Here is a 46,681-nt window from a genome sequence, read left to right on the forward strand (position 1 = left end):
GCGCCGGTCGCGCCTCAGCGACCGAGCTGAGTCCTCCGGCGCCCGCCCCCCCCCCCGCCGGGCGCCCGCGCGGCGCGCGGGGGGGGGGGGGCGGCTGCGCTGGTGGGCGGGGTGGTGTGGTGGTCAGGTCAGTCGCGGGTCAGGGTGCGGGGGCGGATGTCGGGCCAGGTCTGCTCGATGTGGTCGAGGCAGGCCTGGCGTCGCGCTGCGCCGAACACCGTCTTCCAGCCCTCGGGCACGGTGGCGACGGCGGGCCACAGTGAGTGCTGGCCCTCTGCGTTGACCAGGACCAGGTAGTCGGCGTCGGGGTCGTCGAAGGGATTCGTCACCGCGTCGTCCTCTCGTGCTCGGTGAAAACCGGTGGGCTTGTCGGTGCGGTCAGTGGCCGCGCAGTTCCAGGGTGCAGCACTTGACGCTGCCGCCCGCCTTGAGGAGTTCGGTGAGGTCCACGCCGATCGGTTCGAAGCCGCGTCGGCGCAGTTCGCCGATCAGGTGGGTGGCCGATTCGGGGAGGAGGACGTGGCGGCCGTCGGAGAGCGCGTTGAGGCCGAAGACGGCGGCGTCCTCGGCGGTCGCCTGGATGGCGTCCGGGAACAGTTCGCGCAGTACCGCCCGGCTGCCGGGGGTGAAGGCCTCCGGGTAGTACATGATCTCGTCGTCGGAGAGGACGGCGAGCGCCGTGTCCAGGTGGTAGAACTCCGGGTCGACCAGGGTCAGGCTGGTCACCGGGACGCCGAAGAACTCCTGGGCCTCGGCGTGCGACCTCGGGTCGGTGCGGAAGCCCGTGCCGGCCAGCAGCCGGCGGCCGACCAGCAGGTAGTCGCCCTCGCCCTCGTTGATGTGCTCGGGCCACAGCAGTTCGGACCAGCCCCGCTCGCGGAACCAGGACAGGTAGGCCGGGCCCTCGGCGGTGCGCTCGGCGTGGCGGAAGCGCGCGCCCAGGACCTTCCCGTCGACCACGGTCGCGCCGTTGGCCGCGAAGACCATGTCGGGCAGTCCGGGCAGCGGGTCGATCTCCTCGACGGTGTGGCCGAGTTCGCGGTAGAGGTCGCGCAGCCTGGTCCACTGGGCGAGCGCGAGCGCGCCGTCGACCGGCTTCTCCGGGTGCATCCAGGGGTTGATGGAGTAGCTGACGCCGAAGTGGCTGGGCCGGCACATCAGGAAACGGCGCGGGCTCGCGGCGCGGGCTGTCATCGGGGTGGTTCTCCTTGGTCTGCGTGCTGCACGGTCTACGTGTTGCGGGTCTGCGGGTCTGCGTGTTGCTCCGGGAGGTCCGGGGCCGGTTCAGTCGATGAGTCGGCGGCGCATCCCGCGGACGGCCAGGAACCAGGCGAGGACGGCGAATGCGGCCAGGACGGCCCCGTGCAGGGCGTCGCCCGCCCCGAGCGTCCCGAAGGCGGCGTGACGCACCAGCTGCGTGCAGTGGAAGATCGGGTTGACGGCCGCCACTCCCTGGACCCAGTCGGGCAGCCCGTCCAGCGGGAAGAACACGCCCGCGGCCATCACCAGCGGTGTGAGCACGCCGGACACCACGAGCCGCAGCCAGTCGATCGCCGGCACCAGGCAGGACACCCACATGCCGAGCAGGGCGAAGGCGAAGCCGGAGACCAGCGCCACCAGCGGCACCAGCAGCAGCTCCGGCCCCGGCGGCAGGCCGATGGCGAGGCAGACCAGCAGCGGCGCGGTGCCGTAGACGGAGGACTTGACGGCGATCCAGGACGCCTCGGCGGTGACCAGTTCCCAGACGTCGACGGGCTGGCACAGCACGGCGTCGTAGATCTTCTGGTACTTGCGGCGGTTGAAGCTCTCGAACATCCCGGCGAAGGCCGAGGCGAAGAGCACCGAGGTGACCACCATGCCGACGCCGACGAACTGCGGGTACGGGTGTCCCTGGACCGAGTCGATCAGCCGGCTGAAGCCGATGCCGAACCCGGTCATGTAGACCAGCGGCTCGATCAGCGAGCCGAAGGTGATGGCGGGCCAGTAGCGGCGGAAGAGCAGCAGTTCGCGCAGCCACACCGCCCGCATGGTCGGCCACAGGGCGGGCGGGAGGCCTGGGGCGGGGCCGGTCTGGGCCTCGGTGCGGGGCATGGGCGTCGCCGTGGTCATCGGGTGTCCTCTCTGTGGGGGCGGGCAGGCGGGCGGTAGGCCAGGGAGCGAGGGGCGAGGGGCGAGAGAGCGGCCGGCCCGGGCTCAGCCGAACAGTTCTCCGGTCAGTGCGACGAACACGTCCTCCAGGGAGGTCGGGCGCAGCACGTCCGGCGGCCCGAGACGCTCGTGCAGCTGCGCGGAGATGGTCTCGGCGCGCAGGACGGAGACCGCCGGCCCGGTCCGCCGGCTGGGCAGTCCGGCCCGGGCGGCCTCGGCCTCGACGAGTTCGCGCCGGGCCGCGTCGCCCCGGTACTCGGCGGCCTGTGCGCCCGCGTGCGCGCGCAGCAGTTCGGCGGGGGTGCCCCGGGCGATCACCCGGCCGCCGGTCACCACGGCCACCTCGTCGGCGAGCCGTTCCGCCTCTTCGATGTAGTGGGTCGACATGACGACGGTGGTGCCGCTCTCGCGCATCCCGTCGATGACGTCCCACAGGTCCTGCCGGATCTGCGGGTCCAGGCCGACGGTGGGCTCGTCCATGAGCAGCAGCCGCGGGTTGTTGACGATGCCCCGGGCCAGCAGGACCCGTCGGCGCATGCCGCCGGAGAGCGCGTCGGCGCGGGTGTTCGCGCGGTCGGTCAGCCGGACGGCGGCCAGCGCCTGGTCGACCGCCTCACGGTAGCGCTCGCGCGGCAGGGCCGTGAACCGGACGAACACGTCGAGATTCTGGCGCACCGTCAGTTCGGGGTCGATGTTGTCGTGCTGCGGGACGACGCCGACCAGGGAGCGGGCGCGGCGGGAGTCCTCTGGCATCCGGTGCCCGAACACCTCCACGGTGCCCGCGTCCGCGCGGGTCTGCCCGGTGAGCATCCGCATGGTGGTGGACTTGCCCGCACCGTTGGGCCCGAGCAGGCCCAGGAACATGCCGGGCGGCACTTCCAGGTCCAGGCCGCCCACCGCGGTGGTGGCACCGAACGTCTTGACCGCGCCGCTGATTCGGACGGCAGGGGTGTCCACGCGGGCGCTCCTTTCGGGGAGTCGGGGAAGTGCAGGGGAAGTACTGGGGAAGCGCAGGGGAAGTACGGGGGAAGGCGGAGGAAGTCGGGCGAAGCCAGGGGAAGTTCGGCGTCGGGGAAGGTACAAGGGAAGTCGGGGAATGTCACCGCCCGGTGCGCCGAAATCCTCGCTCCCCGGGGGCCGGGCCCGCGCGATCATCTAACCGCAGAATCGACTTGTCAGGAACCTGCTTTCGGGGGTTCCCCTGTCCATGACCAGGTGTTAGGTTGCTCGAAGATCAATGCCGCCGGGACGCACTATGTCGGCCCATCCGGGGGGAAATTCGGCTCCATCGCCCATAGTTCGCGACCGTAGCGTCGGTGTGCGACGGGTGCCGATCACGTATTCCTCCTTCGGTCGTCACCCGCGGCACCACCGCCCCTTCACGCACCTGACCGAGGAGATGTGGATGCAGTCCGACGGACCGCTCACCGCGAACGTCCGCCTGCGGGCCGCGGTAGCCGAGGACGCCGGTGTCGTCACCGAGGTCTTCCTGGCCTCCCGCACCGCGACCATGCCGTACCTGCCCCGTCTGCACAGTGACGAGGCCACCCTGAGCTGGATCACCCACGTCGTGCTCCCGGACACCCGGGTGTGGCTGGCCGAGGACGCCGGGACCGGGGCCGTGCTGGGCTTCGCCTCGCTCGACGGCAGCCTGCTCGACCACCTCTACCTGCGCCCCGAGGCGCGCCGCCGCGGCATCGGGACGGTGCTGCTGGAGGCCGTCAGGTCGGCCAGCCCGCAGGAGCTCTCGCTGCACGTCTTCCAGAAGAACACCGAGGCGCGCGCCTTCTACGAGCGGCACGGCTTCGTCGTGGTGGACACCAACGACGGCAGCCGCAACGAGGAGAACGAGCCGGACATGACCTACCGCTGGACCGCGTGACTCCCGCCCGCACAGCGCGGTAGCCGGTAGTCCCCCCGCCGAGGGACGTCGGCGGGCCCCCCACGGCCCCGGAGCCCACAAGGACCCCCGGAGGCCACCACGGCCGGGGCCCGCGACGGCCCCGGGGCCCACGGCGGCCCGCGAATCACCACGGTCCGCGAATCACCGCAGCCTGCACATCACCACGGCCCGCTCATCACCACGGCGGGGCCCACCACGGCCTGAACTCACCACGGCCGCGGCCCCCGACGGCCTACGACGGCCCGTAACTCACCACGGCCGCGACTCACCACGGCCGGGGCCCACAACGGCCAAGAGCCACCGGAAACCACCGTCCGGCCCGCCCGACCCACCCGGCCGGCGGGGCGGTTCCACCTGGAGGGATGCCCCGTGCTGGGCGAACACAGCCTGCCCGCGGAGACACCGCTGTCGTACGCACAGTTGGCGCTCTGGTTCAACGACCGCCTCCAAGGCGGCGACGCCTCGTACAACGTCCCGGTGGCGCTGCGGCTGACCGGCCCGGTCGACCACGAGGCGCTGCGGTCCGCCCTGGCCGACGTGGTGGAGCGGCACGCGGCCCTGCGCACCGTCTTCCCCGAGCGCGACGGCGTGCCGCGCCAGCAGGTGCTGGCGATGGCCGAGCTGGCGCCGGTCCTCACCGTGGTGCCCGTCACCGAGGAGGAGCTGCCCGCCCTGATCGAGGCCGGGGCCGGGCACGTCTTCGACCTGGAGGCCGAGGCCCCGCTGCGGGTGCACCTGTTCGTGCTCGGCCCGCAGCAGCACGTGGTGCTGATGGTGCTGCACCACATCGCCGGCGACGGCTGGTCGCTGGCCCCGCTGGCCCGCGACCTGAGCACCGCCTACCTGGCCCGCAGCCAGGGCCGGGCGCCCGTCTGGTCCCCACTGCCCGGCACGTACGCCGAGTACGCCGTGCGCCAGCACGCGAACCTCGGCGACCTGGACGATCCGCAGGGCCAGGGCGGGCGCCAACTCGCCTACTGGCGCCAGGCGTTGGCGGGCCTGCCGGACTTCCTGGAGCTGCCCACCGACCACCCCCGGCCCGCCGTGATGTCGCACCGGGGCGAGTACTTCCCGTGGGACCTCCCGGCCGAGCTGCACCGCGAGCTGCTGGCGCTGTCCCGCTCCTGCCGGGTCAGCATGTTCATGGTGCTCCAGGCGGCGCTGGCGACGGTGCTGACCCGGTCGGGGGCCGGTACGGACATCCCGATCGCCAGCCCGATCGCGGGCCGCACCGACGAGCGCTACGACGACGTGGTCGGCTACTTCGTCAACCCGCTGGTCCTGCGCCTGGACACCTCCGGTGACCCGACCTTCCGCGAGCTGCTCAAGCGGGTGCGCCGCACCGACCTCCAGGGCTTCGCCCACCAGGAGTTCCCGTTCGAGCGGCTGATCACCGCGCTCAACCCGCACCGCTCGCTGGGCTGGCACCCGCTGTTCCAGGTGATGCTGGCCTTCCAGAACACCCCCGAGGCCTCCCTCGCGCTGCCCGGCATCGAGACCGAGATCGCCGAGGCGGGCCCGGGCGGTGCCAAGTTCGACCTGTCCTTCAACATGCGCGAGGTGCACGACGCCGACGGCGCCCCGGCCGGGCTCGGCTGCTTCGTCGAGTACAGCACCGACCTGTTCACCCGCGAGGGTGCCGAGGCCCTGACCGCCCGGCTCGGCCGGCTGCTCGCCGCGGCCGCGGCCGACCCGGACCAGCGGATCGGCGGGTACGACCTGATCGGCGCCGAGGAGCGGCTCGACCTGTTCGAGCGCGCCCACGGGCCCGCCCTGCCCGTCCTGCCGGCCCCCGCCGTGACGTACCACGGCGCCTTCGAGGAGCGCGCCGCTCTGGAGGGCGAGGTCACGGCCCTCGTCGCCGAGGACGGCAGGTTCACCTTCGCCGAGGTCAACGAGCGCGCCAACCGGCTCGCCCGGGAGCTCGTGCGGCGCGGGGCCGGCCCCGAGCGCTACGTCGTCCTGGCGCTGCCGCGCACCACCGACCTGCTGATCGCGCTGCTCGCCGTCCTCAAGTCGGGCGCCGCCTACATACCGGTCAGCCCCGCCATGCCGCGCGAGCGGCTGGCCGGCATCCTCGCCGACGCCGCCCCGGTCTGCGTGCTCGCCACGGCCGCCGACGCCGGCCGGCTGCCGGACGGCGCGCCCGTCCTGGTGCTGGACGAGCCCGGGGCGCGGGCCGCCGTCGCCGCCCACCCCGGCGGGAACCTGACGGACGCCGACCGCACCGGCCCCACCGGCCCGGACGACCCGGCCTACGTCATCCACACCTCCGGCTCGACCGGGGTGCCCAAGGGCGTGGTGATCCCGCACGGCGGCCTCAGCAGCCTGATGCACCACCACCGCACCCGCATGGTCCGCCCGTCCGGCGGCCCGCAGGGCCGGCGCCTCCAGCTGGGCCTGGTCGCCTCGATCACCTTCGACACCGCCTGGGAGCCGCTGTTCTGGCTGCTGGAGGGCCACCCGCTGCACCTGCTGAGCGACGAGGTCCGGCTCGACCCGCAGGCCCTGGTCGGCTACGTCCGCCGGGAGCGCCTCGACTTCCTGGACCTCACCCCGACGTACGTCCCGGCGCTCACCGCCGCCGGCCTCTTCGCCGAGGGCCACCACCGCCCGGCCGTGCTGATGCTGGGCGGCGAGGCCGTCGGGCCGGCGCTGTGGAGCGAACTCTCCGCCCTGCCGGACGTGGCGGTGTTCAACTACTACGGCCCGACCGAGTGCACCGTCGACGCGCTCGCCTGCTCCCTGGCGGACAGCCGCACCCCCGTCATCGGCCGCCCGCTCGACAACACCCGGGCGTACCTGCTGGACGACCTGCTGCGCCCCGTCCCGCTCGGCGTGCCCGGCGAGCTCTACCTGTCCGGGCCGCACCTGGCCCGCGGCTACCTGCGCCGCCCCGCCCTGACCGCCGAGCGCTTCACCGCCGACCCGTACGGCCCGCCCGGCGCCCGGATGTACCGCACCGGCGACCTCGCCCGGATGCGCCGCGACGGCCAGGTGGAGTACCTCGGCCGGGCCGACGGGCAGATCAAGATCCGCGGTTTCCGGATCGAGCCCGGCGAGATCGAGGCGGTGCTGCTGCGCCACCCCGCGATCGTGCAGGCCGCCGTCCTGGCCCGGGGCGCCGGCGCCGAGGAGCGCCACCTCGCCGCCTACCTGGTGACCGAGGACGGGAACGCCCCCGACCTCGCCGAGGTGCGCGAGCTGCTGGCCGGGCAGCTGCCCGACTACATGATCCCGGCCGCCTACGCCGTGCTGGCCCGGCTCCCGCTCAACTCCAGTGGGAAGCTGGACGGTTCCGCTCTGCCCGAGCCCGAGCTGCGGGCCGCCACCGGCCGCTCCCGGGCCCCCCGGGACGCCCGCGAGGCCGCGCTGTGCGCGCTGCTCGCCGAGGTCCTCGGCGTGGCCGAGGTCGGCCCCGACGACGACTTCTTCGCGCTCGGCGGCCACTCCCTGCTCGCCACCCGGCTGGTCAGCCGGGTGCGCACCGCCCTGGGAGCCGAACTGCCCATCCGGGCGGTCTTCGAGAGCCCGACGGCCGCCGGGCTCGCCCGCGCGGTGGACGCCGGGCGATGTCGCCCGGCGCTGGCCGCCGCCGCCCGCCCCGAGCGGATCCCGCTCTCGCACGCCCAGCGCCGGCTCTGGTTCCTCCAGCAGCTGGACCCGCACAGCGACGCGTACCACATCCCGCTGGCCCTGCGCCTGACCGGCGCCCTGGACCGGGACGCCCTCGCCGCCGCGCTGCACGACTGCGCCGCACGCCACGAGGCCCTGCGCACCGTCTTCCCGCTCTCCCGCGGCGAGGACGCGGCCCCCCGCCAGCGGATCCTCACCCCGGATCAACTCCCGCCGCTGCTGCGGCAGTCCGGCGCCGCCACGGTGACCGAGGAGGGCCTGACCGAGGCCCTGCGCACCGCCGCCGCCCAGCCCTTCGACCTCGCGTCGGAGCCGCCGCTGCGCGCCCACCTCTTCGCCCTCGCCCCCGAGCGGCACGTCCTGCTGCTGACGGTCCACCACATCGCCTGCGACGGCTGGTCGATGGGCCCGCTCGCCCGCGACCTGGGCGCCGCCTACCAGGCCCGCACGGCCGGCCGGGCCCCCGGGTGGAGCGCCCTGCCCGTCCAGTACGCCGACTACACCCAGTGGCAGCTCGCGCTGCTCGGGGACGACGAGGACCCGGGCAGCACCGCCGCCCGGCAGTGGCAGTACTGGAGCGGGGCGCTGGCCGGCCTGCCCGAGGAGATCGCGCTGCCGGTGGACCGGCGGCGCACCGCCGAGACCGGCCAGCAGGCCGGCCGGGTGCCGCTGCGGCTGAGCGGCGCGGACCACCGCGCCCTGGCGGAGCTCGCCCGGGCCGACGGCGCCAGCCTCTTCATGGCCGTCCAGGCCGGTCTGGCGGCGCTGCTCACCCGCCTCGGCGCCGGCACCGACCTGCCGATCGGCACCCCGATCGCCGGGCGCACCGACGAGGCCCTGGACGACCTGGTCGGCTTCTTCGTCAACACGCTGGTGCTGCGCACCGACACCGACGGGGACCCGGGCTTCCGGGAGCTGCTGCGCCGCGTCAAGGACGCCGACCTCGCCGCCTACGCCCACCAGGACCTGCCGTTCGAGCGGATCGTCGAGCTGGTCAACCCGGAGCGCTCCCCCGGCCGCCACCCGCTCTTCCAGGTCGCCCTGGTGATGGAGCAGGCGGGCGCCGCCGTGGAGATCCCCGGCCTCGACAGCGAGCTGCTCACCGCCGGCCCGGCGCCGGCCAAGTTCGACCTCACCGTCACCCTGGGCACGCCCGCCGGCCCGGACGACGAGCTGACCGGCGCCGTCGAGTACCGCGCCGACCTGTTCGACCGGGCCACGGTCGAGGCGATCGCCGGCTGCCTGACGCGGCTGCTCGGCGCGGCCGCGGCCGATCCCGAGCGGCCGATCTCCCGGCTCGAACTGTCCGCCGAGGGCGAGCGGCCGCGGCTGCTGGAGCGCTCCGCCGGCGAGCGGCGGGAGCTGGCGCCGACCACGCTGGCCGCCCTCGTGTCGGCAGGGCTCGCCGCGCCGTCCGACACCCCCGCCCTGGTGTTCGAGGGCCGGGCGCTCGGCCCGGCCGAGCTGGACCGCCGGATCGACGCGCTGGCCCGCCGGCTCGCCGCGGTCGGTGTCCGCCCGGGCAGCCGGGTCGCGGTGGCCGTGCCCCGCTCGGTGGAGCTCGTGGTGGCGCTGTGCGCCGTCCACCGCGCCGGCGGCGCCTACCTGCCGCTGGACCCGGACTACCCGGCCGACCGGCTCGCGTACATGCTGGCGGACGCCCGCCCGGCCGCGGTGATCGCCGCCCCGGAGCAGGCCGCCGCGCTGCGCCCCGCCGAGGGCGTGCCCTGCCTGTCGCCGGAGGACCTGCCAGCACCCGAGGGCGTCACGCCGACCGCCCCCGGCCCCGGGGACCCGGCCTACGTGATCTACACCTCGGGCTCGACCGGGCGGCCGAAGGGCGTGCTCGTCCCGCACCACGCCATCGCCAACCGGCTGCGCTGGGGCCAGGAGGAGTACCGGCTCGGCGCCCGGGACGGCGTGCTGCAGAAGACCTCGGCCAGCTTCGACATCTCGCTGTGGGAGTTCTTCTGGCCGCTGATCACCGGCGCCACCCTGGTGCTGGCGAAGCCCGACGGGCACCGCGACCCGGCCTACCTGGCGGAGCTGATCCAGCGCGAGGGCGTGAGCGTCGCCCAGTTCGTGCCGTCCATGCTGGACGTCTTCCTCCAGCACCCGCGGGCCGCCGAGTGCACCGGGCTGCGCCTGGTGGTGGCCAGCGGCGAGGCGCTGCCCGCGGCCACCGTGCGCCGGTTCCGGCAGGTGCTCCCGGGCGTCCGGCTGGACAACCTCTACGGGCCCACCGAGGCCGCCGTGGAGGTGACGGCCTGGAAGTGCGGCCCGGCGGACGAGCAGGCGCACCCGGTGCCGATCGGGCGGCCGATCTGGAACTCCGGCGGCTACGTGCTGGACACCGCCCTCAACCCCGTCCCGCCGGGCGTGCCGGGCGAGCTCTACCTGACCGGCGAGCAGCTCGCGTACGGCTACCTCGGCCGCTCGGCGCTCACCGCCGAACGCTTCGTCGCGGACCCGCACGGCGCGCCGGGCACCCGGATGTACCGCACGGGCGACCTGGCCCGCCACCGCCCCGACGGCGTGGTGGAGTACCTGGGCCGGGTGGACAGCCAGGTGAAGCTGCGCGGCCACCGCATCGAGCTCGGCGAGATCGAGACCCGACTCGGCGAGCACCCGGCGGTCACGGCCTGCGCCGTCACCGTGCGCGAGGACCGGACCGGCACCGCCCGGCTGGTCGCCTACGTGGTGCCGGACGGCGCCGCGCAGCCGCCCACGGCCGCCGCGCTGCGCGCCCACCTGCGCGGCCACCTGCCCGACCACATGGTGCCCACCGCCTACGTGCTGCTCGGCGCGCTCCCGGTGACGGCCAACGGCAAGCTGGACCGCCGGGCGCTGCCCGAGCCGCAGACCCACGTCGAGAGCCGGGCCCGGGAGCCGCGCACGCCGGCCGAACGCACGCTGGTCGCGGTCTTCGCCGAGCTGCTGGGCGTGCCCGCGGTCGGCCCGGAGGACGACTTCTTCCTGCTCGGCGGCCACTCGCTGCTGCTGATCCGGCTGGTCGAGCGCATCCACGCGGAGTTCGGCGTCGACCTGCCCGTGAAGGCGCTGTTCGAGGCCCCGACCCCGGCCGCGCTGGCGCAGCGGCTGACCGGGCGGCGGCCCGGGCGCGCCGACGCTCCCTTCGAACCGCTCCTGGCCCTGCGGGCCACGGGCGACCGGGCGCCGCTGTTCTGCGTCCACCCGGTGACGGGCGACGGCCTCGGCTTCATCGGCCTGCTGCGCGGGCTCGACCCGGACCAGCCGGTCTACGCCTTCCAGGGCATCGGCCCGGTCGGCGGCGGGGAGCGGCCGGCCGACGTGGACGGCCTGGCGCGGGAGTACCTGGCGCGGATGCGCGCCGTCCAGCCGCACGGCCCCTACCGGGTGCTCGGCTGGTCCTTCGGCGGGCTGGTCGCGCACCAGATCGGCGTGCTGCTGCGCGAGCAGGGCGAGCAGGTCGACCTGGTCGCGCTGCTGGACAGCCACCCGGCACCGCCGGACGCCGGGGAGGTCACCGACACCGCCGTGCTGGCCGAGCTGCTGACGGCGACGGGCGCGCCCGCCGCCGAGGTGGCGGCCGTCCTGGCGCAGCAGTGGCAGCCCAAGCCCTCGGAGCTGCTCGACCGGCTGGCCGTGGCGCTGCGCGAGGCCGCGCCGCGCGACGAGGACGAGCTGGCGGTGTTCCTCGACTCCTGCCGCTACCACGCCGCGCTGATAGCGGCGTGGACGCCGGGGGTGCTGGACGCGCCGCTGACCACCTTCACCGCGACCGGCGACCACCGGCCGCAGGACACGGTGGCCGTCTGGTCGGCCCACGCCACCGGGCCGGTGGCCAACCACCCGCTCGCCGCCCGGCACCTGGACCTCGCCGACGCCGGGCCGATCGACGAGATCGCCCGGGTCGTCGCCGCCGTCCTGCGACGGGCCGACGAGGGCCGGCGATGACGGTCCGTCCGGAGCGTTCCGGACGGACCGCCACCCGCCGCCCGGCCCCGTCGTACGGAACCGGGCGGCCGGGGTCAGGCGCCCGGCGCCCGGCCCTCCTGGGGGCCGTCCGCGGTGTCCAGGCACGCCCGGGCCTGCGCCGCGAGCTCCGCGAGCACCTCGGCCCGCTGCTGGTGCAGGAAGAAGTGGTCGCCCGGCAGGATGCGGTGGCGGAAGCCGGCCGCCGTGGTGGCCCGCCAGCCGGTGATCCACTCCGGTCCGGCCATCAGGTCGTCGGCGCCGCCGAGCGCCAGCACCGGGCAGGGCAGCACGGTCGGCCGGATCCGGTCGTTGTACTCGCCCAGCAGGGTGACGTCGGCCCGGAGCACCGGCAGGATCATCTGCATCAGGTCGGCGAACTCCAGCACCTCGGCCGGGGTCCCGCCGAGGCCGACGATGCGCTCCAGGAGCTCGTCGTCGGTGAGTCCGTGCAGCCGGGTGACGTCCGGGGTGCCGGGGGCCCGGCCGCCGGAGACCACGAGGGAGAGCGGCAGCGGCCGTGCCTCGGCGGCGAGCCGGCGGGTCGTCTCGTAGGCGATCCGGGCGCCCATGCTGTGGCCGAAGAGGATGAACGGTTCGTCCGCCGGGCGGCTCGCCAGCAGGGCGAGCAGGCCGTCGACCACCTCGTCCATGACGGCCGTCGGCGGCTCGGCGAGGCGGGTGCCCCGGCCCGCCAGTTCCACCGGAACGATCGTCAGGCCCGGCTGCTCGCCGGACCGGGCCCACGGCAGGTAGGCGCTCGCGGAGCCGCCGGCGTGCGGCAGGCAGTAGACGCGTACGGGCCCGGACCGCCCGTTCGGCGCGGCGTCCCGGTGCCACGGCGTCCATCGGGCCACCTCGTCGTGCTGTACGGCGGACGAACCGGTCATCGCTGCTCCTTTTTCTTTCCCAGTCAATTACGCGAAGCCTGAACAGGCCTCCCGCACGACTTTATGCGGTAATTCACGGGTTGGTCCAGCCCGTATTCCGGCATGCCCTGGGCAGATCCAACCAGGCGATGCCGCAGCTCAGTTGTGCCCTGAAATAGTCGGTTGGCGCATAAGGATCTTGAGTCTTTCCCGGAACACCGAGCTCTGTTACGGTGCTCTTCGTCCGGGTTTCTTTCGGATATTTCCAGAGTATTTCGATCGGCGAGTTCCGACGACAAGTTCCGACGACGAGTTCCGAACGCACGACGGGAGAGGGCGGACAGAATGTGCGGAATAACCGGCGTATTCGTCCTGGGCGGCGGTCGCCCGGCCGATGCCGCCGTGGTCCGGGAGATGACGGCGTGCCTGGTGCACCGCGGCCCCGACGACGACGGCCACTACGCCACGGACGGCCTGTGCCTGGGCTTTCGCCGGCTGGCCCTGAACGACCTCGCCGGCGGCAACCAGCCGCACCGCACCGAGGACGGCACCCTGGTCTCGGTCTGCAACGGCGAGATCTACAACCACCGCGAGCTGCGCACCGCGCTGAGCCGCCGCGGCCACCGGTTCCGCACCGAGAGCGACACCGAGGTGCTGGTCCACCTGTACCGCGAGTACGGCGAGGACCTGACGGCCCACCTGGACGGCCAGTTCGGCTTCGCGCTGCACGACGCCGCCGCGCAGCGGCTGCTGCTCGCCCGCGACCGGGCCGGCATCGTCCCGCTCTTCTACACCGTCGCCGACGGCCAGCTGATCTTCGCCTCCGAGATCAAGGCGATCCTGCGCCACCCCGCCGTCAGCGCCCGGGTCGACCTGCGCGGCCTCGACCAGGTGCTGACGCTGCCCGGACTGGTCAGCCCGCGCACCATGTTCGAGGGCATCAGCGCCCTGCGCCCCGGCGAGCGGCTGATCGCCGACCGCTCCGGCGTGCGCACCGAACGGTACTGGGACCTCGACTTCCCGCTCGCCGCCGACCTCGACCCGGTGGCCCCCGAGGCCCTGGACCGGGAGCTGGAGCGGTACGCCCACCGCACCGCCGACCTGCTCGACGAGGCCGTGCGCAGCCGGCTGCTCGCGGACGTGCCGATCGGCATGTACCTCAGCGGCGGCCTCGACTCCAGCCTGATCGGCGCCCTGATGGCCCGGGCCCGGCCCGGCCACGCCTGGCCCAGCTTCTCCGTCACCTTCCCCGGCCGCGACTTCGACGAGGGCCCGCACCAGCGGCTGGTCGCCGCCAAGCTGGGCACCGAGCACCACGAAGTCCCGGTCGGCGAGCACGAGGTGGCCGAGCGGATCACCGCGATGGTGCGCCACGCCGAGGCGCCCGTGCGCGAGTCGTACAACGTCTGCTCGCTGGCGCTGTCCGAGGCCGTCCGCGCCGCCGGGACGGTCGGCGCGCTCAGCGGCGAGGGCGCCGACGAGCTGTTCGGCGGCTACCCCGGCTACCGCTTCGACGCCACCGGGCTCGGCGGCAGCCGGCTCACCGGCCTGGACGCCCGGCTGGAACGCGAGATCCGCGAACGGATGTGGGGCGTCGACCTCGGCTACGAGCAGGACCAGCTGCCCGCCCAGGAGTTCCGCCGCGAGCTGTACGCCGAGGACCTGGCCTACGGGCTGGACGAGTTCTCCGTCACCAACCAGCGCCTCGTCGACCCCGAGCGGCTGGCCGGGCGCCACCCGCTGCACCAGCGCTCCTACCTCGACTACCACCTGCGGCTCGCCGACCACCTGCTCGGCGACCACGGCGACCGGATGGCCCTGGCCAACGGCGTCGAGCTGCGCTTCCCCTTCCTGGCGAACGCGGTGGTCGACCACGCCACCACGCTGCCACCGGAGTTGATGCTCGCCCACGGCCGGGAGAAGGCGGTGCTGCGCCGGGCGGCCGAGGGCCTGGTGCCCGGCGAGGTGCTCAGCCGGCAGAAGTACGGCTTCCGCGGCCAGACCAGCAGCCACCTGCTGAGCACCGGCGCCGACTGGTTCGAGGAGCTGGTCTCCCCCGCGACCGTCCGCCGCCAGGGCTACTTCAACCCGGACACCATCGCCGCCCTGACGCAGCGTCAGCGCGGTGACGGCCAGCAGGTGCACGCCCACCTGGACACCGACTACCTGATGCTCGTCGCGACCTTCGCCCTCTTCGTCGAGGAGTTCGATCTGCCGTGCCTGGGATGACCGCCACAGCCGCCGGGCCGATCGCCGGCCCCGGCACCCGCCCGCGCCACCCGCTGGTCGGGGTGGTCGGCGGCATGGGGCCGCTGGCCTCCGTCGAACTGCTGCGCACCGTTTACCGGGCCTGCCGGCTCCACCCCGAGCAGGACACCCCGCGGGTGCTGCTCTGGTCCGACCCGGCCGTGGTGGACCGCACCGAGGCCATCGGCAGCGGCGAACTCGACGAGCTGCGCCGCGCCGTGGAGTCCTCGCTGCGCGGCCTGCTGGCCGCCGGCGCGGAACGCGTGGTGGTCGCCTGCATCACCGCCCACCACGTGCTCGGCGCCCTGCCGGCCGACCTCACGGCGCGCTGCGTCTCACTGGTCGACGTGGTGCACGAGGAACTGGCCGCGGCCGGCGAACCGCACCTGCTGCTCTGCTCCTCCGGCACCGCCCGGGCCGGCATCCTCACCTCGGGCGCCGCCGGGGCCCGGGCCGCCCGGCAGCTGGTGGCCCTGCGCCCGCCGGACCAGGAGGCGCTGCACCGGGAGATCCACCGCCTCAAGCGCGGCGAGGACCCGGCCCGCACCATCGACTTCCTGCGCGAGACCCTGCCCCGCTACGGCGTGCGGTCCTTCGTCGCCGCCTGCACCGAGCTGCACCTGGTCACCAGGGCGATCGAGGACGCCGGTCTGAGCGAGGCCCTGCCCTCCCTCGACCCGCTGACGGTCGTGGCCCACCGGATCATGAACGGAGAGTTGTGAGCCACACGAGCATCCTCGACCGCTGGGCCGACCAGGTCGAGCGCCGAGCCGCCGCCCCCGCCCTCGCCACCGCCGAGCGGGTCTGGAGCCACCAGGAGCTGGCCAAGCTGGCCGCCGGCCTGCGCGACCGCCTCGCCACCGGCACCGGCCCGGTCCTGGTCGCCTGCGCGGACCCCGTCCCGGTGGTCGCGGCGATCCTCGCCTGCGCCGCCACCGGCCGCCCGTTCGCCCCGGTGGACACCCGCCAGCCCGCCGCCCGCTGGACGGCCCTGCTGGAGGACCTCCGGCCGGGCACCGTGCTCGCCGACGCCGCCGGCCGCTCCGCGCTGGCCGCCGCCGGACACGGCCCGACCACCGGCGGGCAGCACCTGGCCGTCGCCGGACAGGGCGACCTGCCGCTGCTCACCGCCGAGTCGATCACCCCGCTGCCCTGGGCGGCCGACGACTGGACCGGCATCAGCGGCCCCGACGCCGGCTACGTCTACTTCACCTCGGGCACCACCGGCCGCCCCAAGGGCATCCGGGGCAGCTTCGAGGCCGTCGCGCACTTCCTGGACTGGGAGATCGCCGAGTTCGGCATCGCCCCGGGCACCCGGATCTCCATGCTCACCTCCCCCGGCTTCGACGCCTTCCTGCGCGACGCCCTCGTCCCGCTGTGCGCCGGCGGCACCGCCGTGCTCCCGGCGCCCGGCGCCATCCCCGTCGGCGCGGCCCTGGCCCGCTGGCTGACCGAGCAGCAGGTCGACCTGCTGCACTGCGTGCCCACCGTGTTCCGCACCCTGCGCGCCGCCGGGCTGGCCGCCGACTCCCTGCCGCGGCTGCGCAGCGTGCTGATGGCCGGGGAGCCGGTCCGCCCCGCCGACATCGCCTGGTGGCGGGCCCTGTTCGGGGGCGACAAGGAGCTGGTCAACCTCTACGGGCCGTCCGAGACCACCATGACCAAGGTCTTCCGCCGGCTCACCGCCGAGGACGCCGAGGCCGAGACCGTCCCGGCCGGCCACCCGATGCCCGGCGTCGAGATCGGGGTGCTGTTCGGCGGGCGCCCGGTGGTGGACGCGATCGGCGAGATCGAGATCCGCACCCCGTTCCCGCTGCGCGGCTACCTGGGCGACGCGGCCGGCGGCTTCGTCGCACCGGACCGGTACCGCACCGGCGACCTCGGCCGCCTCGGCGCCGACGGCACCCTGGAGGTCCTGGGCCGCCGCGACCAGCAGGTCAAGGTGAACGGCGCCCGGGTCGAACTCGGCGAGATCGAGGACCTGCTGCGCCGCCACCCCGCGGTGGCGGACGTCTGCGCCGCCCTGGTCGAGGAGGCCGACGGCGAACCGGTGCTCTGCGCCTACCTGGTCGCCGACGGCGCCACCGACGAGGAGCTGCGCGCGCACGCCGCCGAGGGCCTGCCCGCCGCCGCCCGCCCCGCCCTGTACCTGCGGCTCGCCGCGATCCCGCGCACCCTCAGCGGCAAGGCCGACCGGCGGGCGCTGCCCAGCCCGGCCGCCGCCCTGGCCGGGCGCACCGGCGAACAGCCGCTGGACGGCCTGGAGGCCGGCATCGCCGAGCTGTGGCGCGAGCTGCTGCACGTGCCCGCCGTCGGCCGGCACGACGACTTCGCCCTGCTCGGCGGGGACTCACTGGGCATCGCCCGCCTGCTGGACGGGCTGCGCACCCGCTTCGGCGTCGAGGTGCCGCTGCGGGTGTACGTCGGCGACCCGACCGTCGCCGGGCTGGCCGCGGCCGTCGCCGCCGGCCGCGCGGACGCCTCGCCGGAGGGCGGCCGCCGATGAGCCGCGACACCTCCCTGCCGCTGCGCGGCGACCGCGCCCGCGCACCGCTGTCCTACGCCCAGCGCTCCATCTGGCGGGCCGAGCAGGTGCTGCCCGGCACCGCCCTGCACAACGAGAGCGCCGCCTTCCACGTCAGCGGCCCGCTGGACGTGGCCGCCCTGGAACGGGCGCTGGCCGCCGTCGCCCGGCGGCACGAGGTGGTGCGCTGCGCCGTCGCCGCCGACGGGGCGGGCGAGCCGTGGCAGCTGTTCGCCGACCTGGTCCGCCCGGCCGTCGAGACCGTCGACCTGACCGGCGTCCCCGAGGGCGAGCGCGCGGAGCGGCTCGCCGAACTCACCGCCCGCGCCGTGGCCGTGCCCTTCGACCTGGCCCGGCCCCCGCTGATGCGCACCCAGCTGTTCCTGCTGGGCGGGGGCCGCTCGCTGCTGCTGTTCACCGCCCACCACATCGTGGTCGACGCCTGGGGCTTCGGCGTCTTCCTGGAGTCGCTGGCCGCCGGCGACGCCGCCGAACTCGGCGGCGAGGCCCCGGCCCCCTTCCCCGCTGGCGGACCCGACTTCGGCGACTTCGCCGCCTGGCAGCGCGGCGACGACAGCGACACCAGCCACGCCGGCGGAATCGACCACTGGCAGACCCGGCTGGGCGGCGAACTGCCCACCGCCGACCTGCCGTCCGACGTCGGCCCCGGCGGCGACCCGGCGGCCGGCGCGCTGCACCACTTCACCGTCCCCGCCGAACTGGCCGCCCGGCTCAGCGCCTTCGGCCGGGGCGAACTGGCCAGCCTGTCCACCGTGCTGCTCACCGCCTTCTGCGCCACCGCCGCCCGCTGGACGGGCCAGGACGACCTGGTGGTCGGCATGCCGGTGGCGACCCGCGGCCGCACCGCCCTCGCCGGCGTCGTCGGACCGCTGCTCAACCTCGTCGCCCACCGCAGCGACCTCGGCGGCGAGCCGAGCTTCCGGCAGGCCCTGGCCCGCACCCGCCAGCACCTGAAGGCCGACCTGCGCCACCGCGACACCCCCTTCGACCTGGTCCTGGAGCGGCTCGGCCGCGCCGCGGGCGGGCGCACGCCGCTGTTCCAGCTGATGTACTCCTTCCACAGCGGCCCCACCACCACCCTGGAGCTGCCCGGCGTCACCACCGCCCCGGCGCCCTCGCACAGCGGCACGGCCAAGTACGACCTGACCTTCTTCCTGCGCCCGCGCCCCTCGGGCGCGCTGGACGCGACGCTGGAGTACCGCACGGCGCTGCTCGCCCCCGAGACGGCGGCCGACTTCGCGGACTCGCTGCTGTGCCTGCTGGAGGCCGCCGCGGCCGACCCGGACCGGCCGCTGGCCGAGCTTCCGGTGCTCTCCGAAGAGCGGCGCCGGCGCGTCCTGGTCGACTTCAACCGGGCGCCCGACGCCGAGCGCGCCTGGGCCACCGTGCCCGAGGCGCTGCGCGAACTCGCCCGGCAGGGCGGCGCCGCACCGGCCGTCGAGTCGCCCGGCCACGCCTTCAGCCGGGCCGCGGCCGACGCGGCCGCCGACCTGGTCGCCCGCCGGCTGGTGGCCCGGCACGGCGTGGCGCCCGGCGACCGGGTGGCCCTGCGCGTCGAGCGCGGCGCGCAGCTGGTGCCGCTGATCGTCGGCATCTGGCGGGCCGGGGCCGTGCTGGTCCCGCTGGACGAGGCCATGCCCGCCGCGCGGGCTGAGCACGTGCTCGCCGACAGCGGCGCCCGTCTGCTGATCGGCGGCCCCGCCGCGGGGCTGCCCGCCGCCGACCCGGCCGCGCTGCTCGACGAGGGCCTGGACGCCTCCGACTCCGGGGCGGGCGAGCCGCTGCCCGGCGCCGGGCCCGAGGACCTCGCGTACCTGATGTACACCTCGGGCTCCACCGGGCTGCCCAAGGGCGTGGCGGTGCCGCACGGCTGCGTCGCCAACCTGCTGCACAGCGTGGTCCGCGCCGAGCCGGGCCTGCGCGCCGACGACACCCTGCTCGCCGTCACCTCGATCACCTTCGACATCTCCGTCCTGGAGCTGTTCGCCCCGCTGCTGGCCGGCGGCCGGGTCGTGGTCGCCCCGCGCGAGAGCGTCCGCGACGCCGAGGCGCTGGGCGCGCTGCTGGAGCGCAGCGGCGCCACCGTCATGCAGGCCACCCCCTCGCTCTGGCGCGGGCTGCTGGACGGCGGCTGGGCGGGCCGGCCCGGGCTGCGGGCGCTGTGCGGCGGCGAGGCCCTGGACGCCGACCTCGCGGATCGGCTGCTGGCGCGCTGCGCCGGGCTGTGGAACCTGTACGGGCCGACCGAGACGACCATCTGGTCCACCGTCGGGCGGGTGCTGCCCGGCGAGGGCGTCACGGTGGGGCGCCCGGTGGCCGGCACCGTCTGCTACGTCCTGGACCGGCGGCTGCGGCCGGTGCCGCGCGGCGCCGTCGGCGAGCTGGTGATCGGCGGGGCCGGCGTGAGCGCCGGGTACCGCAACCGCCCGGAGCTGACCGCCGCCGCCTTCGTGGCCGACCCGGTCGACCCGGCCGGCGGCACCGTCTACCGCACCGGCGACCTGGCCCGCCACCTGCCGGACGGCCGGATCGTCGTGCTCGGCCGGGCCGACCAGCAGGTGAAGATCCTCGGCCACCGCATCGAGGTCGGCGAGGTGGAGTCCCTGCTCGCCGCCCACCCCGAGGTCCGCCAGGCGGCGGTGGTCGTGGACCGGGGGCAACCCGCCGGGCCCCGACTGGTCGCCTTCGTCACCGCCCGCACCGAGGACGACGGGCTGCCCGACCGCCTGCGCCGCCACCTGCGCGAGCGGCTGCCCGCCGCCGCCGTCCCCGGGGTGATCGCCCCGCTGCCTGCGCTGCCGCTCAACACCAGCGGCAAGGTGGACCGGCCGGCGCTGCTGCTGCGCGCCGGGGAGCTCACCGCCGCCGAGCGGACGGCACCGGTCACCGAGGCCGAGCAGGCCGCCGTCGCGCTCTGGGCGGAGGTCCTGGGCCTGCCGGCCGAGCGGGTCGGCACCACCGACGACTTCTTCGCCGCCGGGGGCAACTCCATCGCCGCGACCCGGCTGCTCGGCCGGGTCCGGGCCCGCTTCGGCGCCGCGCCCTCGCTCGCCGACTTCTACACCGACCCCACCCCCGCCGCCCTGGCGCGGGTGCGGCCCGCCGCCCCGGCGCCCGCCGTCCGGACAGCGGGGCCGGCCCCGGACGCCGTCCCGATGACCGACCAGCAGCGCCAGCTGTGGCTGCTGCACCGCCTGGCCCCCGACTCGCCCGCCTACCACCTGCCCGCCGCGCTCGACCTGACCGGCCCGGTGGACGAGGCGGCCCTGACCGGGGCGCTCGCCGACCTGACCGCCCGGCACCCGGTGCTCGCCGCCCGCTGCGAGCTGCGCGAGGACGGCCCGGTGCTGGTCCTCGCGCCGCCCGCCGTACCGGCCCTGGCCGTCCTGGACGCCGCGCCCGAGGAGGTGCCCGAGCTGGCCCGGGCGGAGGCCGTGCGCCCGTTCGACCTGGCCGGTGAGCCGCCGCTGCGGCTCACCCTGGTGCGCACCGGCCCCGAGCGCTCGGTGCTGCTGTGCACCGCGCACCACCTCGCGGTCGACGGCTGGTCGATCGGCGTGGCCGTGCGCGAGCTGGCCGCGCTGTACGCCGCCCGCCTCGGGCTGGCCGAGCCGCCGCCCGCGCTCGACCTGGACTTCGCCGGCTACGCGGCCGACTGCGCCGACGAGGCTGGCCTGACGCTGCGTCAGGAGCACCTGGAGTACTGGCTGAAGCGGCTCGACGGGCACCCCGGGGTGCTCGACCTGCCCGCCGACGCACCGACCCGGACCAGGCCTACGGGAGCCGGCGAGACCCTGCCGGTGGCGCTCGCCCCGGAGCTGACGGCCGCGCTGCGCGAGGGCGCCGCCCGGCTGCGCACCACGCCCTTCACCCTGCTGCTCGCCGTGTACGCGGCGCTGCTGGGCCGCTACGCGGGCAGCGACGACGTGCTGGTGGGCGTGCCGGTGGCCAACCGCGACCGGCCCGAACTGGAGTCGTTGGTCGGCTCGTTGGCCAACACCCTGCCGGTGCGCGTGGACCTGGCCGGGGCGCCGTCCTTCGCCGAACTCGCCGCCCGCACCGGGCGGGCGCTGGCGGGCGACCTCGGCCGTCCGCTGGTCGCCTTCGACCGGCTGGTGGCCGGCCTCGGCCTGCCCCGCGAGCCGGGCCGGCCGACCCTGGTCCAGGCCTCGCTGGTGTTCCAGGACGCGCCGCCGGCCGACGTCCGGCTGGGCGCGGCCGCCGGCGTGCTGCGCCAGGTCCCCACCGGGGCGGCCAAGTACGACCTGACCCTGGCCCTGGACGAGCGCGCCGACCGGATCGGCGGCGCCCTGGAGTACGCCACGGACCGCTTCGGCCCGCAGTTCGCGGACCGCTTCGCCCGGCACTTCCACGTCCTGCTGCGCGCCGCCCTGGCCTCGCCGCAGGCCCCCCTCGACGCCGTCGAGCTCACCGACCCCGCTCTGCCCGCCCCGCGCCCGGCCCGCCCCGCGGGCGAGGCGCGCGCCGAGCACGCCGCCTCGGTGTCCGAGCTGTTCCGGGCCCGGGCCGCGGCCCGTCCGGACGCCCCCGCGATCCGGGCCGAGGGCGTGACGGTCGGCTACCGCCAGCTCGACGCCTGGAGCGACCGGATCGCGGCCCGGCTGCTGGAGCGCGGCGCGGCCCCCGGCCGGTTCGTCTCGGTGCTGCTGCCCGCCGGCCCGGTGCAGAGCGCCGCGATCCTCGGCGTCGCCAAGACCGGGGCCGCCTTCGCGGTGCTCGACCCGGCCGACCCGGACGCCCGCCTGACCGCGCTGCTGGCCGACGCCGAACCGGTGTGCCTGCTGGCCGCCGAGAGCACGCTCGCCCTGCACCCTGAACTACGCGAGGGTGACGGGCACTTCGCCGGGATCCCGGTCGAGGTCGTCGACCCGCGGGTGCCGGCCGCCGACGAGCCCGCGGGCCCCGCCCCGGCCGCCTCCCCCGCCGGCCCCGGCGACCCGCTCTGCCTGGTCTACACCTCCGGCTCCACCGGCACACCCAAGGGCATCGCCCTGCCGCACGCGGCGCTCGCCCAGTTCGCCCACTGGCAGCGCGAGCACTTCGGCATCCGGCCGGACAGCCGGATCGCCCAGTGGGCCCCGTTCACCTACGACGCCGCGTACACCGAGGTGTTCGCCGCGCTCTGCTCGGGCGCGGTGCTCTGCCTGCCGCCGCAGGGGCTGCGCCGCGACCCGCTCGCGGTGGCCGGGTGGCTTCGGGCCGAGCGGATCACCCAGATCCAGACCGTCCCGGCCTTCTTCCAGCTGGTCACCGAGGCGCTGGACGCCACCGGCTCGCACCTGCCGGACCTCGCCCACGTGCTGATGGCCGGCGAGGTGCTCCCGGTGGCGCTGGCCGCGGCCTGGGCGCACCGCCCCGACCGGCCGCGGCTGCACAACCTCTACGGGCCCACCGAGTGCGTTCTGGCGACGCACCGCGAGCTGGCGCCGGGCGAGGAGTTCCCGTCCGGGGTGCCGATCGGCAGCCCGATCCCGGGCCGCGAGGCGGTGGTCCTGGACCGCCGGGGCCGGCTCTGCCCGGTCGGGGTGGTCGGCGAGATCCACCTGCGCAGCGACTTCCTGGCCGGCTCGTACCACCGCAGGCCCGAGGAGAGCGCCCGGGCGTACGTCGCCGACCCCTGGCAGGCCGGGGGCCGGCTGTACCGCACCGGGGACCTGGGCCGCCGCCTCCCGGACGGCGAGCTGGCGTTCGTCGGCCGGATCGGCAGCCAGCTGAAGATCCGCGGCAACCGGATCGAGCTGGAGGAGATCGAGGCGCTGCTGGAGCTGCACCCCGGGGTCCGCGAGGCGGCCGCCGCCGCGCACGGCCAGGGCGGTGCCCGCCGGCTGGTCGGCTACGCGGTCGCCGCGCCCGGGGTCACCGGCGCCGAGCTGCGCGCGCACCTGGCCGAGCGGCTCCCGGCGGCGGTCGTGCCGGACACCGTGCTGCTGCTGGACGCGCTGCCCAGGACGCGCACCAACAAGCGGGACCGGGCCCGGCTGCCGCTGCCCGGGGCCGCCGCCCGGCCCGCCGACGCCGCCCCGCTGGCCGGGGTCGAGCAGCTCGTCGCCGACGCCTGGCGCCGGCTGCTGGGCGGCGGCCCGGTCGGCCGGCACACCAACTTCTTCGAGGCCGGCGGCGACTCGCTGCTGGCCGCCCGGCTCCAGCTGGAGCTGGCCCGCCGCCTGGAGCGGCCGGTCCGGCTGGTGGACATCTTCGGCCGGCCCACCATCGCCGAGTTCGCGGCCGGCCTCACCGAGGGCGCCGCCCCGGACGGCCGGGCCGCCGCCGAGACCGCCGAACCGCGCGGCGAACGCCGCCAGAGCGCCGTCCGGGCCCGCGCCAAGGCCCGCCGCGAGGCCCGGGACCGGGCCGAGGGCCCGGCCGCCGACCAGCACACACCGGCCGGGCCGACGACCCGGACCGCACCGACAGGGAGGGACTGACATGGACGTTCAGGGCGTGATGACGGAGCTGCACGGCATCCTCGGCACCGAGGGGCTGGAGCGGGTCGAGGAGTGCCTGCGCATCCTCACCGGCGAGCAGGCCCCGGAGTACCTGCACGACGACCAGGAGCCGACCCGGCTGTTCTTCCCCGGGATCAGCGCCCTGCCCTGGCACGACACCGCCGAACTGCCCTGGGTGGCCCGGCTGGAGGAGGCGTACGACCGGATCAAGGCCGAGTTCCTGGAGCTGCGCGCCGAGCAGGCCCGCTTCGCCCCGTACGAGGACCTGTACACCAAGGAGCTCGGCTGGCAGGGCTGGGACACCTACCAGCTGTACCGCAACGGCAGCTGGCGGGACGAGGTCCTGGAGCGCTGCCCCGAGACCCACGCCGCCGTCTCGGCGAGCCCGCACGGTCCGCGCGACGGCATGTTCACCATCCTCAACCCCGGTGTGCACATCACCCCGCACACCGGCGGCGTGAACCTGCTGCTGACCGCGCACCTGCCGCTGATCGTGCCGCCCGGCTGCGCCATCAAGGTCGGCGACGACGAGCGGGGCTGGGAGGAGGGCAAGGTGATCCTCTTCGACGACAGCTTCATCCACGAGGCCTGGAACGAGGGCACCCAGCAGCGCGCCGTCCTGCTCTGGGACGTCTGGCACCCGGAGCTGACGCCCGTCGAGGTCCGGGCCCTGGAGTTCCTGATGCCCCGTTTCCAGCGCTACCTCATGGCGGTCTGAGCCGCCCGGCGGCCCTGATCCCCACGGCAGCCCTGATCCCCATGGCGGTCTGAGCCCCGGCCGCGTACCCGGTCCTGCCCGCCCCGCCGCGCGCGGAGCCCACCTCACCCACGGAGAACACCTTGAACGCACAGCCGGTCATTCCCGACGAGGCCGAGACCGACGGCCGGGTCGCCGTCGTCGGCCTCGCGGGCCGCTTCCCCGGAGCCGATTCCGTCGACGCGCTGTGGGAGCTGCTGGCCTCCGGCACCGAGGCGATCAGCCGGTTCGGCCCCGAGGAGCTGCGGGCCGCCGGGGTGCCGGACGGCGAGGCCGGCAGGCCCGGGTACGTGGCCGCCAAGGGCGTGCTGGCGGACGTCGCCGGCTTCGACTCCCAGCTGTTCGGCTACAACGCGCTGGAGGCCTCGGTCATCGACCCGCAGCAGCGGATCTTCCTCGAATGCGCGTGGGAGGCGCTGGAGGACGCCGGCTGCGACCCCGACCGGGCGCCCGGGCCGATCGCGGTCTACGCCGGGTCGCTGCTGAGCACCTACCTGATCCACAACCTGCTGCCGCGCACCGACCTGCGGGACTCCCTCGGCGTGCCGATGCTCTTCCAGGGCAACCAGCCCGACCAGCTGGCCCCCCGCGCCGCGTACAAGCTCAACCTGCGCGGCCCGGCGGTCAGCGTGCAGACCGCCTGCTCGACCTCGCTGGTCGCCGTGCACCTCGCGGTGCAGAGCCTGCTGTCCGAGGAGTGCGACCTCGCGCTCGCCGGCGGCGTCACCGTCACCGTGCCGCACCGCTCCGGCTACCTGCCGGTGCCCGGCGGCATCGAGTCCCCGGACGGGCACTGCCGGCCCTTCGGCGCCGAGGCGGCCGGCACGGTCTTCGGCAACGGCGCGGGCGTCGTGGTGCTCAAGCGCCTCGCCGACGCGCTCGCCGACGGCGACCGGGTGCACGCCGTCATCCTCGGCTCGGCCGTCAACAACGACGGTGCGAACAAGGCCGGTTACACCGCCCCGGGGGTCGCCGGCCAGACCGCCGTGATCCGCGAGGCGCTGTCCGTCGCGGGCGTCGCCCCGGACAGCATCGGCTACGTCGAGGCGCACGGCACCGGCACCCCGATCGGCGACCCGATCGAGGTCGAGGCGCTCACCGCCGCCTTCCGCGCCGAGCAGGACGCCGACGACAGGTCCGCCACCGGCTGGTGCGGCCTGGGCTCGGTCAAGTCCAACCTCGGCCACCTGGACACCGCCGCCGGCGTCACCGGCCTGATCAAGGCCATCCTGACGGTCCGCGGCGGCCGCATCCCCGCGAGCCTGCACGCCGAGGCCGTCAACCCCGAACTCGGCCTCGCCGACAGCCCGTTCTTCGTCCCGGCCGGCCTCACCGACTGGCCGGTCGCCGACGGCCCGCGCCGGGCCGCCGTCAGCGCCTTCGGCATCGGCGGCACCAACGCGCACGTGATCCTGGAGCAGGCCCCCGAGCCGGCCCCGCGCGAGGCCGCCGCACCGGGCGCCGTCCCCGTCGCCCTGCCGCTGTCGGCCCGCACCGCCGCCGCGCTGGACGCCGCCGCCGAGCGGCTCGCCGACGACCTCGCCGCCCACCCGGACCGCCCGCTGGCCGACGTCGCCCGCACCCTGCGCACCGGCCGGCGCCAGCTGGTCCAGCGCCGCGTCGTGGTCGCCGACGACACCGCCGCCGCCGTGGCCGCGCTGCGCGGCGCCGGCCGCCGGGAGTCGGTCCGGGCCCGCGCCGGGCAGGGCGCCGCCCCCGTCGCCTTCCTGCTGCCCGGCCAGGGCGCGCAGTACCCGGGCATGGCCCTGGGCCTGCACCGGGCACACCCGGTGTTCCGCGCCGCCCTGGACGAGGCCGCCGACCTGCTGCGCCCGCACCTGGGCCTCGACCTGGTCGAGCTGCTGCGCGGCGGCGACGCCGACCTGCTGCGCCGCAGCTCCGTCACCCAGCCCGCCGTCCTGGCGGTCGGCCACGCCACGGCCGCGCTGTGGCGGCACTGGGGCGTGCGCCCGGCGGCGCTGCTGGGCCACAGCCTCGGCGAGTACACCGCGGCGCTGCTCTCCGGCGTCCTCGACCTGCCCGAGGCGCTCGCCCTGGTCGCCGCCCGCGGCCGGCTGATGGAGCAGACCGCGCCCGGCGCGATGCTGGCCGTCCCGCTGGACGAGGCGGCCGCGGCCGACCTCGCCGCCGCGCACGGCCTGGACCTCGCCGCCGTCAACGGACCGGGCGCCTCGGTGCTGTCCGGCACCGCCGAGGCCGTCGAGCGGGCCGCCGCCGAGCTGGGCGAGCGGGGCCTGCGCGCCCTGCGCCTGCCGGTGGAGCGGGCGTTCCACAGCGCCCTGTGCGCGCCCGCCGCCGAGCAGTTCGCGGCCGAGCTCGCCAAGGTGACGCTGCACGAGCCCACCGTGCCGTTCCTGTCCAACCTCACCGGCGACTGGATCACCCCGGAGCAGGCCACCGACCCCGGCTACTGGGTGCGCCAGATGCTCTCCCCGGTGCGCTTCCACGACGGGTTGAACCGCCTGGCGGCGCTCGACGAGCGGATGGTGCTGGTGGAGACCGGCCCCGGCAGCGTGCTGACCGACCTGGCCCGCGCGGCCGCCGAGGGCACCGCCGGGCCGCGGCTCGCCCTGCCGCCGCTGCCCACCCGCGGGCGCCGCGGCGCCGAGGACGAGCCCGGCAGCGCCGTCCTCGCGCTCGGCAGCCTGTGGGCGCACGGCGCCGCCGTCGACTGGGAGCCCGTCGACGCCGACGCCCGCCCCGCCGACCTGCCCGGCTACCCCTTCGAGCGGCTCCCGCACTGGATCGAGCCCGCCGTCCCCGGCCGGGCGCCCGCCACCGCGCTGCCCGCCGCGGACCTCGACGCCGTCCACGCGACCGTCAACTGGCGCCCGCTCGCCGAGGCCGCCGGGGACGACCCGCTGGCCGGCCGCCGCCAGACCTGGCTGGTCCTGCTGGACCGGGCCGGCGCCGCCCAGCCCCTGGTGGAGCTGCTGACGGCGCGCGGCCAGATCGTGACCACCGTCCAGCCCGGCCCGGCCTACCGCCGGGTGCGCCGCGGCGTCTACGAGCTCGACCCCGCCGACCCGGCCCAGTACGCGAAGCTGCTGGCCGACCTGCGCGGCCTGGTCCGCACGCCCACCGCCGTCCTGTACGCCTGGGGCCTGGACGAGACGCCGGACGAGACCGCCGGCTACTTCGGCCTGGTCCACCTCGCCCGGGCGATGTCCGCCGAGAGCGTGCTGAACGAGGTCCGGCTCGGCGTCGTGACCGCCGGGGCCTTCCCGGCCGCCCCCGGCGAGCAGCCCCGGCCCGCCGCCGCCCTGCTCAGCGGCCCGGTCCAGGTGCTCGGCGAGGAGTACCGCAACCTGCGCTGCACCCAGGTCGACCTCGCCGTCGGCACCCCGCTCGACGAGGCCGCCGCCGACGCGGTGGTGCGCGCCGTGCTCACCGGCCCGGCCCGGCTGCTCGCCCTGCGCGAGGGCGCCCTGCTCACCCGCGCCGTCGAGCCCGCCGAGCGCCCCGTCCCGACCGCCCCGGCCCGGGTGCGGGCCGGCAGCACCTGGCTGCTCACCGGCGGCCTCGGCGGGATCGGCCTGACCCTCGCCCGGGCCCTGGCCCGGGCCGGCGCCGCCCGGCTCGTCCTGCTCGGCCGCGGCGCCGCCGACGAGGCCGCGCTCGCCGCGGTGCGCGAGAGCGGCGCCGAGGTGCTGGCCGTCCAGGCCGACGTCACCGACGCCCCAGCGCTGGACCGGGCGCTGGAGCAGGCCCGTGCGGCCTTCGGCCGGATCGACGGCGTCGTCCACGCGGCCGGCGTGCCCGGCGGCGGCTCCGTCGAGCTGCGCTCCGACGACAGCATGCGCACGGTCCTCGCCCCCAAGACCGCCGGCCTGCGCCACCTGCTCACCGCGCTGCGGCCCGGGGAGGCCGAGGTGCTGGTGCTCTGCTCCTCGCTCGCCACCCTGATCCCGACCTACGGCCAGGCCGACTACGCGGCCGCCAACGCCTACCTCGCCGCCGTCGCGGAGGCCGAGGCCGCGCGCGGCGAGCGCCACGCGGTGGCCGTCGACTGGGACATGTGGGCCGGCGTCGGCATGGCCAGCCGGGCCGAGGTCCCCGAGGCCCTGCGCGCCTTCCAGGCCGACATGCTGGCCGGCGCGCTCACCCCCGAGCAGGGCGCCCGCGCCTTCGCCGCCCTGCTGGAGGGCCCGCCCGGACGGGCCGTGGTGGCCCGGGCCGGCGCCGCGATCGCGGACGGCACGCTGCGTACCTCCGCCGCCCCGGCCGCCGAGGCCCCCCGGACGGCGGCCCTGCCCCGCCCCGAGCTCGCCACGCCGTACACCGCCCCGGCCACCCCGACCGAGGAGCGCCTGGCCGAGATCTACGCCGAACTGCTCGGCCTCGACCGGGTCGGGGTGGACGACGACTTCCTGGAGCTCGGCGGCCACTCGCTGCTGGCCGCCCAGATCGCGGCCCGGCTGCGGGCCGAGTTCGAGGTCGACGTCCCCGCCCGGGTCTTCTTCGAGGGCGGCCGCGTCGCCGACCTCGCCACCGAGATCGAAGACCGCATCCTCGCCGACCTGGAGAACCAGTGACCAACCCCGCAGGCCGCCGCGAGGACCGCCTCGCCCGGCTCACCCCCGAGCAGCGCGCCGCCTTCGAGGCGCGCGCCCGGGGCCGCGCAGGCACCACCCCGGCCGGCACGGCCGGCCCCGCCGCCCCGGCCCCGGCCGTGCCGCCGCGCGACCCGGCGCTGCCGGCGCCGCTGTCCTTCGGCCAGGAGCGGCTCTGGTTCCTGGAGCAGCTCACCCCCGGGCTCGGGGTGTTCAACGAGTACGTGGGCCTGCGCCTGAGCGGCCCGCTGGACGTCGCCGCGCTGGAGGCCGCACTGGACGGCCTGGTGGAGCGGCACGAGGCGCTGCGCACCGTCGTCGCCGCCGGCCAGGACGGCCCGGTGCAGCGGGTGCTGGAGCGCACCGCCCCGGTGCTGCGGGTGGCCGAGCCGGCCGACGGCGAAGCCGGCTGGAGCGAGGCCGAGGAGCGCGCGCTGGCCGAGCGGGAGGCGGCCCTGCCGTTCGACCTGGAGCACGGCCCGCTGCTGCGCGCCCTGCTGATCCGCTCCGCGCCCGAGCGCGCCCTGCTGGTCGTGGTCAACCACCACCTGGTCGGCGACGCCTGGTCCCGCGCGGTGCTGGTGGAGGAGCTCTGCGCCCGCTACCGGGCCTTCCGCGAGGGCGGCCCGGCCCCCGAGCCGCTCGCCGTGCAGTACGCCGACTGGGCGCAGTGGCAGCGCCGCGAGCTCACCGACACCGCGCTGGCCGAGCCGCTCGGCTACTGGCGCGAGCGGCTGGAGGGCGCCCCGCACGTCCTGGAGCTGACCACCGACCGGCCCCGGCCGGCCGTGCCCAGCCACCGGGGCGGCCGGGTGCACTTCACCCTGGACGCCGCCACCACCGAGGCCGTGGAGGCCGCGGCCCGGGCGGCCCGGGCCACCCCGTTCATGGTCACGCTGGCCGCCTGGCAGGCCGTCCTGATGCGCCACTCCGGCCAGCAGGACGTCGTCGTCGGCGTGCCCACCGCGGGCCGCGACCGGCCCGAACTCGCCGGACTCGTCGGCATGTTCGTCAACAGCCTGGTGCTGCGCTCGGACCTCTCCGGCGACCCGACCTTCGGCGAACTGCTCGACCGGGTGCGGGAGACCTCGCTCGGCGCGCTGGCCCACACCCAGGTGCCCTTCGAACGCCTGGTCCGCGAGCTGCGCCCGGACCGCGACCTCAGCCACGCCCCGCTCTACCAGGTGCAGTTCGGCTACCGCAACGTCCCCGCCCCCGACATCGCCCTGCCCGGCGTCACGGTCGAACTGGTCGAGCTGGACAACGGCCTGTGTCGCACCGACCTGAGCCTGGAACTCGCCCGCGACGGCGAACTCACGGCAGGCGTCTGCGAGTTCAGCGGCGACCTGTTCGACGACGACACCGTGCGCACGCTGACGGAGGCCCTCCAGCGGGTGCTCGCCCGCGGCGCCGCCGACCCCGGCCTGCGGCTCTCCGACCTGCTCGCGCTCACCCCCGTCGAGCAGGCCCTGCTGGCCGTGGCCGGCGACGGCCCGGCGCTGCCCGAGGACGCGCCGGACGTCGTGACGGCCTTCGCCGAGGCCGTGCGCACCCGCCCGGACGCCGAGGCCGTGCTGCCCGGCGGCCGCCCGGAGCTGGCCCTCACCTTCGGCCGACTGGACGCCCGGGTCGACGAGTTGCTCGCCCGGCTCCAGGCCGTCGGGGTGCGCCCAGGCGACCGGGTCGGCCTGTGCCTGCGCCGCGGCACCGACCTGCCCGCCGCCATGCTCGCCGTGCTCCGGGCCGGCGCCGCCTACCTGCCGCTCGACCCGGACTACCCGGCGGCCCGGCTGCGCCACGTGGTCGAGGACGCCGAGCCCGCCGTGGTCGTGATACACGCCGCGACCCGGGACGCCGCGCCCGCCGGCGCCCCGCTGCTCGACCTCGACGCCCCGGCCGAGTCCTCTGCAGCAGCACCCGTATCCGTGTCCGTGGACCCGGACGCCCCCGCGTACGTCATCCACACCTCCGGCTCGACCGGCCGCCCCAAGGGCGTCGTCGTGCTGCGCCGCAACCTCACCGCCTTCCTGGCGGCGATGGACCGCGTGCTGGCGGACGACGGGGAGCCCGCCACCTGGCTGGCCGTCACCAGCGTCTCCTTCGACATCTCCGTCCTGGAACTGCTCTGGACGCTCAGCCGGGGCCACCGCGTCGTGGTCAACCCCGACCCCGGCACGGCGGCGGCCCCCGCCCCGGCCCCCTCCACTCGGAACGCCGCGGCCTCGCAGGACGCCCCGGCCGCCCCGGCCGTCCCCGAGTTCAGCCTCTTCTACTTCGCCAGCGACACCGCCGGCGCCGAACCCGGCCCCGACCAGTACCGGCTGCTGCTGGACGGCGCCCGCTTCGCCGACACCAACGGCTTCTCCGCCGTCTGGCTGCCCGAGCGGCACTTCCACGCCTTCGGCGGGCCCTTCCCGGCCCCCTCGGTGCTGGCCGCCGCGATCGCCCAGGCCACCGAGCGGATCGGGATCCGGGCCGGCAGCGTGGTGCTGCCGCTGCACCACCCCGTCCGGGTCGCCGAGGAGTGGTCGGTCGTCGACAACCTGTCCGGCGGCCGGGTCGGGCTCTCCTTCGCCTCGGGCTGGCACGCGGACGACTTCGTCCTCGCCAAGGACGCCTACCAGGACCGCCAGGCGCTCACCGTCAGCGGCATCGAGCAGGTGCGCCGGCTGTGGCGCGGCGAACGGCTCCCCTTCGAGGGGCCCGGCGGCCGCACCGTCGACGTCCAGGTGCTGCCCCGCCCCGTCCAGGCCGAGCTGCCGTACTGGCTCACCTCCTCGGGCAACCCCGAGACCTGCCGCACGGCCGGCCGGGTCGGCGCCCGGCTGCTGACCCACCTGCTGGGCCAGAGCGTCGAGGAACTCGGCGAGAAGATCGCCCTCTACCGGGAGGCCTGGCACGAGGCCGGCCACCCGGGCGACCCGCACGTGACCCTGATGCTGCACAGCTACGTCGGCGCCGACGACGCCGACGTCCGGGCGCACGCCTGGCAGCCGTTCCGCGACTACCTGCGCAGCTCGGTCGGCCTGATCGAGAACCTGGCCCGCAGCCTCGGCATGGACGTGCGCAGCAGCGACTTCACCGCGGAGGACCAGGAGGCCCTGCTCGACCACGCCTGCGCCCGCTACCTGGGCCACGGCTCGCTGATCGGCACCGCCGAGGAGTGCCTGCCGCTGGTGCACCGACTGGCCGCCGCCGGCGTGGACGAGATCGGCTGCCTGGTCGACTTCGGCGTCGACACCGACGTCGCGCTGGCCGCCCTGCCCCGGCTGGCCGAGCTGCGCCGCACCGCGGCCGCCGCACCGGCCCCCGCCCCGGCCGCCCCCGCGGTCGCGGCCGACACCGAGCTGACGGCGCTGGTGCGCGCCCACGGCGTCACCCACCTGCAGTGCACCCCCTCGCGGGCCCGCACCCTGCTCGACGAGGCCGACCCGCAGGCCCTGCGCGGCCTGCGGCAGCTGCTGCTCGGCGGCGAGGCCCTCGACGCCGAGCTGGTGCGCCGGCTGGCCGAGCACCTCGGCGGCCCGATCCGCAACATGTACGGGCCGACCGAGACGACCGTCTGGTCCACCACCGCCGAGGTCGACCCGGCCGAGGGCCTGGTCACCATCGGCGGCCCGATCGCCGGCACCACCGTGCGCGTCCTCGACCCGTACGGGCGCCGCGTGCCCGTCGGCGTGCCGGGCGAACTCCTGATCGGCGGCGCCGGGGTGACGGCCGGCTACCTCGGGCTGCCCCAACTCACCGACGAACGCTTCGTCGCCGACCCCGAGACGACCGGCCCCGAGACGGCAAGCCGTGAGTCCGCCGCCCGGCTGTACCGCACCGGCGACCTCGTCCGCACCCTGCCCGACGGCCGCCTCCAGTACCTCTCCCGCAACGACCACCAGGTCAAGATCCGCGGCTTCCGGATCGAGACCGGCGAGGTGGAGGCCGCGCTCACCGCGCTGCCCGGCATCCGCCAGTGCGTGGTCACCGCCTACGGCCTGGGCACCGCCCGGGCCGCGCTGGCCGCCTACCTGGTGCCCGAGGACCCGGCCGCGCCGCCCGCCCCGGCCGAGCTGCGGGCCGCCCTGGCCGGGCAGCTGCCGGGCTTCCTGATCCCGTCCCGGTTCATCCCGCTCGACGCGCTGCCGCTCACGAGCAACGGCAAGGTCGACCGCGCGGCGCTGCCCGCCCCCGAGACCGTCCCCGCCGCCGGCCGCGACCGCACCGCGCCCGCCACGCCGACCGAGGAGCGGATCGCCGCGATCTGGCGCGAGGCCCTGACGCTCGACGAGGTCGGCACCGAGGAGGACTTCTTCGAGCTCGGCGGCCACTCCCTGCTGGCCGCCCGGATGGTCGCCGGGATCCGCCGCGACCTGGACGTCCAGCTGCCGCTGCGCACCCTGTTCGACTCGCCGACCGTCGCCGCCCTCGCCCGGGCCGTGGACGCGCTGGGCGCCGGCGGGGCCACCGCGGCGCCCGCCGAACCGGTCGAGCTGCTGCCCGACCAGGCCCGCCGCCACGAGCCCTTCCCGCTGACGGACGTGCAGCGCGCGTACTGGATCGGCCGCAGCGGCGCCGTCGGCGGCGACGTCGCCTGCCACCTCTACCTCGAAGTGGATGTCGCCGACGTCGACCCGCAGCGCCTCCAGGACGCCTGGCAGGCCCTGGTGCGGCGGCACGACGCGCTGCGCCTGGTCTTCGCCGAGGACGGCACCCAGCGCATCCTGCCCGAGGTGCCCGCGTACCAGCTGGCCGTCGAGGACCTGCGCGGGCTGCCGGAGCCCGAGCGGGCCGACGCCCTCGCCGGGACCCGCGCCCGGATGTCGCACCAGGTGCTGCCCGCCGACACCTGGCCGCTGTTCGAGCTGCACGCCAGCCGGACCGAGGGCACCGACGCCCGGCTGCACCTGAGCATCGACACCCTGATCGCCGACGGCGGCAGCGTGCAGATCCTGCTGCGCGAGCTGCTGGCGATCTACCAGGGCTCGCTCGACCCGCGCCCGATGGAGCTCTCGTTCCGCGACTACGTGCTGGCCGAGCAGACCCGCCGCGAGGGCCCCGCGCTGCAGCGCGACCTCGACTACTGGCACGGCCGCCTGGAGACCCTGCCGCCCGCCCCCGCGCTGCCGCTGGCGCGGCGCCCCGAGGAGCTGACGCAGACCAGGTTCCACCGCCGCGAGGCGCACCTGCCCGCCGAGCTGTGGGAGCGGCTGAAGAGCCGCGCCGCCGCCGGCCGGGTCACGCCCTCGGCGCTCGCCCTGGCCGCCTACGCCACCGTGCTCGGCACCTGGGCGGCGGCCGACCGCTTCACCCTCAACCTGACCCTGTTCAACCGCGTCGGCGAGCACCCCGACCTGGCCGCCATGGTCGGCGACTTCACCGCGCTCAGCCTCTTCGAGGTGGACGGCGCCACGGCCGGCTCCTTCGCCGACCGGGCCCGCCGGCTCCAGGACCGGCTCTGGGAGGACCTGGACCACCAGCTGGTCAGCGGCGTACGGGTCGGCGGCGACCTGGCCCGCCAGCGCGGGGTGGCCGACGCCGCCATGCCGGTCGTCTTCACCAGCGAGCTCGGCGCCGGCGAGGTCGGCGGCAGCCGGGTCCTGCGGGAACTCGGCGCCAAGGTCGCCCACACCATCACCCAGACCCCCCAGGTCTGGCTGGACCACCAGATCTCCGAGGACGAGGGCCGGCTGCGGCTGACCTGGGACGCCGTCGAGGAGCTCTTCCCCGAGGGCCTGCTCGACGCGATGTTCGAGGCCTACACCGGCCTGCTCACCGCCCTCGCCGAGCGGCCCGACGCCTGGACGGACCCGTACCTGGCCGCCCTGCCCGCCGCCCACGCCGAGGCCTACCGCGCGCTCAACGCCACGGACGGCCCGCGGCCCGACGGGCTGCTGCACGAGCCGTTCCTCGCCCAGGCGCGCACCGCCCCCGGGCGGACCGCCGTGGTCTCCGCCACCGGCACCGTGACCTACGGCGAGCTGGAGCGCGCCTCCGCCGCCGTGGCCCACGCGCTGCGCGGCGCCGGCGTCGGCCCCGGCGACCTGGTCGGCGTGCGCGCCGACCGGGGCTGGGAGCAGGTCGCGGCCGCGATCGGCGTGATCCGGGCCGGCGGCGCCTACCTGCCGCTGGACGCCGGCCTGCCGGCCGCCCGCGTCGCCCGCTCGCTCGAACACGCCGGCGCCACCGCGCTGCTCGCCCGGGAGTCCTGGGACGCGGACGGCGCGGTGCCCGCCGGGGTCACCCTGCTGGGCTTCGACCAGGCGCTGGCCACCCCGGCCGACACCGAGCCGGCCCCGGTGCCCACCACCCCGGCGGACCTCGCGTACGTCATCTACACCTCGGGCTCCACCGGTGACCCCAAGGGCGTGATGATCGACCACCGCGGCGCGCTCAACACCGTGGTGGACGTCAACGACCGCTTCCGGGTCGGCCCCGCCGACCGCGTCCTCGGCCTCTCCTCGCTCGGCTTCGACCTCTCGGTCTACGACCTGTTCGGCACCCTCGGCGCCGGCGCCGCGCTGGTGCTCGTCGGGCCCGGGGAGGAGCGCGACCCCGCCCGCTGGTCCCGGCTGGTCGCCGAGCACGGCGTCACCGTCTGGAACTCCGTCCCCGCGCTGATGGAGATGCTGCTCGCGTACGCCGGCGGCAACCCGGCCGCCGACCTGGAGTCGCTGCGCCTGGTCATGCTCAGCGGCGACTGGATCCCCGTCGGCATGCCCGACCACGTCCGCGCGCTGTCGCCCAAGGCCGAGGTGATCAGCCTGGGCGGCGCCACCGAGGCGTCGATCTGGTCCGTGCTGCACCCGATCGGCGCGGTCGAGCCGGGCCGCCCGAGCATCCCGTACGGGCGGCCGATGCGGAACCAGGGCATGGTCGTCCTGGACGAGGCCTTCCGGCCGCGCCCGGTCGGCGTCGCCGGCGCCCTGTTCATCACCGGCGTGGGCCTGGCCGTCGGGTACCGCAACGCGCCCGAGCTCACCGCCCGGGCGTTCCCGACCCACCCGGTCACCGGGGAGCGCCTGTACCGCACCGGCGACCTGGCCCGGCTGCTGCCCGACGGCGAGCTGGAGTTCCTCGGCCGGGAGGACTGCCAGGTCAAGGTGCGCGGCATGCGCATCGAGCTGGGCGAGATCGAGTCGGCGCTGGTCCGGATGGACGGCGTCCGGGAGGCGGCGGCGCTGGTCGAGGGCAACGGGCTCGGCGCCCGGCTCGCGGCCTTCGTGGTCCGCGAGGCCGCCCGCCCGCAGCCTGCCGCCGCTCCCGCGGTGGCCCCTGCCCTGGACGCCGAGCGGGTCCGCCGGCTGGAGGCGCGCCTGCGCCAGCCCGGCCGCCGCGCCGACCTGGCGGGCCGCGAGGTCCTGCCCTTCGCCCTGCCGACCGACACCCTGGACCTGCGCCGGGCCGCCGCCCTGCGCGGCGCCGCCACCGGTTTCGCCGACGCCCCCGTGCGGCTGGCCGACCTGCACGCGCTGCTGACCGTGCTCGCCCGCCAGGACGAGGACGGCGTGCCCCGGTACGCCTACGGCTCGGCCGGCGGCCTGTACCCGGTGCAGACCTACCTGGCCGTCGCCCCCGGCAAGGTGGCGGGCCTGCCGGCCGGCACCTACTACGTCGACCCGGCCGGGCCGGCGCTGGTCGCCCTCGACGGCGCACCGGGCTCGGCCCGGGCCCTGGACCGGGCGCTCTACAGCGAGGCCAACGGGCCGCTGCTCGACCAGGCCGGCTTCGCCGTCTTCCTGGTCTCCCGGACCGCCGCGATCGCCCCGGTGTACGGCGAACTCGCCGACCGCTTCTGCCTGTTGGAGGCCGGGGCGATGGCGCAGCTGCTGCGCCACCGCGCCGCCGACTGCGCGGTGGCGCTCTGCCCGATCGGCGACGTCTTCCCGGAGCCGCTGCGCGAGGCGCTGCGGCTGGAGGACGGCCAGCGCGTGCTGCACACGCTCGTCGGCGGCCGGCCGCTGAACGCGGCCGCCGACGAGCCCGACTCCGGCACCGACTGGACGGCCGCGCTGCGCGACGCGCTCGCCGAGCGGCTGCCCGGCTACATGGTTCCGCAGCGGGTGCGGGCGGTCGAGGCGCTGCCGCTGTCCGCCAACGGCAAGGTCGACCGGGCGGCGCTCGCCCGGCTGGGCGCCGCGGTGCCCGCCCCCGCCGTCGTCTCCGCCGTCTCCGCCGTCGCCGTCGCCCCCGCCCTCGCGGCGGCCCCGGCGGCACCGGTGGCCCCGGCAGCGCGACCCGCCGCGCACTGGCCGGGCGCGCTCGGCGCGATGGAGCGGCTCACGGAGCTGTGGCGGGAGGTGATGGACGGGGCGGAGGTCGGCGTCGACACCAACTTCTTCGAGGCCGGTGCCAACTCCATCCACCTGGTCCGGGTCCAGCGGCGGATCGCCGAGGACTTCGGGCAGGAGCTCTCGGTGGTCGAGATGTTCGACCGGCCGACCATCCGTCACCTGGCCGAGCTGCTGGACCGGCCGGCCGCCGCCCCGGCGCCACAGGCGGTACCGGCTGCACCAGCGGCACCCGAGCCCGCGCCCGGCACCGCTGCATCCGACACCGCTGCATCGGACACCGCTTCATCCGACACCGCACAGCCCGCCGGCGGCGACCGCCGACAGCACCACGAACGGCGCCGCGCCGCCCGCCGAGGCGGCTCCGGCACCGGCCCGACCGGCTGACCCCGACGGCCGGGGGGGGGGCGCCCCCCCCCCCCCCCGGGGGGGGGGGGCCCCCCCCCGCACCCCCGCGAGCCGCGTCGCATCACCACCCATGAGGAGAAAGCCCGATGACCACCCACGCCCCCGGGGGCCCGGCCGCCGCACCGCCGGACCTGCCGGACGCGATCGCCGTGACCGGCCTCGCCTGCCGGTTCCCCGGAGCTCCCGACGCCGGGGCCTTCTGGGCCAACCTGGTCGCGGGCCGCGAGAGCGTCACCTTCCGGAGCGCCGAGGAGCTGGCGGCCCTGGGCGTCCCCGCCGAACGGCTGGCCGACCCCCGGTTCGTCGGGGCGGGCGGCGTGCTGGAGGGCCTCGCGGAGTTCGACGCCGAGTACTTCGGCATCCCGCCCCGCGACGCCGAGCTGATGGACCCCCAGCACCGGCTGTTCCTGCAGTGCGCGGTCACCGCGCTGGAGGACGCCGGGCAGCTGACCGACGGCGTCGAGGGCGGCGTGGGCGTCTACGCCTCGGCCGGCTTCAACTCCTACCTGACGCACCACCTGCTGCCCAACGCGGCCCACCTGGCCGACCGGGCCGACGTCCAGTGGCTGGCCGCCGGGGACAAGGACTACCTCGCCACCCAGACCTCCTACCGGCTGGGCCTGACCGGCCCGAGCCTGAGCGTGCAGAGCGCCTGCTCCTCCGCCCTGCTCGCGGTCCACCTGGCCGCCGAGGCGCTGCTCAGCGGCGAGTGCGACGTGGCGCTGGCCGGCGCCGTCTCCGCCGGGATCGGCCAGGGGCTCGGCTACCTGCACGCCGAGGGCGGGATCCTCTCCGCCGACGGGCACTGCCGCCCCTTCGACGCCGACGCGACCGGCACGGTCTTCGGCAGCGGCGTCGGCGTGGTGGTGCTGAAGCGGCTGGCCGACGCGGTCGCCGACGGCGACACCGTGCGGGCCGTGCTGCTCGGCTCGGCGGTCAACAACGACGGGAACCGCAAGGTCGGCTTCACCGCGCCGAGCCTGGACGGACAGGTCCGGGTCGTCTCGGCGGCCCAGTCCGTGGCCGGGGTCACGCCCGGCGAGGTCTCCTGCATCGAGGCGCACGGCACCGGCACCGCACTCGGCGACCGGATCGAACTCGCCGCGCTGGGGCGGGTGTTCGCGGACGCCCCGGACTCCCGCCGGGTGCTCGGCGCGGTCAAGTCGAACGTCGGCCACCTGGACACCTGCGCCGGGATGGCCGGGCTGATCAAGACGGTGCTCGCGCTCCAGCACCGCACGCTGCTGCCGACCGTGCACTTCGAGAGCCCCAGCCCCGAGCTGGCCCCGGGCCTGTTCCGGGTGCTGACCGAGGCCGAGCCGTGGTCCGGCCGCGACGGCGCCCGGATCGCGGGCGTCAGCTCCTTCGGCATCGGCGGCACCAACGCCCACCTGATCCTCCAGGACGCCCCGCCGCTGCCCGCCGTGCCCGCTGTGCCCGCCGCCGAGCCCGCGCAGTGGGAGCTGCTGCCGCTGTCCGCCCGCAGCGAGCGGGCGCTCGACCGGGCCGCCGAGCGGATCGGCACGGCGCTGGCCGGCCCCGGCGCGCCCGACGCGGGCGATGCCGCGTTCACCCTCCAGACCAGGCGGCGCCAGCACCCTTGGCGGCGCGCCGTCCTGACCGGTCGTTCGGGCGAGGCGTCCCCCGCCGCCCGGGCCGTCCAGGCCGTCGCGACCGGTCAGAAGGTCGCCTTCCTCTACCCCGGGCAGGGGGCCGGCCACCCCGGCATGGCGGCCGAGCCGTACCGCGCCGAGCCGCTCTTCCGCGCCGCGCTCGACCGCTGCCTGGACGCCCTGCGGCCGTGGACCACGGCGCCGCTGCGCGAGCTGCTGCTCGACCCGGCCCACCCGGACCTGTTCGACCGGACCGAGACCGCCCAGCCGGCCCTGTTCGCGGTGGAGTACGCGCTCACCGCGTGGTGGACGGGGCTCGGCATCCGGCCGGTCGCAGTCGCCGGGCACAGCGTCGGCGAGTTCGCGGCCGCCTGCGCCGCCGGGGTCTTCGACCTGCCCGGCGCCGCCCGGCTGGTGGCCGAACGCGGCCGGCTGATGGGCACCATGGCGCCCGGCGCGATGCTCAGCGTCCCGCTGCCCGAGCCGGAGCTGCGCGCCCTGCTGGACGACCCGGCTGGGCCGGAGCTGGCCGCCGTCAACGCGCCCGACCGCTGCGTGGTGGCCGGCGCCCCCGAGGCGGTGGCCCGGCTCGCCGAGCGGCTGGCCGCGCGCGGCGTGGCCGCCCGGCAGCTGGCCGTGCGGCACGCCTTCCACTCCCGGGACGCCGAACCGCTGCTGGAGGAGTTCGCCCGGCTGGTCGCCACCGTGCCCGTCCAGGCGCCCGCCGTGCCGCTCATTTCCGGCCTGACCGGGCGTGAGCTCACCGCCGAGGAGGCCGCGTCGCCGCAGTACTGGGCGCGCCAGCTGCGGCACACCGTCCGCTTCGCCGACGCGCTCGCCGCGCTGCCGGGCGACGGCCCGCTGCTGGAGCTCGGCCCCGGCCGGGGCCTGAGCGGCTTCGCCGTACGGACCCTGGGCGCCGGGCGCCCCGCGCTGCCCACCCTCGGCGGCGCCGCGCCCGCCCCGGACCAGCCGCCGGCCCGGCTCACCGCGCTGGCCCGGCTGTGGGAGCGGGGCGCCGAGGTCGACTGGTCCGCCCTCGGCGAGCGGGCCGGGCGCCGGCACGTCTCGCTGCCGGGCTACCCGTTCGAGCCCACCCGGCACTGGTTCGAGCCCGCCGCCGCCGAGCCCACCGCCACCACCCTCCAAAGCCCCGCCGCCTCCGCGCAGGTTTCCGACGGTGCGAGCGGCGTGGACGACTGGCTGCACGTCGTGTCCTGGACGCAGGCGCTGCCGCCGTCCGGCACCGGCCCGCTCCCGTCGTCGGTGCTCCTGCTCGCCGACGAGTCCGGCCTCGCCGAGGCCGTCGCCGGAGAGCTCGCCGCCGCCGGCGCCCAGGTCAGCCTGGTCCGCGCCCGCGCCGGGGCGCCCACCGGGCTCACGCTCGACGCCCCCTTCACGCTCGACGCCGACGACCCCGCCGCCTTCCCCGCGCTGGCCGCCGCCCTGGCCGCGCGCGGCACCGCACCGGACGCCGTCCTCTCCTGCTGGGCCCTGGACACCCCGCCGCTGCACCGGGCCACCCCGGGCGAGGCGGCCGACGGCGCGCTGCGCGCCCTCACCGTCCCGGTCCAGCTGGCCCGGGCCCTGGGCGAGGCGTTCCCCGGCCGGCCGCTGCGGATGCTGCTGGTCACCGACGCCGCCCACGGGGTGCACGGGCAGCCCGCCCGCACCCCGCAGGCCGCCGCCGGGCTGGGCGCGGTGCGGGTGCTGCCGCAGGAGCTGCCCGGCGTCACCGTCCAGGCCCTCGACCTGGACTGCCCGACCCGGGAGCCCGAGGAACTGGCCCTGGCGGCGCAGACCGTGGTGGCGCAGCTGCGCGCCGGACACACCGCGGCGCCGCTGACCGCCGTCCGCGGCCGGGCGCACCTGGTGCCGGCCCCGGAGCGGCCCGTCCTCACCGACCCGGCCGGGCCGCAGCCCGCCGCGCCGTCCGGCGTGTGGCTGGTCACCGGCGGCCTGGGCGGGATCGGTCTGGCCGTGGCCGGCCACCTCGCCGAGGACGGCGACCGGACGCTCGTCCTGCTCACCCGCCGTGCCGTCCCCGACGGCGCCGGCTGGCGGAGCCTGCGCCCCGAGGGCGCGGCGCCCGCCGCGAGCTGCCCGCCGGAGCTGGCCGAGGCCCTCGCCGGACTGACCGCGCACGGCGCCCGGCTCTGCCTCGTCCAGGCGGACGTCACCGACGAGGCCGCGCTCGGCGCCGCGCTCGACCGGGTCCGGGCCGCGTACGGCCCGATCGCCGGGGTGGTCCACGCCGCCGGGGTGCCCGGCGGCGGCGTCACCGCGCTGCGCAGCGCCGGGGAGATGGCGCGGGTGCTCGCCCCCAAGGTGCTCGGCACCGTCCTGCTGGAGCGGCTGACGGCCGTGGACCGGCCGGTGCTGGTGCTCTGCTCCTCGGTGCTGGCGCTCACCGGCGCGGTCGGCCAGGCCGACTACACCGGCGCCAACGCCTTCCTGGACAGCTTCGCCGCCGGCACCCGGGCCGCCGTGTCGATCGGCTGGGACCGCTGGTCGCAGACCGGCATGGCGCTGCGGTCCGGCCTGCGCGACTGGCTCGACGGCGGCGAGGTGCTCGACCACGCCCTGTTCGACGCCCGCCGGGCGGAGCCGGACGGGACGGTGGAGCTGCGGCTGCGCCGCACCGAGCAGAGCGTCTGGCCGGCCGAGGAGCACCGGATCGGCGACGTCCCCGTCCTGCCCGGCACCGCGCTGCTCGAACTCGCCGTCGCCGGCCACCGGTTGACGGTCGGGGACGGGCCGGTCGAGCTGGACGCGGTCTTCACCCACCCGCTGCGGATGCCCGCCGACGCCCCGCCCGAGGTCACCCTGCGGCTGCGTCCGGCGCCCGACGGCGGGCACCTGTGGGAGGTGCGCTCCAGCGCCGTGCCGTCCAGGCCGCACGCCCAGGGCCGGATCGCGCCGTACGGGGGCGACTCCCCCGAGCGCCTGGACCTCGACGGCCTCGCGGCCCGCTGCGCCCCGGTGCCGCAGGTCGCGGTGCCCTCCGCCGCCGGGGAGCGGCCCGGCGGCGCCAGCGGCCTGCGCACCGGGCCGCGCTGGGAGAGCGTCACCGAGGTCCGCGAGGACGGGCGCGGCGAGGCGATGCTGCGGCTGCGCCTGCCCGAGGCGTTCCACGGCGACCTGGCCGCGCACCCGCTGCACCCCGCGCTGCTGGACACCGCCACCGGCGCCGTCACCGCCCGCACCGGCAGCCACCTGCCGGTCGCCTACCGCCGCCTGGTGGTGCTCGGCCCGCTCGGCCCCGAGGCCGTGGTGCGGGTCGACCGCCGCTCCGGTGACGCCGGGGCGGGCGACACGCTGGTCGTCGACGTGGTCGTCGCCGGGCCGGACGGCACTGCGGCCGTGCTCGTCGAGGGCTTCGTGCTGCGCCCGGCCCCGGCCGCCCCCGGCCCGAACGCTCCTGGCCTGGACGCCCCCGGCCCGGACACGCAGGGCGGCATCCCGACCCGGGAGGGCCTGCTGGCCTTCGACCGGATCCTGGCCAACCGTCACCTCCCGCACGTGCTGGTCAGCCCCCGCGCGACCGGGCCGGCCGCGCCCGTCCCGTCCGCATCGCAGGCCGCACCCTCCGCGCCGCAGGCCGCCCCGGCGACCGGCCCCGAGGGGCTGGAGGAGCAGATCTCCGCGGTCTGGTCCCGGCTGCTCGGCGTCCCCCGGATCGGCCCCGAGGACAGCATCTTCGAACTCGGCGGCGACTCCCTGCTGATCGTCCAGATCACCGCCGAACTCCAGCGGCAGGGCCTGACCGTCTCCCCCGGCGACCTCTTCGCCCACCCCACCGTCGGACAGCTCGCCGCCCGGCTGCGCGCGGACCACACGCCCGCCGCCGAACCGGCGTCCGACACCCCCGCCCCGCCCACCGCTCCCACCGAGCCCGATCCGGCCCCCGCGAAGGGGTCGGGCGAGGCGTTCTCGGACGCGGACCTCAGCGCAGACGACCTGGCCCGGGTATTCGCCCTGTTCCGGTCAGGAGAGGACACCAAGTGAACGACATCGAGGACATCTACCCGCTCTCGCCGACCCAGGAGGGGATGCTCTTCCACAGCACCACCTCCCCCGAGCACGGCCTGTACGTCGAGCTGACCACCTTCCGGGTGCGCGGCGAACTGGACCTGGCCGAGCTGGGAGCCGCCTGGCAGCGGGCGATCGCCCGGCACCCGGTGCTGCGCACGGCCTTCGTCCGCGAGCGGATCCGCACCCCGCACCAGGTGGTGCTGCCCAAGGCGGACCTGCCGATCGAGTTCCGCGACCTGTCCGGGCTGGACGAGCCGGCCCGGGAGCGCGCCGTCGCCGAGGAGCTGGAGCAGCGCGCCCGCGAGCGCTTCGACCTGGCCCGGCCGCCGCTGATGCGGCTGCTGGTACTGCGCCTGCCCGACGAGCACCTGGTGGTGTGGACGTACCACCACCTGCTGCTGGACGGCTGGTCCGCCGCGCTGCTGCTGGCCGAGGTCACCGCCGGACTCTCCGGTGACGCCGCCGAGGCGCCCGCGCCGCCCGCCTTCCGCGAGTACATCGCCTGGCTGGGCCGTCAGGAGGCCGAGCGCGACCGCGCGTTCTGGACCGGCTACCTGGCGGGCTACCGCGAGCCGGCGACGCTGAGCCTGCCGGGCGTGCGCCCGGGCGCCAAGCCGTCCGGCGACTTCCGCACGGTGCGGGCCGAGCTGCCCGCCGAGACCGTCACCGCGCTGCGGCGGCTGGCCGCCGGCAAGGCCACCACGCTCAGCAGCCTGGTCGAGGCCGCCTGGGCGGGGACGGTCGCGCGCTGCTCCGGCCGCGACGACGTGGTGGTCGGCGTGACCGTCTCGGGCCGCCCCGTCGACCTGGACCGGGCGGACCAGATGCTCGGGATGTTCATCAACACCGTCCCGGTGCGGGTGCGGATCGACCGGGAGCTGCCCGGCGACGAGTGGCTCGCCCGCCACGCCACGACCCGCCACCCGCTGCTGGACCACCAGCACACCCCGCTGACCGACATCCAGCGCTGGGCCGAGACCGCGCCCGGCGTGCCGCTGTTCGACACCGTCGTGGTGGTCGAGAACTACCCGGACCGCACCGAGGCGGTGCTCTCCCACGGCGCCGTCACGGTCAGCGACGTCCGCTACGAGACCCGGACCAACTACCCGGTCACCCTGGTCGTGCGGGCCGCCGCCGAGATGCAGCTCCAGGCGGTGGTGGACGCCGGGCGGATCACCCCGGAGGAGACCGCCGCGCTGCTCGACCACGTCGTCGCGGTGCTGACCCGCATCGCCGCGCAGCCCGGCCGCCCGGTCCGCGAGCTGCTCGCCGTCCCTGAAGCGGCCCGCGCCCGCCAGCTCGACACCTGGAACGGCAGCGAGATCGACCGCGCCGAGCCGGCGGCCCTGCTGTCCGGGCTGATCGACGACGCGGTCCGCAGCCGCCCGGACCACCCGGCGGTGGTCGACCAGCAGACCCGGTACAGCTACCGCGAGCTCGACCGGCGGGCCAACGCCCTGGCCCGGCAGCTGGCCGCGCGCGGCGTGCGCGCCGGCGACCGGGTGGGCGTCTGCCTGGGCCGCAGCGCCGACCTGGTGACCGCGATGCTGGCCGTCGCCCGGGCCGGGGCCGCGTTCGTCCCGCTCGACCCGGCCCACCCGGTGGAGCGGATCGGCCTCGTCCTGGCGGACGCGGCCCCGGCCGTGGTGCTCACCGACGCGACCGGCGCGCCCGCGCTGGCCGGCTGGGACGGCGCCGCCGTCGACCTGGCCGCCGCCGACCTGGCCGCCGCCGACCTGACGCTCCAGGAGACCTCCGCAGACCTGCCGGGCGCCGCCCCGGACGGCCTCGCCTACCTGATGTTCACCTCCGGCTCCACCGGCCGCCCCAAGGGCGTCGCCGTCGGCCACCGGGCGCTGGCGAACCTGGTGGACAGCCTGGCCCGCCGCCACCCCGGCCTCGACGGCGACACCCGCTTCCTCGCCCTCACCACGCTCAGCTTCGACACCTCGCTGGCCGAGCTGCTGGTGCCGCTCGCCGTCGGCGCGACGGTGCACGTGGGCGGCCAGGCGCTCGGGCTGAGCGGCCGCGAACTCGACCGCTACAGCGTCGAGCACGGCATCACCGCGCTCCAGGCCACCCCGTCCCGCTACCGGGCGCTGCTCGACTCCGACTGGCAGGGCGCCGGCCGGCCCCGGCTCTACAGCTGCGGCGAGGCCTTCCCCGCGGACCTGGCGGCGCCACTGGCCGAGCGCGGCGAGTCGGTGTGGAACATGTACGGGCCGACCGAGACCACCGTCTACTCCAGCGTCGAGCGGATCACCGCCGACACCACCCGGGTCACCGTCGGCCGCCCGATCGCCAACACCGTGCTGCACGTGCTGGACACCGTGGACGGCGAACTGCTGCCGGTCGGCTGCGTCGGCGAGCTGTGCATCGGCGGCGACGGCGTCGCCCAGGGCTACTGGCAGCGGCCCGAGCTGACGGCCGAGCGGTTCGTCACCGACCCGTTCACGGGCGGCCGGATGTACCGCACCGGCGACCACGCCCGCCGCCTGCCCGACGGCCGGATCGAGCTGCTCGGCCGGATGGACCGCCAGCTCAAGCTGCGCGGCTACCGGATCGAGCCCGGCGAGATCGAGCAGGTCCTGCTGGCCCTGCCCGAGGTGGCGGCCGCCGCGGTCGCCGTCCGGGAGGGCCGCCTGGTCGCCTGGGTGGTGCCCGCCGACCGGGGCGCCCCGCTCGACGCCCCCGGCGTCCAGGCCGGGCTGCGGCGCTCGCTGCCCTCGTACATGGTCCCCGAGGCGGTCACCGTCCTCGCCGAACTGCCGCTCACCCCGGCCGGCAAGACCGACCTGCTCGCCCTACCCACCCCGGCCGGGTTCGCCGACGAGGCCGCGCCGAGCGGCGGGCCGAGCGGCACGGCGGACCACGAGGCGCTGGTGGCCCGGCTGTTCCGCGAGGTCCTGGCCCTGCCCGAGGTCGGTTTGGACGACGACTTCTTCGAGCTGGGCGGCGACTCGCTGCGCGCCCTGCGACTGGTCTCCCGGCTGGAGGCGGAACTCGGCTGCTCGCTCGACATCGAGCTGCTCTTCGACTCCTCCACGGTCCGCGACCTCACCGCGGCCATCGGCCCGGCCCTGGCCGCCGACGCCGACGCTTCGGGCTCCGACGCCTTGGCCGACGCCGACCAGTGAACCAACCGGCGGGGCCCGCCGGCCCCCCCCCCCCCCGCCCCCCCCCCCCCCCCCCCCCCCGGGGGCCCCCCCCCCCCCGGGGGCGAGAGGGCCCCCCTGGTGGGCA

Annotated in this window: 15 protein-coding genes and 1 pseudogene; 11 read left to right on the plus strand and 5 right to left on the minus strand. The window is 76.7% G+C overall.

The features are described from left to right. Positions 1-128: 128 nt before the first annotated feature. The 4 genes and pseudogenes from ACFV6D_RS15375 to ACFV6D_RS15390 form a co-directional block, all read right to left on the minus strand. Complete coding sequence (locus tag ACFV6D_RS15375; RefSeq protein WP_380560040.1) at positions 129-329, minus strand: MbtH family protein; 201 nt, start codon at positions 327-329, stop codon at positions 129-131. A gap of 49 nt (positions 330-378) precedes the next feature. Beyond that, a pseudogene (gene ddaH / locus ACFV6D_RS15380) lies at positions 379-1,200 on the minus strand (dimethylargininase); the annotation flags it as partial. Between the two features lie 84 nt (positions 1,201-1,284). Further along, complete coding sequence (locus ACFV6D_RS15385) at positions 1,285-2,109, minus strand: ABC transporter permease (RefSeq protein WP_063352421.1); 825 nt, start codon at positions 2,107-2,109, stop codon at positions 1,285-1,287. A gap of 84 nt (positions 2,110-2,193) precedes the next feature. Then, positions 2,194-3,105 (minus strand): ABC transporter ATP-binding protein, encoded by a 912-nt coding sequence (locus tag ACFV6D_RS15390; protein WP_380338990.1) that lies wholly within the window; start codon positions 3,103-3,105, stop codon positions 2,194-2,196. Between the two features lie 448 nt (positions 3,106-3,553). Between ACFV6D_RS15390 and ACFV6D_RS15395 the strand changes: the two genes are divergently transcribed. Further along, positions 3,554-4,030: a GNAT family N-acetyltransferase gene (locus tag ACFV6D_RS15395; protein ID WP_063352790.1), complete on the plus strand. Its 477-nt coding sequence runs from the start codon at positions 3,554-3,556 to the stop codon at positions 4,028-4,030. A gap of 390 nt (positions 4,031-4,420) precedes the next feature. Further along, positions 4,421-11,626, plus strand: a complete 7,206-nt coding sequence (locus ACFV6D_RS15400) for an amino acid adenylation domain-containing protein (protein ID WP_380560042.1) — start codon at positions 4,421-4,423, stop codon at positions 11,624-11,626. Positions 11,627-11,700: 74 nt separating this feature from the next. Here ACFV6D_RS15400 and ACFV6D_RS15405 read toward each other — a convergent pair whose 3' ends face one another. After that, positions 11,701-12,534 (minus strand): thioesterase II family protein, encoded by an 834-nt coding sequence (locus ACFV6D_RS15405; protein ID WP_380425892.1) that lies wholly within the window; start codon positions 12,532-12,534, stop codon positions 11,701-11,703. 324 nt (positions 12,535-12,858) lie between these two features. Here ACFV6D_RS15405 and asnB point away from each other — a divergent pair, with 324 nt between their 5' ends. From asnB to ACFV6D_RS15450, 9 genes are all read left to right on the plus strand, one after another. Next, positions 12,859-14,742: an asparagine synthase (glutamine-hydrolyzing) gene (asnB, locus tag ACFV6D_RS15410; protein ID WP_380560044.1), complete on the plus strand. Its 1,884-nt coding sequence runs from the start codon at positions 12,859-12,861 to the stop codon at positions 14,740-14,742. Beyond that, complete coding sequence (locus tag ACFV6D_RS15415) at positions 14,739-15,482, plus strand: aspartate/glutamate racemase family protein (protein WP_380560045.1); 744 nt, start codon at positions 14,739-14,741, stop codon at positions 15,480-15,482. Before asnB ends, ACFV6D_RS15415 begins: the two co-directional genes overlap by 4 nt. Beyond that, positions 15,479-17,266, plus strand: coding sequence for a non-ribosomal peptide synthetase (locus ACFV6D_RS15420; protein WP_380560047.1), 1,788 nt, complete (start codon positions 15,479-15,481; stop codon positions 17,264-17,266). Before ACFV6D_RS15415 ends, ACFV6D_RS15420 begins: the two co-directional genes overlap by 4 nt. Beyond that, entirely contained in the window at positions 17,263-23,751 is a 6,489-nt protein-coding gene (locus ACFV6D_RS15425; RefSeq protein WP_380560048.1) for an amino acid adenylation domain-containing protein, read from the plus strand. Before ACFV6D_RS15420 ends, ACFV6D_RS15425 begins: the two co-directional genes overlap by 4 nt. Before the next feature lies 1 nt (position 23,752). Then, on the plus strand, positions 23,753-24,490 hold the full coding sequence (locus tag ACFV6D_RS15430; RefSeq protein WP_380560050.1) for an aspartyl/asparaginyl beta-hydroxylase domain-containing protein: 738 nt from the start codon (positions 23,753-23,755) through the stop codon (positions 24,488-24,490). Positions 24,491-24,612: 122 nt separating this feature from the next. After that, positions 24,613-29,085 (plus strand): SDR family NAD(P)-dependent oxidoreductase, encoded by a 4,473-nt coding sequence (locus ACFV6D_RS15435; RefSeq protein WP_380560052.1) that lies wholly within the window; start codon positions 24,613-24,615, stop codon positions 29,083-29,085. Further along, a complete protein-coding gene (locus ACFV6D_RS15440) occupies positions 29,082-37,769 on the plus strand; it encodes an amino acid adenylation domain-containing protein (protein WP_380560054.1) in 8,688 nt (2,895 codons plus the stop codon). Before ACFV6D_RS15435 ends, ACFV6D_RS15440 begins: the two co-directional genes overlap by 4 nt. A 107-nt stretch (positions 37,770-37,876) precedes the next feature. After that, the gene (locus ACFV6D_RS15445) at positions 37,877-43,411 is read left to right on the plus strand and encodes an SDR family NAD(P)-dependent oxidoreductase (RefSeq protein ID WP_380560056.1); all 5,535 of its coding nucleotides are present in this window, start codon (positions 37,877-37,879) and stop codon (positions 43,409-43,411) included. Then, entirely contained in the window at positions 43,408-46,575 is a 3,168-nt protein-coding gene (locus tag ACFV6D_RS15450; RefSeq protein ID WP_380560058.1) for an amino acid adenylation domain-containing protein, read from the plus strand. Before ACFV6D_RS15445 ends, ACFV6D_RS15450 begins: the two co-directional genes overlap by 4 nt. Positions 46,576-46,681 lie beyond the last annotated feature (106 nt).

This window comes from Kitasatospora sp. NPDC059812 (assembly GCF_042732075.1).
In the GTDB taxonomy this organism is placed as follows: Bacteria; Actinomycetota; Actinomycetes; order Streptomycetales; family Streptomycetaceae; genus Kitasatospora.

Coding starts and splice junctions, on each gene's coding strand:
- ACFV6D_RS15405 (WP_380425892.1), bottom strand. CDS start 12,534: ATGACCGGTTCGTCCGCCGTACAGCACGACGAGGTGGCCCGATGGACG.
- asnB (WP_380560044.1), top strand. CDS start 12,859: ATGTGCGGAATAACCGGCGTATTCGTCCTGGGCGGCGGTCGCCCGGCC.
- ACFV6D_RS15395 (WP_063352790.1), top strand. CDS start 3,554: ATGCAGTCCGACGGACCGCTCACCGCGAACGTCCGCCTGCGGGCCGCG.
- ACFV6D_RS15415 (WP_380560045.1), top strand. CDS start 14,739: ATGACCGCCACAGCCGCCGGGCCGATCGCCGGCCCCGGCACCCGCCCG.
- ACFV6D_RS15425 (WP_380560048.1), top strand. CDS start 17,263: ATGAGCCGCGACACCTCCCTGCCGCTGCGCGGCGACCGCGCCCGCGCA.
- ACFV6D_RS15430 (WP_380560050.1), top strand. CDS start 23,753: ATGGACGTTCAGGGCGTGATGACGGAGCTGCACGGCATCCTCGGCACC.
- ACFV6D_RS15385 (WP_063352421.1), bottom strand. CDS start 2,109: ATGACCACGGCGACGCCCATGCCCCGCACCGAGGCCCAGACCGGCCCC.
- ACFV6D_RS15445 (WP_380560056.1), top strand. CDS start 37,877: ATGACCACCCACGCCCCCGGGGGCCCGGCCGCCGCACCGCCGGACCTG.